This is a genomic window from Aeromonas sp. R6-2, from assembly GCF_040908155.1.
GTDB lineage: Bacteria > Pseudomonadota > Gammaproteobacteria > Enterobacterales > Aeromonadaceae > Aeromonas > Aeromonas schubertii.
The window spans coordinates 1-44,925 of the sequence record NZ_JBFODE010000058.1 but is presented as its reverse complement, the minus strand read 5'-3'; the positions used below and the strand labels follow the sequence as shown (position 1 = coordinate 44,925).

Sequence of the window (44,925 nt, the reverse complement as noted above, 5' to 3'; positions counted from 1 at the left end):
GACATCGCCTGCACAGCACTTTGGGTTACCAAACCCCAGAGGAGTTTGAGAAGGTAGCTGCTTAACCCGGTGTCCACGATTGCTGGGTCAGATCACTGTTCCGTGGCCTGCGGATCTCCCACATATCTTTGCGGTATTCAGTTACCAACCAACCTATCGTGAACAGCTCCCCCACAGCTCTACGAGCAATCTGCTGGCGCTTTCTCATCGCATCAGCAATCGCAGGATCCGGCCAGATGTAACTGCACAGAGTATCCAAGGACGCGCGCCCTGATTTACCAGGATCGATCCACCCGCATAGGCGTTGATGGATCAATCGAGCAGGATCGCTCTTGAGGCTACGCACTTCATTCATATCGATGCGAGCATGTGGCCGTCCACCGAGAACGGCTTCTGCAATCTGTGGGTTCAAACAGATGTATAGCGCGTTATCATGATCATCAAAGAGATGACTCATCAGGTGGAAGGATGCACAGCGAGAGTCACCTTGAATGACAACGGTGACATTCGACATCCTGATCAGGCTAGCCTTTAGGGTTTTAAGGTTTCTGCCGCTTTTGCATAGACCAATCTCTTCGAGTAGCTGAGTGATACGAGACTGCACCACCAAGCAACGGCAGTCCGCACTATCAAACTCCGATGCTAAGGCCAAACGAAGTCGCTTAGGAATAGCTGCTGATGGCGCAGAGGTCAGAATAACGCCCTTGGGACCAGATAGCGCAACCAGCCCTTGTAGCAGTCGCATATCATCAGCCCCTAATGGCTCAAAACCAATAAAACGAGCGCTTTGGTTCTGTCCATAGCTATACGTCACATCCAGCTTTAACTTCTTTCTCTCCCCTCGCTTTAAACTGCGGAATAGACCAGGAGCAAGGCAGTGCATCGGATCATGGCGCGCGTGGGTAAGTTCAATAGCCATGAGCAAACCTCCTTCGCTCTCGCGCCTGGGGAGGTTCCATGAGTTGTACCGGATGTAATACGCCCCCTTCTTGGCGTTCAAACCATTGATCTTTGATCGCAGTGCCATAGTTCTGCTTGGATACCCCAAAGCGCACAAACGCACTGCGTCGAGAGTTTCCGATGGGTGTACTACCACGTTGAATCTCGGTTAGCTGGTTTGCTTCTTCTTCCCCCATCCGCACGATGTAACCACACCATCGGATGTTATCAATCAACGCAGATGCGCCTCTGGCTGCCTGCTGCTGATCAAGACTGCCATCCCTCGCGCTCCCCTTGCTGGCGTGATGTAAATAGAGCACCGCAGCCCCCGTATTTGCGGCCAGCGACTCAAGTCGGGTAATCAGCTGGGACATGTCTCCGTTACTATTTTCGTCCATCTGATGCATACGGCTGAGGGTGTCGAGAACAACAAGGCGATATCCATCTACCTTCTGCACCAGAGCCTGAAAACAGTCCGGATTCATCAGATCTAAACTCACCCCCATCATCGGTTCCAATGCGAGGTTTGTGGCAATAGAGGCCCTCGCTTTGGGCGATAGATGTTTGCCAAGCGCATGGACGCGGTGACTAAGCACTGCAGCCGGATCTTCACCAGCCATATAGATCACTCGGCCTGAACGGGTCGGGCGTAGTTGCAACAGATCGCCATCAGACTCTTTGCAAGCCACGGCCATTGCGGCCTGCAATGCCCAAAAGCTTTTACCTGTTGCTCCTGGTGCGATCAGAGCTCCCACAGTACCGGCCAAAAATCCAGGCCATATGAAGTCAAGAGCAGGCGGCTCCTGTTCAAACGCAGCTAGTAGGTCAAGAGCCATGGCTTACCTCTTAGCGTTTGAATTCTGTGACTTTTGTCGTGCTAGCTGCTCGGCTTTGGTTGGCCGGCCACGCCGAGGCATATCTGCCGATTTAACCGCTCGATCATCCAAACCCTGGCTAATGACATGTTCAGCAAGCCAAAGCTCAACATCTTCAGCACGCCAGAGCAAACGCTTGGTTCCTGGTAAACGGCAGATAGGGGGAAGTGAACAAGGGTTGCGAGTCGCGTCACTACGGATGCTAGCAACGGATTTATGCAGACAGAGAGCCAATTGCTCAACAGTCAAAAGCACCACGCTGGAGGTGGTAATAGAGGTTTGTTTCATGGTCATAACCCATCAAGGCGGCAAGGGTCATCGAATAGCTGTGCCGGTTAGCTAATCGGTAATTGACCTGAGCGGCACCATGCCCGGCCTTGAGGGTATAAATAATTAGTGCCTGTCGTCCGATGTTACGTGACGAAATGAAGTCTACCAGCAGTGTTTTGCTATGTCATGCACTGGCAAGCATCATTCGCCGCTATCAGGCCAGTGTGGCATGCCACAATTTTGCCACACTGGATAAGCTAAATGCTGCATTCCAACGCTCAGTAACGCATCAAGCTGCAACACCCAAACTACTGTTTTGTTTGATAAAATTTGGTGCCGGTAACAGGAGTCGAACCTGCGACCTTCGCATTACGAATGCGCTGCTCTACCAACTGAGCTACACCGGCAATGTTGCTAGATGATAGGAAAAAGCCATTGTGAGTCAATGGGTTGTTTGAAAAAACTTTACACGACCAAGGCTTTGGTCGCGTTTTGTTCAGCCATATAGGGCGCGCAGTGTATCAAACTCGGTGATCCGCGGGTGGCCTCGTTGCTCCAGAAATCCAAGCAGTGTCTCTGGCGTGCGGGCGAGCAAGCGATCGCGCGGGAATCCCGCTTCTTCTACCAGTCGTCGGCAGTGGTCGAAGTCCCCCAGCGTAAAGGCGACATGAGAGTCTGAGCCGAAGGCGAGCCAGGCACCGTGATCCCGGGCTGCCTCGACGATGGCTCGGCAATTGGACTCGCTCCCCTTGCGGGAGTACTCGAAAGAGGAGTTGTTGACCTCAAGGGCTACCCGATGCTCGGCGGCGGCTCTGACCACGGCATCGATGTCGATGGGAAAAGCGGGATTGCCCGGATGGCTGATGATGTCGACCCTGCCGCTTCGTATCGCATTGATCATGGCGCGGGTGTGGCTGTCTTGGTCTCGGGGAGGGAAGACGGGCTCATGGAAGCCAGCCATAACCAGATCCAGCACCGGAAGGTAGTGGTCAGGGAAGTCGATATCCCCTGCCTCGTTTTTGATGTTGGCCTCGATCCCGCGCAGTATGCCCACGCCATCGATTACTCTTGGCAATACCCTCAGGTTAACGAAGTGCCAGTAGTGGGGGGCATCGGCCATCTCAGGACCGTGATCCGTAGTGGCAAACAGGGCGATCCCTTTGGCCTTGGCCACCGGCAGATAGTCATGGATGGTACTGTAGGCATGGGTGCTGGCGATAGTATGGGTATGGGTGTCAACCAGATACTTCATGGGGTTTCCTCCGCTGTGAAGGGCCAGCATAGCAAATGGCTTCTGGCTGAACCATTGCCACACCTTGTTACAAATATCACCAGGGCTGACACACTTGGCTGACGAGGAAAGGGGAGAATAGAAGCAGTTGAAGGGCTGCCTGAACCTCTTCAACTGAAGGTCAAGGGACAAGGCCTTCTCTTTCCCCACCGCCGTCACTACGGCGGTTTTTTTGCTTCAGTGGCATCAAGGCAAAAAAAAAGCCCAACTAACACAGGGAAGGTTGGGCAAAGACTAATGCTTAATTGCAGTGGCATAGATATAGACTGTGGCTGCGTCACAAAGTTCAAAAAAACATTTTGTTAATCGCATTAACACTCTCTTGACATGATTGGGCGTGAAACGTACTTTTTAAACATCTGTTTAAGAGGGCGTTTTTGTGAGTAAGACCGACACCAAACACCGAATTCTCGACGCGGCCGAGGTGCTCTTCGCCGAGCGCGGTTTCGCCGATACCTCTCTGCGCCTCATTACGGGGGAGGCTGATGTCAACCTGGCTTCGGTCAACTATCACTTCGGATCCAAGAAAGAGCTGATCCAGGCTGTGCTGGATCGCTATCTCAGCCTTTTTATGCCCCGTCTCGATGCGCAGCTTTCGCGTTTGCAGCAACGGGATGAGGTGACCCTGCTCGAGGTATTTGAGGCCTTCGTCGAGCCTCTGATGTCCCTGACCGAGGTGCGCGGCAACGGGCCAACGCTATTTATGCAATTGCTCGGTCGTGGCTATATCGACAGTCAGGGTCACCTGCGCCGTTTCATTACTACCCACTACGGGGAGGTGATGGGTCGCATCTCTGGCTCCATCTCCCGCGCCAATCCGGCGCTCTCGCCGGCGGATCTCTTCTGGCGTCTTCATTTTACCCTGGGCACCGTCGTCTTCACCATGGCCTCGGCCGATGCACTGCGTGACATCGCCCAGGCCGATTTTGGCCAGCAGCTCGATGTGGAAGGGCTGGTGCGTAACGTTATTCCTTACCTGGCGGCCGGGGTCGGTGCGCCAGTGGAATCGGCCAGGCTCTCCCTGGCCGGCTAACAACCACAACAATGTCAACGGAACTGTGAAATAGAAGGAATGGAAATCATGACCACATTGCTACTCCTGCTGGTCCTGGCGGTCGCCGTAGTGCTGGGCGTACCCTCACTGCGCAAGCAGTGGGTGACCCGCCCGGTATTTGGCATCTTCAAGAAGATACTGCCACCCCTGTCGGCGACCGAGCGCGAAGCCATGGAAGCGGGCTCGGTCTGGTGGGACGGGGAGCTGTTTCGCGGCAACCCGGACTGGAAAAAACTGCACGGTTACGGCAAGGCCGAGCTGAGCGCCGATGAGCAGGCGTTTATCGACAATCAGGTCGAGACGCTGCTCGCCATGATCGACGACTTCAAGATAGTCAACGAAACCAAGGAGCTGCCGGAGGAGGTGTGGGATTACCTCAAGAAAGAGGGGTTCTTCTCTTTGATTATCCCCAAGAGTTATGGTGGGCGTGAATTTTCGGCCATCGCCAACTCCACCATAGTCACCCGTATTGCCACCAAGAGCCTGAGCGTGGCGGTTACCGTGATGGTACCGAACTCTCTCGGCCCGGGTGAGCTCTTGATGCACTATGGCACCGAGGAGCAGAAGAACTTCTGGCTGCCGGGTCTGGCCAATGGCAAGGAGATCCCCTGCTTCGCCCTGACCGGTCCCGAGGCGGGCTCCGATGCCGGCTCTATTCCGGATAAAGGCATCGTCTGCAAGGGCGAATATCAGGGTAAAGAGGTGCTCGGGATTCGCCTCAACTGGAACAAGCGCTACATTACCCTGGCACCGCGTGCCACCGTGCTGGGCCTGGCCTTCAAGCTCTACGACCCGGATCACCTGATGGGGGATAAAGAGGAGCTCGGCATCACCTGCGCCCTGATCCCGACCAGTCACCCGGGTGTGCGTGTCGGTGATCGCCACTATCCCATGGGGCTGGCCTTCCTCAATGGCCCCACCTTCGGCAAGGATGTCTTCATCCCCCTCGACTGGATCATCGGTGGCCCTGACTTTGCCGGTCGTGGTTGGCGCATGCTGGTCGAGTGTCTCTCCGCCGGTCGTGGTATCTCGTTGCCGGCGCTCGGCACCGCCTGTGGCCACATGGCGAGCCGTACTACCAGTGCCTACGCCTATGTACGCAAGCAATTTGGTATGTCCATCGGCAAGTTCGAGGGGATCCAGGAAGCCCTGGCCCGCATCGGTGGTCTGACCTATCAACTGGAAGGGGCCCGTCGCATGACGGCCGGCTCCCTGGATCTCGGCCAGGCGCCGGCCATCGTCACCGCCATCTCCAAATACCACATGACCGAGATGGCCCGTCAGATCATCGACGACTCCATGGATATCCACGCCGGTCGTGCCATCCAGCTTGGTCCCAAGAACTATACCGGCTATGCCTATCTGGGGATCCCGGTGGCCATCACGGTGGAAGGGGCCAACATCCTGACCCGTAACCTGATGATCTTCGGCCAGGGCGCCACCCGTTGCCATCCCTATGTGTTTGGCGAGATGGAGGCGGCTGCCGATCCGGACTTCGAGCGTGGCCTCGAGAAGTTTGACGGTCTGCTGATGAAGCATATCGCCTTCGGTACCGGCAACTTCTTTGGCTCCCTGTTCCAGGGACTGACGTTGGGGCAACTCAACACGGCGCCAGTCGCCGGCGAGACCGCCCGTTACTACAAGCAGCTGACCCGTATGAGTAAGGGGCTGGCCCTGTGTGCCGACATCTCCATGCTGATGCTGGGGGGCGATCTCAAGCGCAAGGAGATGATCTCCGCGCGTCTGGGCGACGTATTGAGCCACCTCTATCTGGCCTCCGCCACCCTCAAGCACTATGAGGATCAGGGGCGTATGGTGGCCGATCTGCCGTTCGTTCAGTATGCGGTAGAGCGTAATCTCTATCTCATCGGCAAGGCGTTTGACGGCTTCTTCCAGAACTTCCCGAACAAGGTGGTCGGTATGGTGCTCAAGCGGGTGGTCTTCCCGTTTGGTATCGGTTACCGCATGCCGGGTGACGATCGCTGCCACGCCATCTGCGAGGCCATGATGAAGCCGGGTGATTTGCGCGACCGCCTCTCGGCCCTCTGCTATGTGGGCAAGGATGAGGCCGATCCCATCGGCTTGATGGAGCGTGCCTTCCTGGCCATGAGCGCCGTGCAGCCCTTCGAGAAGAAGTTGGCACAGGCCCAGAAAGAGGGGCGTCTGCCCCGCAAGCTCCCCTTCGCCGAGCTGCTGCTGGCTGCCGAGGAGAAGGGCGTGCTGAGTGCCGACGAGGTGGCCAGGCTGCGTGCCGCCGAGGCCCTGCGCTACGAGGCGATCCAGGTGGATCACTTCGAGCCGGGGGTGCTGGAGGGAACTCCCCTCGAGGGGACCAGTCTCAACGACGCGGCCTGAGCGGGCCGATGATAAAAAGGGCGCCATCGGCGCCCTTTGTCATTGCATCGCGAGGAGCATTACTCCACCACCATCACCTTGCAGGTATTGGTGCTGCCGACGGTCTCCATCTTGTCACCGTGGGTGAGCAGGACCATGTCGCCGCTTTGCAGCAGTCCCTTGGCCTTGAGCACGTCCAGTGCGTCGCGGCAGATCTCGTAGACCGGCTTGGTCTCATCCCCGTCAAACAACACCGGGGTTACACCGCGGTAGAGGTTGGTCCAGGCCAGGGTGCGGCCATGGGGGGAGAGGGCGAAGATGGGCAGGCCGGAGCTGATACGCGACATCAGCAGCGGGGTGGTGCCAGACTCGGTCAGTGCCACGATAGCCTTGACCCCTTGCAGGTGATTGGCGGCATACATGGTCGACATGGCGACCGTCTCCTCCACCGAGGTGAAGGTGTAGTTCATGCGGTGATTGGAGACGTTGAGGCTGGGATGTTTCTCTGCACCCACACAGACGCTGGCCATGGCATTGACGGTCTCGATGGGGAAGCTGCCTGCAGCCGTTTCGGCGGAGAGCATAACGGCATCGGTGCCGTCGAGCACGGCGTTGGCCACATCCATTACCTCGGCACGGGTCGGCAGCGGGGCATTGATCATGGACTCCATCATCTGGGTGGCGGTGATGACCACACGGTTGAGGCGACGGGAGAAGCGGATCAGCTTCTTCTGCACACCGACCAGTTCGGGATCGCCGATCTCGACACCCAGATCGCCACGGGCCACCATCACGGCATCGGCACCGAGGATGATATCTTCCATCGCCTCGTCGGTGGCGACGGTCTCGGCACGCTCGACCTTGGCCACTATCTTGGCGTCGCAACCGGCCTCGCGGGCCAGCTCGCGGGCATAACGCAGATCATCGCCGCTGCGCGGGAAGGAGACGGCCAGGTAGTCAACCCCCATGCGAGCGGCGGTCTTGATATCTTCCTTGTCTTTGGCGGTCAGGGCCGGAGCGGAGAGGCCACCCCCCTTCTTGTTGATCCCCTTGTTGTTGGAGAGGGGACCGGCGACGGTGACTGTGGTGTGAATGCGGGAGCCTTCGACGCGCTCGACCTTGAGTTGTACACGGCCGTCGTCGAGCAGCAGGATGTCGCCCGGCACCACGTCCTTGGGCAGCTCTTTATAGTCGATCCCGACCTGCTCCTGAGTGCCTTCTCCCTTGCCAAGGGTGCCGTCGAGTACAAACTGATCACCGATGGCCAGATAGATCTTGCCGTCCTTGAAGGTGGACACCCGGATCTTGGGGCCCTGCAGATCACCCAGAATGGCCACATGACGACCCAACGAGGCGGCGATCTCACGCACCCGATTGGCTCGCTCGATGTGATCTTCCGGGGTGCCGTGGGAGAAGTTCATCCGTACCATATCGGCACCGGCCTTGATGATGCCTTCGAGGATCCCCTCGCGGTCGGTGGCCGGACCCAGAGTGGTCACGATTTTAGTACGTCTAGCCATGAGAAAACTCCATTAGGATGAGAGAAAACGGACGGTGTGCACAGCGCGAGGCTGTCCTTACCATACACCAGGGTGGGGCAAAAAACGAAAACAGGGGCCTGGGCCCCTGTTCTCATCAGGATGAGCTGGAGTTGTCAAAGCGGGATTCACGTAACCCCTCTTTGACCTTTTTTAGATTTTCGCGAAACTTCATGCCCCGGCGCAGGGTGAAGCCGGTGGCCAGCACATCGATGAGGGCCAGCTGGGCGATGCGCGAAGCCATGGGCATATAGACATCGGTGTCTTCCGGCACGTCCATGGAGAGCACCAGGTTGCACTCCCGCGCCAGGGGGGAGTCCTTGGCGGTCATACCGATAACGGTGGCGTCGTTTTCCCGGGCCAGGGCGGCGATCTCGACCAGTGCCTTGGTGCGGCCGGTATGAGAGATAAGCACCACCACATCACCTTCCGAGCTGTTGATGCAGCTCATGCGCATCATGACGATGTCATCGAAGCAGACCACAGGAATATTGAAGCGGAAGAACTTGTTTTGGGCGTCACGGGCGACGGCGCTGGAGGCGCCGAGGCCGAAGAAGCTGATCTTCTTGGACTGGGTCAGGATGTCGACACAGCGATTGATGACGCCGGTATCCAGGCTGTTTTTGGCCGCATCGAGGCAGGCCATGGTGGACTCAAAAATCTTGGAGGTATAGGCATCCGGACCATCTTCGGCCTCTACGTGGCGATTCACATAGGGGGTACCGTTGGCGAGGCTCTGGGCCAGATGCAGCTTGAAGTCGGGGAATCCCTTGGTGTCCAGGCGGCGGCAGAAGCGGTTGACGGTCGGCTCGCTCACGTCGGCCATCTTGGCCAGGGCGGCAATGCTGGAGTGAATGGCCGTCTGGGGGGAGGCCAGAATCACCTCGGCAACCTTGCGCTCCGATTTACTGAAACTTTCCAAGTTTTTGGTAATTTTTTCGAGGGTATTCATCATCACCACCAGGTTTTTTGTAACTTAGCTTCAGTGTCTTTGCACTGATAGACAGCTCATGCACGGATTCCAATTGTGCAACGACTATACATGACAAGCAGTTATGCGCCCTAATTGCGGTCATGTAAAGTATGACCCATGTCTAATAATTTCTTTCAAGATCCCCTGAGTACCCATTGAAACCCTGAAAGCGGTTACAAATGTAGCAAACTAACCACATTGTGACCCAGTGCACGTTTGTGTCGAGCCAGATCCCGTAACTCCCTATCAGAGGGGTAGAATGACCCCATAACAAGAGAGGCGCGCCGGCGCCTTGCACCATCTGTAACGAAGGAGTTTTATCATGCAGCAGACCCATGCCCTGGTAGGCGATGTGGGGGGGACCAATGCCCGCCTGGCGTTATGTGAACTGGCCAGCGGTGCCATCAGCCACAGCCGAACCTTCTCCGGGGCCGATCATCCCAGCCTCGAGGCGGTGATTCGCCTCTATCTCGAAGAGACCGACCAGGCTGTCAGTCAGGCCTGTATCGCTATCGCCTGTCCTGTCCAGGGGGACTGGGTGGCCATGACCAACCACAGCTGGGAGTTCTCCATCGAGGAGATGCGCCACAATCTGGGGCTTGAGAAGCTATTTGTGATCAACGATTTCACTGCCGTCTCCATGGCGATTCCGGTACTGGCTGAGTCAGACCGCATCCAGATCGGTGGTGGCGAGCCCCAGGCCGGCAAACCTGTCGCCATCTATGGTGCCGGCACCGGTCTCGGTGTGGCTCACCTTATCCAGGCCAATGGTGAGTGGATTAGCCTGCCCGGCGAAGGGGGTCATGTGGATTTCTCTTCCAACTGTGAAGAGGAGGATGCAGTCCTTCAGGTCATGCGCGGTGAACTGGGCCATGTCTCGGCCGAGCGTTTCCTCTCGGGGCCTGGTCTGGTCAACCTCTATCGCGGCCTGGTCAAGTCTGATGGACGTGAGCCCGAGGCGTTGGAGCCCAAGGAGATCACAGAGCGGGCCCTGGCCGATAGTTGTCTCGATTGTCGTCGTACTCTGAGCCTATTCTGCGTTTTGATGGGCCGCTTTGGCGGCAATCTGGCCCTCAACATGGGTACCTTCGGCGGCGTCTATATCGCCGGTGGCATAGTGCCGCGTTTTCAGGAGTTTTTCCTGGGGTCTGGATTTCGGGTGGCCTTCGAGGACAAGGGGCGTTTCAAGTCCTACCTGCACCCCATTCCGGTGTTTCTCATTACTCATGAAGGGCCCGGTTTGCTGGGCGCGGGGGCCTATCTGCGCCAGTCGCTGGGGTATCGTCTCTGCTGATTCAGGCAAGGTTCAGTGTCGGTGATCTACTCTATTCCCCGCACCCAAGACAGGTCGAGTCCAAATGGAATTTGGTGACGCCTGTCATCCGCTGGGTTGCGTTGTCACCTGACAAGCCTGAACTGTTTCACCGGCCTTATTGGCCGGTTTTTTTTATGCTCGACGTTAGGCCATAAAAAAAGCCGACACTCAGTGTCGGCTTATTGTTTTTGGTGCGATCAGGCGATGACTGCGTCGGCCTCGGTTGTGGCCGCTTCCGGTGCCGGGTTGCGGATGAGGTAATCAAACGCCCCCAGCGCGGCGGTGGCGCCAGCCCCCATGGAGATGATGATCTGCTTGAACGGCACAGTAGTGGCATCCCCTGCGGCGTAGACGCCGGGCAGGGAGGTGGCGCCCTTGGTGTCGATCTCGATCTCGCCAAAGCGGGTCAGAGCCACCTCGCTCCCTTTGAGGAATTCGGTGTTCGGCACCAGACCGATCTGGACGAAGATACCGGCTACTGCCAGATGCTTGATCTCGCCGGTGGTGCGATCTTCGTAATCCATGCCCACCACCTTGCTGCCGTCACCGATCACCTCGGTGGTGCGGGCGCTCATGATGATGTCGATATTGCTCATGGAGCGGGCCTTCTTCTGCAATACTTCGTCGGCACGCAGGGTATCGGCGAACTCCACCACGGTGACATGCTCGACGATGCCGGCCAAGTCGATGGCTGCCTCGATGCCGGAGTTACCGCCACCGATCACCGCAACTCGCTTGCCCTTGAAGAAGGGGCCGTCACAGTGGGGGCAGTAAGCCACACCCTTGGTGCGGTACTCGAGTTCTCCCGGCACGTTCAGATCGCGCCAGCGGGCACCGGTCGCCAGGATCACGGCGCGGCTCTTCAAGGTGGCGCCAGAGGCGAGATCCACGTTGACATAGCCGTCACGGCTGATGGCGGCGGCGCGCTGCTCGGTGATCACTTCCACCCCGTACTGCTTGACGTGCTGCTCCAGGCTGGCGGCCAGCTTGGGGCCCTCGGTGTAGGGCACGGAGATGAAGTTCTCGATGCCGACGGTGTCCATCACCTGGCCACCGAAACGCTCGGCAACGATGGCGGTGCGAATGCCTTTGCGGGCGGCATAGATGGCGGCGGCAGCGCCAGCCGGGCCACCGCCCACCACCAGCACGTCGTAGGGATCTTTCTCATTCAGTTCGGCGGCCTTGCGCTCGGCGGCGCCGGTGTCGAGCTTGGCGACGATCTCTTCCAGTGAAATGCGGCCCTGGCTGAATGGCTGACCATTCAGATAGACGTTTGGTACCGCCATGATCTGGCGCTCGTTGACTTCTTCCTGAAACAGGGCGCCGTCGATCATGGTATGGGTGATGCCAGGGTTCAGGGTGGCCATCAGGTTGAGGGCCTGAACCACGTCCGGGCAGTTGTGGCAAGAGAGCGAAATATAGGTCTCGAAGTGGAACTCGCCCTTGAGACTCTTGATCTGCTCCTGCACGGCCGCATCGGCCTTGGAGGGGTGACCGCCGCTTTGCAGCAGGGCGAGCACCAGAGAAGTAAATTCATGACCCATGGGAATGCCGGCAAAGTGAATGCGCGGGGCTTGGCCCTGGGTGGCCACGCTCATGGAAGGCTTGCGGGCGGCAGTGCCAGAGGTCTGGGTAATCTTGGGCGACATCCCGCTTATCTCGCTGGCCAGTGCCAGCAGTTCGGCGGATTTGTCACTGTCGTTGCCGGACACGCTGATCTCGATGGGATGGACTATGTACTGCAGATAGGTGTTCAGCTGTTGTTTGAGGTTGGTATCCAGCATGGTCGAATTCCTTCTAGGGATGGCGGGTCGGCGGTATCTGTGGTCCGGAAAAGAGACCGGCCCTGAATCGGGCCGGTCTTTGGAGTGGGGAGGCTTAGATCTTGCCTACCAGATCCAGGGACGGGGCCAGAGTGGCTTCGCCTTCTTTCCATTTGGCCGGGCATACTTCACCCGGGTGAGCGGCAACGTACTGGGCAGCCTTGACTTTGCGCAGCAGCTCCAGGGCGTCACGGCCGATACCGCCGGCGTTGATCTCTACGATCTGGATGATGCCCTGCGGGTCGATGACGAAGGTGCCGCGGTCAGCCAGACCGGCTTCTTCGATCATCACGCCGAAGTTGCGGGTGATGGTGCCGGTGGGGTCGCCGATCATCGGGTACTGGATCTTCTGGATGGTGTCAGAAGTGTCGTGCCAGGCCTTGTGGGTGAAGTGGGTGTCGGTGGAGACGGAGTAGATCTCGACGCCCAGCTTCTGGAATTCGGCGTAGTTGTCAGCGAGGTCGCCCAGCTCGGTCGGGCAGACGAAGGTGAAATCAGCCGGGTAGAAGAAGACAACGGACCACTTGCCTTTCAGGTCGGCATCGGAGACCTGGATGAACTTGCCGTTGTGGTAGGCAGTGGCGTTGAACGGCTTGATTTCGGTGTTGATGTAGGTAGACATTCGTAAGCTCCTTGAGGCGTCTTTCGATTTAAGTTCTGCGTTACTGAGCATCGCTGCTCAACTGGTTGTCACTATAGGGGGCACAAACAATCGATTAAAGTGACAAAAACCTATCGCATAAATCATATTTTTAGATTAACCATCCTCTCTGTACCCCGGATGAACAGGGAACGCCTACCCGTCACTTTTATCAATAGATGCTCAACGCTATGAAATTCATCACATTTTATCGCACACGCTGCGTTCGAGGCGACGCAGGGTATCGACCCCTCCCAGAATGCGGGTCAGGGCGGTCAGCAGGCAGAGGGCACCAAAACCCCAGGCGAGAGGGGCGAATGCGTGGGGCCAGAGACAGAGAAGGATGAAAAAGAGCAGGGTCTCGCTGCCCTCCGTGATCCCCCCCATGTAGTAGAGCGACTTGTGGCGGTAGACAGGGCTTTCGATCCCCCGCTTGCCGGCCATCACGGCGAAGGCGAGAAAACTCGAGCCTGTGCCCATGAAACAGAAGAGCAGAAAGGCTGCCGGCAGGGCGTTGGCGTTGGGGTTTGCCAGGGCAAAGCCCAGTACCACGGCGGCGTAGAAGATGAAGTCGCAGGTGATGTCGAGAAAGCCGCCGCTGTCGGTGATCCCCTGATAACGTGCGAGGGCGCCATCGAGCCCGTCGCCCAACCGGTTGAGAAGAATGGCGGCCAGGGCCAGTGGATAGAGGTTCAAGGCCAGCAGGGGCACGGCCAGCAGGCCGATGGCAAAGGCGGTCAGGGTCACCGTATCGGCCCGGACGCCCCGTCGCGCCAGCGGTGAGGCGAGGGCCGCCAGCGGGCGCCGGGTGAGGGGGGCGAGGTAGCGATCAAGCATGGCTGTTCTCCGGGGCAAGGCGCAGGATCTCCCCCGGGGCGTCCTCGGGGTCGTGGGTCACCAACAGCACGGGGATAGCCGCGCAGCGGGCAAACACCCAGTGACGAAATGCCGCCCGCAGGGGCTGATCGAGGCGGGAGAAGGGCTCATCGAGCAGCAGGGCGCGCGGGCGGGCGAGCAGGGTGCGAAGCAGGCTCACCCGGGCACGCTCGCCACCGGAGAGCTGGTGGGGAAGGCGCTGGCCGAACGCCCCGAGCCCCGCATCGTCCAGGGCGCGGCCCACGGCACCGAGCCGCGCTTGTGGGTCCCCCGACGGCACGGCAAAGAGCAGGTTCTGCGCCACCGTCAGGTGAGCAAACAGCAGATCGTCCTGAAACAGGATGCCGATGCCGCGCCGCTCTATGGGTTGCTCACGAAGGCGCTCCCCGGCCAGGGTGAGACGCCCCTCCCAGCTTAAGGGGCTATGCCCCTCGAGGCGTGACGGGGCGGCGTTCTGACCCCGCTCGGGCAGGGCGCCCAGCAGGGCGGCGAGCAGGCTGCTCTTGCCGCAGCCACTGGGTCCCATCAGGGTCAGCGGGGCGCCGGGGGCGATGGAAAAGTCGGGCACCCTGAGCAGGGGGCGCTCCCCTTGATAGAGGGTAAAGGATTGCACGCTCAGCATGGGCGACGCTCCAGAGGGTTGATACGGCCCGGCAGCCAGAGGGCCAGCAGGAAGGCGGCCAGGGGAATAAGCAGTTGCAGCAGGGCATAGAGCCCGGCCAGCCGGCGGTTGAGGCCGCTGCCGATGGCCACCGCCTCCGTGGTCAGGGTCATCACCCGGCCGCCGCCGAGCAGCAGGGTCGGCAGGTATTGGGCCAGGCTGACCGCCACCCCGACCGCCAGGGCGGCCAGCAGGGGGCGGGCGAGCAGGGGCAGCTTGATGCGCCACCAGGCACGCCAGGGGGAGGCACCCAGGGCGCGGGCGCACAGGATCAACCGCTCATCGAAACTATGCCAGGGGCCACGCAGGCACAGATACACATAGGGGAAGACAAACAGCAGCTGGCCCCAGACCACCCAGCCGATCCCCGGGGTTGTGTCCAGATAGGCCAGGGCCTGATCCAAGCCGATCAGCAGGCTCGCCTGGGGCAGCAACAGGGGCAGGCAGAGCAGCCACAATGGCCAGGGGCGGCGCTCGCTCTCCAGCACCAGCAGGGCCCAGAGGGCGGCAAGCCATGTGGTTACCAGCGCCAGCGCCAGTGTGGTGCCGAGTAAAGGCAGCGCCGTCGGCAGCGCCTCCTGCCATCCCAGCGAGGAGAGATGGGTGGGAAAGAGATCGGGAAAACGCCAGCGGCGAGTCACCGACCAGAGCAAGAGGGCGAGCAGTATGGCGCCATTCACTGCGAGCAGCAGACCGGTGAGGGCTGCGGGCCAGCGGCGGGCCCGGGCCGGGCGGCGGTGGCCGTCAAGCTGGCGGTGCCTGAGCCCCTGGCAGGCGAGATACTCGAGCCATCGCAACAGGGCGAGCAGCAAGAGCGCCGCGCTGAGCAGCAGCAGGGCACCCTGATGGGCGAGCCGGTGCAAGGAGAGGTCAGCCTCCCGGCTCCAGAGCCAGAGACGCTGGGCCAGCACCGGTGGGGCGTCGGGGCCGAGTAGCAGGGGCAGGTCGACCACCCCGCAGCCATAGGCGGCGATGGCGGCCAGGGGCAGCCGGATCTTCGGCCAGAGGGCGGGCAGCAGCAGGCGCCACCACACTTGAGCCGGGGAAAAGCCCAGACTCTGGCCGAGATGAAGCTGGCGGGTCACCTCGTGGCGGCGCAGGGCTGCGAGGGCCATCAGCAGCAGAAAGGGGAGCTCCTTGAGGGTGAGTGCCAGTGTCAACCCCAGTCCGAGGGGGTCACGCAGGGTCTGCCAGTCTGGCGGAAAGCTCCATCCGAGCAGCTGGGCGGGCAGGCGCAGCAGCCAGCCCGAGGGGGCAACGAGAAAGGCGAGTCCCACCGCGAAGGCCACGTGGGGCAGGGCCAACAGGGGGGAGAGCCACCGCTCGAGGCGGCGCAAAGGGGGGCTCTCCCAGCCATGGGCCAGCAGGGCGAAGGTGAGCAGCAGGGTGAACAGGGTCGACCCCAGGGAGACCCCCAGGGTCAGTAGCAGCGAGGTGGCGAGCCCGGGGGCGGCCAGCAGGGCCGACCAGCCGGCCCCATCCCGCAGGGCCGGGAGCAGGGCCCCCAGACCTGCCAACAGGGGCAGGCCGAGCAGCAGCAGGGTGGTGATGAGGGCCAGGGGGCGCAGGCGCTCACTGGCCATAGCGACGGGCCCACTCCCGCTCGAGATAGAGCTGCCAGCTGGGGTGTGGCTCGGCCTGGGCGGCAAAGCGCAGGGCCGGTAGTGTGCCCTTGGGCAGCGCCTCGGGGCGCAGCACGCCGGGGTCACCCCAGATGGCGGGATCGGCCTTGCGGGCCTGAGCCTCCGGGCTGAGCAGGAAGTTGACCACCACCTTGGCCCCCGCGCGAGAGCGGGCGTTGAAGGGGATGGCGAGGAAGTGGGCGTTGGTGAGTGCCCCCTTTTGCATCACCACGGCTTCGACCCCCTCGGGCAGATTGCCGCTTAGCACGCCATAGGCGGCCTCTTGGGGGTTGAAGCTCAGGGCCATGTCCAGCTCGCCGTCATCGAGCAGCTGGCGACTCTCGGCGGCGCCGGTGGGAAAGAGCTTGCCGGCGCGCCAGAGGCTCGGGTGCAGGGCATCGAGGAAGGCCCACAGGGGGGCGGTCACCCGGGCCGCATCGCTCTGCCCGGTGGGACTGTAGAGGGGGGCCGGGTCGGGGATGAGATCCAGCAGCATCTGCTTTAAGAAGCTCGAGCCGTGAAACTGGGGCGGCTTGGGATAGGTGAAGCGCCCGGGATGGGTTTGGGCCCAGGCGAGCAGGGCCGCGGCATTGGTGGGGGGAGATGGAACGCGCTCTTTGTCGACCATCAGGTTGAGCTGCCCCATGCCCCAGGGGGCCTCCAGCCCCTCAACCGGTACGGTAAAGTCCCGTTCGACCGGCAGTCCCTCGTCGACCAGCGCCATGTTGGGCAGCTCGGCAGTGAAGGGGGCGCCGAGCAAGGCGTTATCTTTCATCGACTTGAAATTTTCCCCGTTGACCCAGAGCAGATCCATGGTGCCTTCGCGGGCCTTGCCCGCCCGCTTCTGGGCCAGCAGAGAGGCGACGCTCGGGGCTATGTCATCGACCTTGACCTGGATCAGGGTGATATCGAAGCGCTTCTTGATCTCGTCGGCGCTCCAGGCCAGGTAGCGATTGACCTCCGGGCTGCCACCCCAGGCGTGCAGATAGACCTGCTGGCCGCGAGCCTCCTGCAGGGTCTGTTGCCACTGACGCTGTGGATCGGCCCAACTGGGCAGGGTGATCAGGGCCAGCAACAGGGCGGCCATCTCTTTTCTCATCCTTAAGACTCCGAATGGGGGGGAAGGGGGCCGCGGCGCCAGGCGTGCCAGCGTCCGGCCAGGGCGAGCAGCCGTTGGGGTTTGCGAGCCTGTCGCCAGAGGCCGGCCACGTACTTGTTACCCTCGCTGCGGGTAGGGTAGGGGTGAACGGTCGCGAGGATCTTGCCAAGGCCGAGCCCGTGCTGCATCGCCAGGGTAAACTCGGCGATGCGCTCTCCCGCCTCGGGCCCTACCAGGGTAACCCCGAGCAGGCGATCGCTGCCCGGTGCGGTGAGTACCTCCACAAACCCCTCCCGCTCGGCGTCGCAGATGGCTCGGTCAAGCTCGGCCAGCTCGAAGCGGGTGCGCTCAAACCCGATGGCGCGCTCACGTGCTTCCGCTGCTGTGAGGCCGACCCGGGCCAGCTGGGGCTCGGTGTAGACCACCTGGGGAATGGCCCGGTAATCGACCCGAAAACGGCGCAGGGAGCCAAAGAGGGCGTTGATGGCGGCGTACCACCCCTGATGGGCGGCCACGTGGGTGAGCTGGTAAGGTCCTGCGACATCCCCCACCGCCAGGATGGAGGGGTGAGTGGTGGCGAGGGTGTCATCCACCCGAATGGTGCCCTGGGCGGTGAGCTCTACCCCCAACGCCTCGAGACCGAAACCGGTCACGTTGGCCTGGCGCCCCAGGGCCAGCAGCAGGGTATCACCGGTGATCCTGTGTTCATCCTGTTCCTTTAGAAGGTGCAGGGTAATCGCCTCTCCGTCTTGCGCCACGGCCAGTGCCTGGCAGGCCAGCTTTACATCGACACCACAGCTGCGCAGCGTCTTTTCGATCACCCTTGCCGCATCGGGCTCCTCCCGGGGCAGCAGGCGCTCGGCCTGCTCGATCAGGGTGACCGGAACGCCGAGCAGGGCGAAGGCCTGTGCCAGCTCGCAGCCGATGGGGCCGCCTCCCAGGATCATCAGATGGCGCGGCGGGCGGCGAAGATCCCACAGGGTGTCGGAGGTGAGGTAGTTTACCCCCTCAAGCCCGGGTATGGGGGGCACGCGCGGCCTTGCGCCGGTGGCGATCACCAGATGACGGGCGGTCAGCACGGCCCCGTTCACCTCGACCGACCAGGGCGAGCGCAGGTGTGCCCGCCCCTCGATGCACTCGACCCCCAGCCCCTGGTAGCGCTCGATGGAGTCGTGAGGAGCCACCTCTGTGATCACCCGGGCCACCCGCTCCATCACGGCAGCAAAGTCGGGCTGGCTCTGGCCAGGGCTGAAGCCAAGCTCGCCGGCGCGGTGCTGCTCGGCGGCGAAGCGGGCCGAGCGCAGCAGCGCCTTGGAGGGGACACAGCCGTGGTTGAGGCAATCCCCCCCCATGGCCCTGGCCTCGATAAGCCCGACCCGGGCCCCGGTCACGGCGGCGATGTAGCTGGTGACCAGCCCCCCGGCACCGGCGCCCACCACCAGCAGGTTGTAATCAAAGTGTTTGGGCTTGGGCCAGCGTTGCCGACGGCGTCGCTCGGCCAGCCGAGCGGCGATGAACTTGCCCAGCCAGGGCAGCAGCCCGAGCAGGCAGAGGGTAGCGATCAGGGCGGGCGACAGCACCTCCCCGGTACTGGCCAGGGTGGCGAGCTCGCTGCCCGCCAGCACATAGATGCAGGTCGCTGGCAGCATGCCGAGCTGGCTGACCCAGGCATAGGTGGTCAGGGGCATGCGGGTGAGCCCCATCAAGAGATTGACCATGAAGAAGGGGAAGAGGGGGACCAGGCGCAGGGTCATAAGGTAATAGATGCCATCTCGCTCCAGTCCGCCGTTGATGCGCTCGAGTTGTGGGCCGAAGCGACGGCTCACAGCGCCGCGCAGCAGATAGCGGGCCGAGAGAAAGGCCAGAGAGGCGCCGAGGGTACTGGCCAGAGAGACCAGCAGCAGCCCCCAGCCAATCCCGAGCAGGGCGCTGCCCCCCAGGGTGAGCAGGGTGGCCCCCGGCAGGGAGAGGCCGGTGCTCAGCACATAGAGAAAAAAGAAGCCGAGTACGGCCAGAAGGAAGTGCCCATCGACCCAGGCCTGCCACTGAGCCTGGTGGCGCTGCAGACTGGCGAGGTTGAGCCACTGCCCCAGATCGAGGGCGTAGTAACTGCCCACCAGGGCGAGCAGCAGGCAGAGCAGTACCCCGCGTCTCATCGTGGCGCCCCGGAGCCGGGCTGCACCGGCAGCTGGCAAAAGCCCTGGGTTGGCACGTCGAGGGCGGCGTTGAACTTGGCCGACATGTTCTGAAAGGCGATGAGGCCGGTGAGCTCGACCAGGGCGTCGTCGTCAAACCAGGGGCGCAGCCGCGCCACCTGATCGTCGTTGACACCATCGAGGCCGGTCATTGCCTCGGCGTAATCGAGCACGGCCTGCTCGCGTTCGTCAAACAGCGGCGAGTCGCGCCAGTTCGCCAGGGCCTCGACCTTGTCGCTCGAGCCGGCCCGCTCCACCAGGGTCATGGCGTTGATATCGACGCAGAAGCGGCACCAGTTGAGCTGGGAGACCCGTACCGTGACCAGGGAACGCAGCACGGGGTCAATGGGGGAGCGGCGGCGGTTGATCACCCCGTAGAGGGTCGCCACGGCGGCGAAGAGGCGAGGGGAGCGCCCCCAGCATTTGCCGGGGATCAACACCTGGCCATAGTTGCGTTTTTGCAGCCAGAAAAAGGGTTTGATAAACCAGGCATACTCCCGGTCCGGTTTCAGTTCGATGCGCATGAGACTCCCTTAACATCAATGGCGTGTGGTGGTGCCGCCAGGGGCATGGCGGGCGAGCTCCCGGTCGAGATCCTGCATAAAGGCGACGATGCGGGCCCGGTTCGCCCCGAGATCCGATTGCCCGACCCGGGAGGCCGAGCGCATGTCGACCCGGGTCTCCTGTCCCACCCGGATGCGCAGGGCGATGTCGTCCACAAAGCCAAACCAGGGGCTGGTGGCGACGGCCTGTAGCCCTTGTGGGGTGCGCAGGGTCTGCCAGCCGCGCGCCTGCATCAGGGTCTCGGCCACGGCGATAACCTGGCCGGGCAGGGCGGCGGTATAGAGAGGACCCGGATTGTCGGCAAAGGCTTTCAATATCCCCTGGTTGATCGGCAGATCGCCCTCACCGCGCAGCTGCTCGGCCCAGAGCAGGGGCGGAGGGGAATAGGGATCGGTGGCCACGTCGTTTTGCAGCGGGTGGCGCAGGGCCTGGACCATAAACCAGAGCAGGGGGAGCAGGGGAAGGGCGCCGAGCAGGGCGCTCACACGCTGGGGACGCCAGGGGAGTCGCAGCAGCAGAAAGAGGGCGATAAGGGCCGAGGCGCCGCAGCTGATAAACCCGCTCCACCAGGGCCAGAGGCCGAGTCGGGTCAGCAGGGGACCGGCCAACAGCAGGCTCCAGGCGAGCAGGGGCAGGATCAGATGTGATGGCATGATGGCGACCAGAATCGAGTGCAAGCCCTAAAGGATACCGCTAATCCTATGATCCCGTTAAGTTTCTTTATCCGTTTCCTGCTCCCATCTGGCGGCGAGGTGCACCAGATCGTCGACGATGCGATGACACTCGCGGCCACGCGGTGTGATGGAGTAGGTCACCTGGGGCGGTATGGTGGCGACCACCTCCCGCGCCAGCAAAGCGGTGGCCTCCAGCTCTCTCAGGCGTTCGGTCAATATCTTGGTGGAGATGGGGTCGAGGCGGCGCTTGAGCTCGCCAAAGCGCTGGGGCCCCTCTGCCCCCAGCACCCAGATGATGTGCGCCGACCACTTGGCAAAAAGGATCTGGAGCAGGCCGTCGACCGGACAGTGAGCTTGTTCGCTGCGTTCTCTCATTTGGTTACCAAAAGGAAGCTACTTTAAAAAAGAAAGTAACTCTGCCACTCTCGCTCCCGCAGGTCAATCCAAGCGGAGAACAGACGAATGAATGCTATCTATTTGCGAGCGTTTGGTGGTGTAGAGCAGCTGGTGGACGGGCTTCAGCCGCGGCCGGTTGCCGCGCCGGGTGAAGTGCTGGTCGAGGTGGAGGCCTCGGGGATCAACCTGGCCGACACCTATATTCGCCGGGGGGCCTTTCCCATTGAGGAGTCATTGCCCTTCATCCCTGGCATGGAGGGGGTGGGACGGATTCTGGCACTGGGTGAGGGGGTCGGCGGCTTAAGGGTGGGTGAGCGGGTTGTCTTTGCCGCGCCGGGCAGTTACGGCGCCTATGTGACCATCCCCCTGCAAGGGGCCGCACCCTGGATATCCCTGGCCCCGGCCCCCGAGGGGTTACCCCTGGCCGAGCTTGCGTCCCTTGGCATGGCGGGCCGCACGGCCTGGGGCTTGGTTAACCGGTTCGTGACCGGGGGAGGAAAAGCCCTGGTTTATGCCGGTGCCGGCGGGGTGGGGTCCATCCTCATTCAGCTTCTGCGTCGCCGCGGGATCGAGGTGGTGGCCATGGCGGGATCGCCGCACAAGGCGCAGGCGGTAAGAGCGCTCGGAGCCAGGGCGGTCGAGTATCGGCGTCAGCCGCTGGAGGAGGGGGGCTTTGACTATATCTTCAACGGCGTGGGTGGCGCGAGCCTGGCTCGGGATGTAGCACGCCTGGCGCCTCAGGGCCACCTCATCTGGTTCGGCTTTGCCGAGGAGGCCGGGGCGCCGGGTCTGCCAGAGGCGCTGCAGGCCCACTTTATGGCCGCCCCCTCCCTGCACCTCTTTAACGGTGGCCTGATGAGCACAGCGCAAAATCGCGCCGCCTATGAGGAACTGATCGGCGGGCTCGAGGAGGGGTGGTTAAGGATTCAGATCGGCGCTCTTTACGGCCCGGAGCAGATTGGTGAGGCGCACCGCCATCTGGAGAGCGGCCAGTCACAGGGCAAGTTGGTGCTGATGCGCTCCCGGACGTGATCGGCGCGGGGCCGGGTTAGCGACGGTAGAGGACCTTGATCAGGTGAAAGCCGAACTTGGTGCGCACCGGCCCCAATACCTTGAGCAGCTCTCCTTTGAAGACGGCGTCATCGAAGGCCTTGACCATGTCGCCTTTGGAAAATTCCCCCAGATCGCCGCCCCGCTTGCCCGAGGGGCAGGTGGAGTGGCGTTTGGCCAGCTGGCCGAAGTCGGCGCCCTTGTCGAGCTTCTCCTTGAGTGCCAGGCATTCACGCTCGGTTTTGACCAGGATGTGCAGGGCGCAGGCGGTTTTCATAACGACTCCTTGGGATGGTGGGGCCGCAAGGTTACCGGAAAACCCGTGCCACGTCAGCCTGTCGCTCGGCGCGGGCGCGCGCTTGCCAGATAAGCTCGAGGCCGAGGGCGCCATAAAGGAGCCAGACGGCGAGCGGATCGACCCAGCTCTCCCCCAGCGTCAGCACAACAGAGGCTGCGGCCAGTAACCACAGGGGAGTGATGCCCAGGCGCACCGGAGCCGGCAAGCCGGAGGTCAGGGCCAGTCCCAGCAGCAGGGCGAGCCCTACCGGAAGGTTCAGCGCCACAAAGGAGAGGGCCTGCTCCCCCTGCATGCCGCACAGCAGCGCCAGCAAGGCGCTCATGCTGGCCAAAAAGGTCATGAATTCGAGACGATCACCCAGATAGTCGGCCACTTTTTCGCTCATTTCGCTGCTCCCCCTGTTGTGGATGTGATGAGTCTGGCGGGTTTGGCGGCCCCTTGGCAGCGCAATGAATCGATTGGGGCAAACGAGTGAAACGAAGGTGTGAGTTGGGCAGATCCTCGACAAGTGGCGACAAAGATGGTCTCGATGGCCGCAACATGTTAAAAAATCAGGCAAAAGAGAGGGGAGGACGAGATTCTTGCCGCGCCGGGTGTGCTAGGATACTGGCGCTCAAAAGGGTCTCTAAACAATCGAAACGGTGAGGAGTGGCAGTGGTGCAGCATGACTGGAACCAGGGATGGCGGGGCCAAGGGGCCCTGCTACGAATTATCTGCGCCCTGGCGATGCTCCTGTTGGCCCCGACACTGGCGGCGGCTCAACTTACTTACCGCGTTGAGGGGCTCAAGGGAGAGGCCAAGGATAACGTCGAAGCCTACCTCAATGGCTTGCCCACCTATCAGGAGCGCCAGTACCGCGCCGCCCGGGAGAAGATCCGCGAGGTGACACGCCAGGGGTTGCAGGCGGTGGGCTACTACTCCCCCAAGATCCAGCTCTCTCTGGACAAGGAGCGTGCCGGACGGGTGCGCATCGCAGTCAAGCCCGGTGAACCGGTTCTGGTTCGCCATCTGGATATTTTGTTGCGTGGGGCTGCCGCCCACGATGAGGCCTACAGTCGCCTGCTCGACAGCCTGCCCCTCAAGGAGGGGGAGGCCTTTCATCACGGCAAGTACGAGAGCATCAAGGGGAGCCTGGGCAATCTGGGGCTCTCGCGGGGCTATTTCGATGCCCGCATCACCAAGAGCGAGGTGAAGGTGATGCCGGAGCAAAAGGCGGCCGACATCCTCATCGTCTATGACTCCGGCGTTCGCTACCACTATGGCGCCATCTCTTACGAGGCGACCCCGGAGGCGGTCAAGCTGATCCACCCCCTGATCCGTATCAAGACGGGTGAGCCCTATCTGGCCATCACGTTGGCCGAGATGTCTCAGGATATCTCCTCGACCGGCCTGTTTCGCGAGACCGATATCCGCCCCCGCCTGGCCGATGCCAGCAACGGGGTCGTGCCCATGCAGGTAACCCTCTCCCCCCGTGAGAAGCATGAGGTGGAGTTGGGTCTTGGCTATTCCACCGACGAGGGGCCGCGCATGTCGGCCAGCTGGGAGAAGCCCTGGATCAACCGTCATGGCCACAAGCTCAAGAGTGACATCAAGATCTCCCAGCCCAAGGCCGAAGTGAGTCTCGACTATCAGATCCCGGTGGGGAATCCCCTGCAGGACTACTACTCGGTGCTGGGAGGCTTCAAGCACGAGCAGATGAACGATACCCGCTCCGATCTCACCACGGTGGGGGTGCATCGCTGGAAGAAGCGCCCCGATGGGTGGGACCGGGATGTCTATTTGCGCCTGCTCTATGAAGATTACGAGCAGGGTGAGGATATGGGTAACAGCCTCTTGCTGCTGCCCGGGGTCTCCTGGTCCCGCCTTCGCCTGCGGGGGGGGATCCTGCCCGATTGGGGGGATCGGCAACAGCTGCTGGTGGAGGCATCCGCCACCGAGTGGGGCTCTGATACCAGCTTCCTGCGGGTGTGGGGGCGCTCCAAGTGGTTGCGTACCCTGGGGGATGATCACCGCTTCCTGTTTCGTGCCGAGCAGGGGGCCATCATTGGCGACAGCTTCACCGAGGTGCCCTCATCCCTGCGCTTCTTCACCGGCGGCGATCAGACGGTGCGCGGCTACGGCTATGAAACCATCTCTCCCAAAGACAGCCAGGGCCGTCTGCTGGGGGCCCGTTATGTCTCGGCGGGCAGCATCGAATATAACTACCGCGTGAACGAAAGCTGGCTGGGGGCCCTCTTCGTCGACGCAGGGACGGCCACCAACGACTACTCCGAACCCTGGAAGATTGGCACGGGCGTCGGTGTTCGCTGGGTGACACCTATCGGCATGGTGCGGGTCGATGTGGCGGTCGGTATCTCTGAAGAAGACAAGCCGTGGCGAATCCATTTTGCCCTGGGGCCTGAACTATGAACTGGATAAAACAGGGGCTGCTCTGGCTGCTGGCCCTGCTCTTTTTGCTGCTGGTCGCCGTCTCGCTGCTCGGCTTTACCCATGCGGGTAACCTCTGGTTGTGGCAGCAGGCCAGGGCTCAGTTGCCCCAGCTCAAGGGAGAGCTGGTCGCCGGCCAGCTTGGCTATGGCTGGACCCTGGAAGGGGTGGGCTGGCAGGATGAGCTGGTGGATGTCGCTATCGGACGGGTCCAGCTGGAGTGGGATCTGGGCCAGTTGCTCAAGGGGCGACTCTGGGTCAAGCGCCTCGAGGTGGACTCCCCCGTGGTGCGGGTGGCCCAGAGTCAGACTGCACCGGAGCCACAAAACGATGAGCCCTTCATCTGGCATCCACTGCCCCTTCGCGTCGAGGTCGACACCTTGCGGATCAAGGGCCTGGATCTCGCCCTTCCCGGCCTGACCCTGGCCCTCAAGGAGGGCGAGATCGGCGCCCGTCTCACCCGCCATGGGCTCACCGTTCAGGGGCCCAGGGTGGATGGACTCACCGTCGCCCTTTCTCCCACTGCATCGGCCCCTGAGGCGGCGCCGGCAGGAGGGACGTCCTCTAGCGGTGGTGCCGAGGCGCTGACCCTGCCCGCTGTGCATCTCCCGTTTCCCCTGCTGATCGACAATCTGGCGCTGACTCACTTCATCTATCGGGATGGTGAGCGGGAGGAGCGAGTCGGGCGTGCCACCCTCAAGGTGAGTGCCGTCGATGATCTGGTTCAGATAGAGCGGCTTACCCTGGAGCACGACATGGCCAGCCTCTCTGTGGCGGGCAAGGTCACTCTCAGTGACGACTATCCCCTCAGCCTGACTCTCGACGGCACCCTGGGCAAGGGGCTACTCGAGGAGCTGGCCGGTGAGAAGCTGCGTCTGGTCGCCAGCGGCTCTGTGGCCACACTGGCCCTCTCCCTGGAAGCCAAGGGCAAGATCAACGCCAATTTTAAGGGTAACCTCTCCCCTCTGGATCCCAGGCTTCCCTTTGATGCCAGGCTCAACTGGTCTCCCCTGCGCTGGCCGCTCAACAAGCCGGCCGAGGGGGAGGCGGTCTATCGCCTCAAGCAGGGGTCGCTCACGGCCAAGGGAAATCTGGAGGGTTATCGTTTTGCCCTCGACACGGCTGGTGACGGGAGCGATCTGCCCCCCTTCACCCTCAAGCTGGCAGGAGAGGGTGATCTCAACCGCCTCAAGCAGTTGGCGCTGGATCTGGCCGCCTTGAACGGCACTCTCAAGGTGGATGGCCAGCTTGCCTGGGACAAGGGGCTTGAGTGGCAGGGCAAGGCGCACTTCAATGGCCTCGATCCCCATGCCCTGGTTCCCGAGATCAAGGGGGAGCTGACGGGGGCGATCGAGAGCCGTTTCCGGCTCGATGACAAGGGGTGGCGGCTTGCGCTGCCCTCTCTCGCGGTGCGGGGACGCCTCAATCAATATCCTCTCTCCCTGGAGGGAAGGCTCGAAGGCAATGACAGACTGGAGTGGCAGATCCCCGCCCTGCAACTGACCACGGGGCCCAACACGCTCAAGGTCTCCGGTGCCTTGACGCCGGGCCGCTGGGCCCTCGATACCACGATTGCCGCCCCCGAGTTGGCAGGCCTCTATCCCGGTCTCAAGGGCAATCTCACCGGCAGTGTCCGGGTCGCAGGCGATCAGGCCAGACCCGTGCTCGCCATCGCGCTCGGCAGTGATCGCCTCTACTACGCCGGGCTCGACATGCGCTCCTTAAGCCTGGGGGGAGACCTGACTCTGGGTTCGGCACCCGCCGGCAAGTTGTCCGCAGCCATCGCCAGTGTCAGGCAAGAGGGGCTTAGGCTTCGCAAGGTCACGGCCGAGCTGGAAGGGGACTTGAACCGCCACTCCCTGACCCTGGCCATGGCTGGCAAGCCGCTCTCGACCCGACTCGCCCTCTCCGGCTCACTGCAGCAGTCGCTCTGGCGCGGGCGTCTGGACAAGTGGGAGCTCGATACCCCCCTCGACGGGTGGCAGTTACGTCATCCCTGGAGCCTGTCCCTGGACACCCGCCAGATGCGTGCCGAGACGGATGAGCTCTGCCTCGATTCGGGCAAGGCCTCTGTCTGTCTGGATAAGGGACGCTTCTCGGCCCCGGAGGGGAGTCTGGACTTTGCCTTAAGTGATTTTGATCTCACCCGGCTTCGTCCCTGGTTGCCCGATAACTTCCAGTGGCAGGCGCTCCTCTCGGCCGAGGGGCGCGCCGGGTGGAAGGGGAGTCGTCCCGAGGTGCGCGCCACGGTACGCACCACCCCGGGGACCCTGGTGAGCGATCGACTCAAGACCCCCTATCAGAGTCTGGTGCTGGGAGTCGAGATGGATGCCCGCCAGGCCAGCCTGGCCTTTAACTTTGCCTCCCGTCAGCTCGGCTCGCTGGAGAGCCGGCTAAGGGTCGATGAGCCCATGGGGCGGGGCCTGCTCTCGGGGAGTGTGACCCTGGGGGAGCTCCATCCCGATGCCTTTGCCCCGCTGCTGCCCGAGGTCCGTGAGCTCAAGGGCGCGCTGGCAGGCCAGGTACGCCTGGAGGGAACGCTGGCCAGGCCACTCCTTTACGGGGAGTTACGCCTGCGTGACGGTGAGGTGCAAACCCACGCCGACATGGTGACCCTCAGCGGCCTGGACACCCGCCTGCGAGTCAACGGGGAGCGGGCCGAGATCGATGGCAAGGTGTTGGTGGGTAAGGGCCCCCTGACCCTGGGCGGCTTTGTGGAGTGGGCCCAACCGCCGCTGCGTGGCTCCCTCACCATCAAGGGAGAGGGGCTGGAGGCGCAATACCCGGGCATGGGCAAGGTCAGGGTCACGCCGGATCTGGCGATCTCGTTGGGTGAGAAGACGGAGATCACCGGCTCTGTGGCGATCCCCTGGGCCCGCATCCTGGTCAAGAGTCTGCCCGAGAGCGCTGTGGGGCTCTCCTCGGATGTGCAGGTGGTGATGGATGACAGGGCACCTTTGCCGCCACCTGCTCCATTGCCGCTCCAGATGCGGGTTCAGGTCGGCATTGGTCCCGATGTCAGGCTCGATGCCATGGGGCTGCGAACCCAGCTGGCGGGACACTTGCGTCTGAATCAGGATGAGGGCAAGCCTCTCTCGGCACGGGGTGAGATCCAGCTCAATGACGGGCGCTTCAAGGCATATGGGCAGAACCTGCTCATTCAGGAGGGGAAGATCCGCTTCTCCGGTCCGCTGGACCAGCCCTATCTCAATATCAATGCCATCCGCAATCCCGAGACGGTGGAGGACAATGTCACGGTCGGGGTCAAGGTGACGGGGCCGGCGACCAAGCCCAAGATCAGCGTCTACTCGGATCCTGCCATGTCGGAGTCCGAGCGTCTCTCCTACCTGCTGCGCGGCAAGGGGTTGCAGACCGGGGGCCAGGATGGGGGCTTCAATGGCCTGTTGGTGGCCGGTGCCGTGAGTCAGGCGGGTGGCGTGGTCTCCGACATCGGGGAGACGCTGGGGCTCAGCGATGTGAGCCTGGACACGGCGGGCAGTGGCGACGAGACCCAGGTGACGCTTTCCGCCTATCTGCTGCCGGGCCTGCAACTGCAGTATGGGGTGGGGGTGTTTAGCCCCATCGCCGAGTTCAAGCTCCGCTACGAGTTGATGCCGCGCCTCTACCTGCAGGCCTTGACCGGCATTGCCCAGGCGGTGGATATCTTCTATCGCTTCGAGTTCTGACGGGAAGGGGAGCTCAGGCTCCCCTCTCTGTGGGCGGCAGCGAACACCGGATAGCAAAAAGCCCGACACGAGGTCGGGCTTTTCTGAAGATGGTGGAGGGAGAAGGATTCGAACCTTCGAAGGCAGAGCCGTCAGATTTACAGTCTGATCCCTTTGGCCGCTCGGGAACCCCTCCAAAACGAGGCGCATAGTAGCCACTTCTCTTGGGCTTGTGAAGTCTTTTTTGAAAAAAGCTCTTAAATTCATCCAGATGGTGCCGATAGCAGGAGAGGTTATCCGTCTGGAGTTCCCATGTCCCCCTCCGTACATCCCCTGATCGATGAGCGCCTGCTGGGCTCTCGGCTTAATGTGGATCTCCAGCATGGAGACAGGGCCGACTTTCGTCTCTGGCTCTCCTTGCTCGACGAGCGGGTGGATGAGCTTCCCTGGTTGCAGCGCCCCGTGGCAGCGCAGGGGGAGGCGCGTGCACTGCGGGAGCAGTTTGCACTGCCGCCCGAGCACCCCCTGGTGACAGAGGGGGGGGGCGATCTCAGCGCATGGGGGGCGGCTTTGCAGCAGGGGGGAACCATGAGTGATATTCGCCTGGCGCTGGCACTACACCCCCAACCACTGCAGCTGCAACGCCATCCGATTGAGCCCGAGGTGTATCAGAACCTCTCCCCCCGGGCGCGCCGGGCGGTGGACCATGAGAGCAGTGAGCTGGCTCCGCTGCAGGCCAAACCGCCGCTGATACTCTCCATCCTGGATACCCTGCATGGGGGTGAGGTGGCGCTCTTTCCAGCGGCGGCTTGAAAAACAAAGAGGCGGGTTTCCCCGCCTCGTCTCTGATGAGGTTGAATCATGCATCGACAACGTCGGTGCGGCACTGCTCCTTGCCGGAGCGTGCGCCACGATGGGCATGGGGTTTTTCGGTGTGGCGATTGATTTGACGCTCCAGTTTCTGGCCCAGATCGGTGATGGCGGCATAGAGATCCAGATGCTCTGCCTGAGCAAACAGGGTGCCGCTGGGAATGCTGGCCGTGGCTTCGATGACAAAGGTTTGACCCTCCTTGCCCACTACCACATGTGGCTTGATCAGAGGCACTTGCAGACGCTCGAGCTTGTCGAAGCGAGATTCGATACGCTCGCGGATTGCCGGGGTGATATCCATGACTTTGCTGATGATTTCTACTTTCATATAACCCCCCTTCGGGTCGTCTTGCTTGTCTCTTCACCTTCAGAGTACCCAATGAGATCTATAAAAATGTGACCTGAATCACATAGTTTCCGCTTGCTGCCCCGTGCTGCCAACAAATGTGATCGTCCTTGATTCTCTTGGAAAAAGGGCTTGAGCTTGCCGGATCGTGCAGGCACTATGTCGATTATCGAGTCGTATCTGTCCCTTCCTTGGCAGCACCTGTTTTCGGCCCCGTTTCGGGCCATCTCCTACCGGTCTAGCTTTTGTCTCCTCCTGAGGCATTCAGGGACAGATACCCTGTTTCGCGATGGGATGTGCCCATGCGCAGTCGATTTGTTTCGGGGTTTTCGATGAGTGCGCAGAGTGCACAACTAATGTGGTTTTTTGATGGCCGCGAGGAGGAGGGGGTCTGGTCACCACGCCGTGTGGCGGAGCGATTGGCTCACCGTGGCTGCTTGCCTGAGCCGGCCCTGCTCGCCCGTCTGGGGCATGAGGTCTGTCGTCACGGGGCCTCTGAACAGTGGCGAGGGAACCTGGGTGACGGCGTCAGCGCCTCCTTAAACCTCTCGCCGGTTTCCCATGGGGCTGGATGCGTCGGGTTGCTGACCCTGGATGGTCTGGCCGCAGAGCATCTCTTTGCCTCGCCGTTTCAGGCGCTGGTCGAACTGGCCTGCGATCTGACCGCACGGCCCGAGGCCCTCTCCTCTTTCTATCACCACTTCACTCTCTGGTTGCAGGCCTCCCTCGGAGTGGTGTGCTGCTCGGTCTGGATGGGGGAGGAGCAGGATCACTCTCTTGGGTGTCACTATGACAGCCGGGGCCTTCTGGCGGGGCAACGGCTCTCCAGTCATACCTTGGAGGCGCTGTTTTCGGTGACTCGGCTGACCGGTCCCCTGGTGCTGGAGCAGGCGAACCGGCATCCATTGGCCCAGCCTCTGGCCCCGTTATTGACCGGGGAGAGCCTGCTGGTCATTCCCATCTGGCTCGATGGCGAGCCACAGGGAATGGTGTTGTGTCAGTGGTCATCGCCCGACTCGCCGCTCGTTCTGGAGCAGCTGGCTCTGCTGCGTGGGGCCATGTTGTTGATGAGCCGGGCCGTCGAGCAGATGCGCATCTCCCGCCAGGCCGAGGAGTGGCGGCGCCGCAGCGATCTGCTGGAGCGTTTCTCATTGGCGCTCTCGGCCAAGACCGGAATGGCCTTTATCGACACCCTGGTGGAGCGCCTGTTCGAGGTCAAGGGGGTTGAAGGGGCCTGGCTTGCCGAGCGTCATGGTCATGAGCAGTTGCGCATCCTCTCGGCCGTGGGAGAACACCCCGGGCCCGAATACCCGCTGATGGGCAGCCTCTGTGAGGGGGTCTATGGGGGCCTCTCCCTCCATCAGCGCATGCCCGGCGATGCGGAACGTTATTACTACGGGATGCCGCTGCAGGATGGTCATGGAGTGGTGGTCGGTCACCTGGCCCTCACTTGCCTCCATGCGGAGTTGGTGGCCGATCTGGACTCCCTGCTCAAGATCCTCTCCAGCCGTATTGGCGCCGAGATGGAACGTCTGCAGGTCGAGGCGCAGCTTCGCCTCTCTGCCGTTGCGTTTGAGACCCATGAGGGGATCGTCATCACGGATCCTGACTTTACCATCTTGCGGGTCAACAAGGCCTTCAGCCAGCTCACCGGTTACGAGAGTGATGAGGTGCTGGGGTTGACCCTGGGAGAGGGGATCTGGTGTGGCGGTCTCGGGTATGAGCTGGACCATCTGGACCGTTGGCAGGGAGAGATCCAGCGCCAGCGACGTGATGGCAGCGTCACTCATCACTGGGAAATCGTCACCCCGGTTAAAGATGAGCGGGATCACCTCACTCACTTCGTGATCTGCTTCGAAGATATCTCTGATCGCAAGGCTGCCCAGCGGCAGATCCAGGATCTCGCCTATTACGATGAACTCACCGGATTACCCAACCGGCGGCAGCTGCAGGAGACCTTGACCAGTGCCTTTGCCGAGGCGCAGCGCAGCGACATCATCGGAGCCTTGCTCTTTATCGACCTCGATCACTTCAAGACCATCAATGACTCCCTGGGGCATGCCACCGGTGACTGGTTGCTGCGCGAAGTCGCTGAGCGGCTCAAGCGGTTGACCCGCCAGGGTGATTTTCTCGCCCGTTTGGGAGGGGACGAGTTTGTGTTGCTCTTGCCCCGCCTCTCGGCCAGTCCTCCCCAGGCCGAGATGCAGGCCGATCTGGTGGGCGAGCGACTGATTGCCGAGCTCTCGGCGCCCTATCCATTCGCCGGACAATCCCTGCATATCGGTGCGAGCGTCGGGGTGACCCTCTTCCCGGGCCGGGATCAGGGGGTGGAGGATCTGCTCAAGCAGGCCGACACCGCCATGTATCAGGCCAAATCTGCCGGGCGACGGACCCTGCGTTTCTTCGATGCCTCCATGCAGTGGCAGGCCGACCGCCGTTTGCTGATCAACAACGAGCTGCGCAGTGCCCTCGAGAACAACGAGTTGCTGCTTCACTATCAGCCCCAGCACATGGTGCAAGGAGGCGAGATCATCGGCGTCGAGGCGCTGCTGCGCTGGCATCCCCCGGGGCGCAACATGATCTCCCCGGCGGAGTTTGTTCCCATCGCCGAGGAGACGGATCTCATCGTCGACATAGGTAACTGGGTGCTGCTCGAGGCATGCCACCAATTTGTGGCCTGGGAGGAGGCGGGAATCCATCTACCCCAGGTCTCGGTGAACGTCAGTGCCAAGCAGTTTCATGCCCCCGACTTCGTCGATCGGGTACACGAGGTACTCGCCATGACCGGCATGGATCCGGCGCGCCTCAACCTGGAGATCACCGAGTCGGTGGTGCTGGGACATGCGGAAGATACCATCAACAAGATGGGCGAGCTCAAAGGGCTCGGGATCAGCTTTGCCATCGATGACTTCGGGGCGGGTTACTCCTCCCTGAGCTATCTCAAGCGACTGCCTGCGGACGAGCTCAAGATCGATCGCAGCTTCATTCAGGACATTCCCCGTGATGCCGACAACATGGCCATCGTCGAGGCGGTGCTCGCCATGGCCAAGCACATGGGGTTCAACGTCACGGCAGAAGGCGTGGAGTCTCGCCAGCAGCTGGAGTTTTTGCAGGCCCAGGGATGCTGTTTCTATCAGGGCTATCTCGCCTCCAAACCCTTGCCGGCCGAGAACCTGGCGCGTTACGTACAGCGCCAGCGACGCAATCCCGCCATGGAGTATCAGGTGTCAGGCTGACACGTAAAATTGTTCATTATCCATTAGGGTCTTGGGTAAAATAATCCCAAGACCCTTTTTCATGGTGGCGGCGGGATGCCGTACCATATGGAGCAGATACCGTTGAGAGCCGTTATCGGTGTTGTCCTGTGTGCCCTGAGTGTGCCCCTGCTGGCACAAACCACGGAGCAAACCCTCTATCGCCAGGCCCATGAGGCCGTGCGAGCCAACGACATGGGGCGCTTTTACCAGATCAGAGCCCGCCTGAGTCACTACCCCCTGTTGCCTTATCTCGATTACTACCGGCTCGCCTTTCGTCCCGGTCAGGCCGACTATGCCGAGGTGACCCGTTTTATCCGCCAGCACGCCGACACTCCCCAGTCGAACCGTCTGGAGCGCAGCTATCTGCAATATCTGGCGCAAAGCCAGCAGTGGTCCCGTTTCCTGACCTTCTATCCCGAGCTGCCGGAGTCCACCGGGCTGCGTTGTCTCCATTACGAGGCCAGATACCAGACCGGCCATCGGGATGAGGCCCTCAAGGCGGCAGAATCGCTCTGGATGAGTGGTGAGTCACGTCCGGATGCCTGCGACGGCCTCTTTGCCCTCTGGCAGGGGCGTGGGTTGCGCACCCAGGCCAAGGTCTGGAAACGGATGACGCTGGCATTCGAGGCCGGAAATCCCGCCCTTATTCGCCATCTGTCGGTCGCCCTTGGCAGCGAACAACCCTATGGCAAGCTGATGCAGGAGACCCTGGATCGTCCTTCCCGGGTGACGCAGGGGGCAAACTACCCGAACACGGCCAAGGGTCGTGAGGTACTGTTGTTGGGATTGGCCCGTTATGCCAATGAGGCGCCGACCCGGGCACTGGATCTGCTGGCTGTCTATCAGGGGCGTTATCGGTTTTCCAATGGGGCCATGCAGCCGGTAGAGCGGGCCGCCGCTCGCCGACTGCTGCTGGATCGCTCCACGGAGCGTCGCTCATGGCTCGATGGCTGGATGCGCTCCTCCAGTGATGAGGAGCTGCTGGAGCTGCGGGCCCGTCTCGCCGTCTGGGAGCAAGATTGGCAGCGTCTGGCTGGCTGGATCAAGGGGATGCCGCCTGCCCTGCAGCAGAGCGAGCGCTGGCGCTACTGGCTGGCCCGATCCATGGAGAAACGCGGAGAGGCGGGGCAGGCCAGGACGCTCTACCGCGAGGTGGCTGCCATGCGAGGTTACTACGGTTTCCTCGCGGCGCAGCGCGCCGGTGCCCCCTATCGCCTGAAAAATGAGTACCCGGCCAAGGTGCCCACCTGGAGTCAGGCCGTGCGTCACTGGCCTTTCCTGGCCAGGGTCCGTGAGCTTAAGGCGATGAATGAGCTGACGGCTGCCCGCTCCGAGTGGGTGCACAATGTGGATCGCAGCGAGCGCGAGCAGAAGCTGGTGCTCTCCGCCCTGGCCGAGGGACAGGGGTGGCACGATCTGGCCATCCTGGGCACCATTCGCGCCGAGGCCTGGGATGCCCTCGATCTGCGTTTCCCCATGCCGCTGCGGCAGACCTATGACAGGGTGGCTCGTGAGCATGGCATGCCAAGCTCCCTGCTCTATGCCATCTCCCGGCAAGAGAGTGCCATGTACCCGTTGGCGCAATCTCCGGTGGGGGCTCGCGGCCTGATGCAGCTGATGCCGGCTACGGCCAGGCACACGGCAGGCAAGATTGGCTTTCCCTACCGCAGTGAACAGCAGCTCTTCAATCCGGATGTGAACGTGCGCCTGGGCAGTGCCTATCTCAAGGGGCTGCTCGATAACTATGACGGTAACCGCATCTTTGCAGCGGCGGCGTACAATGCGGGGCCGGGACGGGTAGCTCGCTGGCGGGCCCAGAGTGATGGCAAGCCGGTGGACGTGTGGGTTGAGGGGATCCCCTTCAAGGAGACTCGCAACTATGTGCAGAATATCCTCTCATTTAACCTCATCTATGAGCACAAGCGCCGTCAGCCACTGAAGCTGCTCAGCGATGCGGAGCTGCACGGCCGCTATTGACCCCCTTTTTCCCGGCCAGAAGGGAGAGATAGGAAGGGGCGGGCAAAGGGGTTAATATCCAAGGCTACGCAAGAGTTTATTACGATAAGTAACCTTGGTGCTGATCAGCACCAAGGTTTACCGCAACCGGCGCGGGTATAATGCCGGAAACAGTGACAGATCCCCCAACAAAGGATGTGCGAGTGGCAACGATCAAAGACGTTTCCCGATTGGCCAATGTGTCTATTTCCACGGTCTCCCGTGTGATTAACAATACGGCCCAGGTTGCGCCCGAAAAACGTGAAGCCGTCATGGCTGCCATGAAGGAGCTCAATTTCCGTCCCAACAGCTTTGCCCAGGCGCTGGTGAGCAAGCGTTCAAACTGTATTGGCCTGCTGGTGGGTGACCTCTGCGGTGGTCCCTTCTTCGCACAGATGATGCGCGGGGTAGAGCGTATCGTCGACGAGGCCAACAAGTTCACCATCGTCATGTCAGGCAACCATGAGGAGCTGCGTGAGCGCCATGCCATCCAGGCCCTGCTGCAGCGCCAGTGTGACGCCTTGATCCTGCACAGCAAGGCATTGCCGGACGAGGAGCTGGCCGAGCTGGCGCAAGGGGACACCCCGGTTATCTTTATCAATCGCCTCATACCGGGGGCCGAGGATCGCTGTGTCTGGTTCGATAACCAGGCGGGGATCGAGACGGCATGTCAGTTGCTCATCGACAGGGGGCATAGCCGTATCGCCTTCGTCACCTCTGATGATGACACCTTCGTGGATGGGCGTCAGCGGATGGAGGGGTATCGCGTGACCCTGGCCAAGGCCGGGATTGCAGTGGATGAGTCGCTCATCGGCAAGGCCTTCGCCGATGAGCAGGGTGGCTATGTGGCCATGGCTGAGCTGCTGGAGCGTGGAGTGGACTTTACGGCCGTACTCGGATTCAACGATGGCATGGTGGCCGGGGCTATCTCCTGCCTGCTGGAGCGGGGATTCAGGATCCCGGAACAGGTCTCGGTCGTTGGTTTCGACGACATCCCCTATGCCCGCTACACCTACCCCAAGCTGACGACGGTCAAATATCCCATCGAGGCCATGGGAGAGCGAGCCGCCGAGCTGGCGTTGGCACTGCTCGAAGGCGACCCCATGCCCGCGTTACCACGCAAGTTTGAGCCCGAGCTCATCGTGCGCGAGTCGGTCGCGTGATGGGAGAAGGGGCCTGACAGGGCCCCTTCTTTTTTACTTTTTTGAAATCGCTTTCAGAAATCCTTTTCAAACGTGATCGGCTTCAAAGCTTTTTGAGCCGCTAACCTCTAGCATAGGCCTCACGAATTAGGAGCCTGGCTCCCGATTTTCCCGCTGTGGGAAGTATCTGGACAATCCAGCTATTTCCTTCGTTACTTTCGACGGTCATCATGGATGGCCGTTTTTTTTTGTCCGGAGGTACGATGAGGTATGCGGTGATTGGTGCCGGCTGGCTGGGGCTTCCCCTCGCCAGGGCGTTGCGGTCGCGGGGGGAGGCTGTCGCGGTCACCTGTACTTCCCAAGAGAAGGCGATAGAGCTTGGCAAGGCCGGCTTGCAAGCCTATCCCTTTGTGGTCGGTGATGAGTGGCCACTGCCCGAGTGCGAGAAGGTGGTGGTGGCGATCCCCCCCGGCAAGGTGGCCGATTACCCTGCGGCGATCGCCGACATCGCCTCGCGCGCGCGCGCATCGGGCTGCCATCATCTGCTCTTGGTCAGTGCCACCTCTGTCTATGCCGAGGGGCAGCAAGAGGGGGAGACTCCGGCCGGGCAGGGGGAGCGTGCCCGGCGCCTGCTGCTGGCCGAGCAGGCGGCCCGCCAGTGTGGCATTGATTCGGTCACCGTGCTGCGTCCATCCGGTCTCTATGGTCCCGGGCGTCATCCTGGCCGTTTCCTGGCAGGGCGAGCGTCGAGTGGGGGTGGGCGAGCCGTCAACCTGGTCCACCAGGAAGATGTGGTCAACGCCATCTTGCTGCTGCTCGAGTTGTCGAGCGGGATAGAAGAGTATGTCGTGAGCGCCCCCGGACACCCCACCCGCGAGGTATTTTACGGGCAGGCCGCACGGGCGCTTGCTTTGGCACCACCCCGCTTCGAGCCACCGGAGGGGGAGTATCTGCCACTGAGTGGTGTGCGCCTGTGTCAGGAGCTGGGGTTCGAGTATCGTTGGCCAGACCCCATGATCTGGCTCAAGCAGGGGTAGATTGCGGTTTGCCAAGGGCGGGGGGGATCACTATCATGCCCCCCATCCATTCTATGAGAGCAGTAAGCATGGTCGATACAGTACGTCAGCCCGACGGAGAACTCCTACTCAGAACCCTGGCCATGCCGGCCGATACCAACCCCAACGGCGATATCTTCGGCGGCTGGATCATGTCCCAGATGGACATAGGCGGCGGCATTCTGGCCAAGGAGTTGGCGAAAGGACGGATCTGTACCGTTTCGGTGGAGGGGATGACCTTTCACAATCCCATCAAGGTGGGGGATGTGGTCTGCTGTTATGGTCGCTGTGAGCGGATCGGCCGCAGCTCGATGCGCATCAAGCTAGAGGTGTGGGTCAAACCCGTGCTGCGGGAGAATGAAGCGCAGCGTTACTGCGTGACCGAGGGGATCTTCAACTATGTGGCCATCGACGATCAGGGTCGGCCGCGCCCGGTACCGCGTCACGACTAGAGAGGGCTGGCGCTGATGATGGAGATATCCTCATCAACCCCGGTCTTTTGCCGTATCATGTGCTCGATCGTCTCCTCCGATCCGATACAGTGATCGAGATCGAACAGACAGAGATCGCACTGGGAGTCCCGCATGATGAGATAAGGGGTGCTCAGCTCGATCTGATTGCTCATCCCATGGCGGTCAAAGAAGGTGATCCGATACTGGTTATGTCGAGTCATGGGCGCTCTCCGGCAAGGTGGATCTGCGTTGCATCAGACGAAGTATGAGCCTAGCTGTTTTTCCTTTCAGTTGGGTTAAGGGGTAGCATTGCTGACACAGGTGGTTGTTCTTCAATGAAAAAAAGTTATCGCATTCTGGGCTCCTCCCTGTTGGCTATCGGCCTGGTCGGTTGCTTTGAGGTACCGCAGCAGGGCTATTTTGTGACGGCCGAAGGGGTCGTCCCCGGCACTGGCTGTGATGCTCCGCCACTGGTAGCCCTGGCCAATCGCCCGCTTCCCCGTGAATTCGGGGTGACGGTCTGGAATCTTTACAAGAGCCAGCGCAAGGAGTGGCTCGCCGGCATGGATCGTTTCGCCCTGGAGCAGGATCTGGTGCTGCTTCAGGAGAGCAAGACGACACCCGAGTTGCTCGGCTGGCTACGAGACGGTGGTTTCGAGTGGCAGCAGGTGCAGGCCTTCACCCAGGGACAGAGCTCTCTGGGGGTGATGACGGCGGCCAAAACCCCCCAGGCTTTCGTCTGTGGCGTTCGTTCTCCCGAGCCCTTTTTCAGGATCCCCAAGTCCGGACTGGTTAGCCTCTATCCTCTGGATGGTGATCCGGACGGGGTGCTGGTGGTTAACCTCCATGCGGTCAACTTCGAGCTGGGGATGGCCGGTTACCGGGAGCAGCTCAACGAGCTGACGGCATTGATCCGACGTCATCAGGGGCCCGTCATTCTGGCGGGGGACTTCAATACCTGGAGCGACAAGCGTCAGCGTTGGCTCGATGGCTTGGCCGGGGAGCTCAGCCTGAAAGAGGCCAGACCGGTTCCCGACACCCGTAGCACCGCCTTTGGTCGCCCGCTCGATCACCTCTACTATCGTGATCTCGATCTGGTGGAGGTGAGCGCCCCCGGCACAGAGGCGTCGGATCACAATCCCATCGTGGCGCGATTTAAGGCCCAGAGCCTGACTCCGCAGGAATAAAAAAAGAGACCCGCCAACTGGCGGGTCTCTTTTCAGTATTGATTGCCTTAACCGTTATCACCGACAAACAGGGTCAGTGTCTGGCCGGGTTGCAGGTAGCTGCGCTTGTTGAGTTGGTTCCAGCGCATCACATCCACCACGGCAACCTGAAACTTGGCAGCAATGGAGGAGAGGGAGTCCCCACGGCGAACCTGATAGCTCACCGAGCCGTTGCCGGATTTTCCCTTGATGACAAGCTTGGCTCCCGGTTTGAGGGTGGAGCGGGCCGACAGACCATTCCACTGCATCAGCGACTTCTGGGGAACGCCATGCTTGCGGCTGATCTCCCACAGGGTATCTCCGGCCTTGACCGTGTATCGGGTCACCGCCGAAGCGCGCTTGCTGACGGGCTCACGACTGGCCAGGGTTCGACCACTATCGACGGCCCCAGCCGGCAAGTGCAGGGTCTGGCCGGCACGCAGGCTGTTACCGCGCAAATTGTTGGTCATCTTCAACTCACTGACGCTGACCCCATGGCGACTGGCGATGAGGGAGAGGGTATCTCCCCGCTCAACCTGATAGCTGCGACCTTTGACACGCTCGTTTCGGGGCAGGTCCGCCAGGGCCAGCTCGAGGGAATCGGCGTATTCAACCGGTACCATGATCCTATGGGGACCTCGGGGCGAGGTGACGCCACGTACCAGTGCAGGATTGAGCTCCTTGAGCTGGCTCTGGCGCATGCCCACCAGATTGGCGGCGGTGGCGATATCGATTTGCCCGCCCACATCGATGGCTCGCAGTTTTGGCTCGTTGGCCAGATTGGGCAGGGAGAGACCGTAGCGCTCCGAGTTACTGATGACATCAGCCATGGCCAGGATCTTGGGCACGTACTGCTCGGTCTCCCGGGGCAGATCCAGAGACCAGTAATCGGTTGACTGCCCACGCTTCTGGTTACGCACGATGGCGTTACGTACCCGTCCTTCCCCGGCGTTGTAGGCGGCCATGGTGTTGAGCCAGTCCCCGTCGAAGAAGCGGTTGAGGTACTCCAGATAGTCGAGGGCGGCACGGGTCGAGGCGACCACGTCTTTGCGCCCGTCATACCAGCGATCGTGAGCCAGACCGAAGTTACGGCCGGTCTGGGGGACAAATTGCCACAGCCCCACCGCATTACTGCGGGAGCGTGCTGTCGGATCAAAGGTGCTCTCGATCATGGGTATCACGACCAGCTCCATTGGCAGCCCGCGCCGTTCGATCTCCTCCACCATCAGGTAGAGGTAGGGTTCAGCACGACTGGCAATGGTCGCCATGTGACGTTCATTGCGCAGAATGGAGGTCCGTTGTCGTCGGACCCGGTCGTTATCCGGTACCTCCAGCTGCATATCTTCGCTGATACGAACCCACAGATCGTCACTGCCTGCGACAGACTCGAGCTGATCGTCGTTGAGCCACACACCGGAGGCATAGCGTTTGTGGGTCTTCTTGCTGACTTGGGGGGACTTGATCGGCTCGATAGCCGTTAGCGCCCGGTCATCCTGATTACTCAGGTTTTGGCAGCCACTTAGAAACAAGGCTGCCAACAAGGCCGTTCGAACCTTCATCACTCTCAGGTCATCCAATCGGTAAAACAGCCGACATACTAAGCGGCTATCCCCCCCGGATCAAGGTTTGCTCAAAAAACATCCTTCCATTGTCGCAGGGTTTTGAAGACAAGTTGTGGTGTATCCAACGGTGAATAAACGTGTTTTTCCGCAGAAAATTTTACACTGTCGTGTTCGCATCGCAGAAACACGTTGATCTCCTTCTCCCGTTGCAGGGTCGTCGGCAGGGAGGGTACCCCCTGCTGGCGCAGCTTGCTGACTTCCCGCAGGGCGGCGGCGATCGCCGGATTATCGGGCTCAACCGTGATGGCAAATCTCAGGTTGGACAGGGTGTACTCATGGGCTGGATAGAGCCGAGTCTGCCCGGGCAGCTCACCGATACGTTGCAGTGAGTGATGGAGCTGTTCTGGGCTCCCCTCAAACAGGCGACCACATCCGGCGCTAAAGAGGGTGTCACCGCAAAACAGCATGCCACCGCCGTAGTAGGCCACATGGCCATGGGTATGTCCCGGCAGATGCATCACCTGCAGCGTCAAACCGTGCCAGTGGATCTCATCCCCTTCGTCTACCCGTATGCCGTCGAGCCCCGGGGTCGTCTCATGGCGAGGTAGATAGAGTCTGGCGTTGGGGGCCTGCTCAAGCAATTCGGTGACGCCACCGCAGTGATCCTGATGATGATGGGTGATGAGGATGGCATCCAGGGTCAGTCCCAGCACGGCGATCCGCTCGAGCACGGGACCGGCGCAGCCAGGATCGACAACAAGACAATGATTATCTTTGCAAATCAACCAGATATAGTTATCTGAAAAGGCCGGAACCGTGATGACTTGATACATGCAATGGCTTCTCTTTGGTCTGGCTATCTTATATAAAGGGAGTGTCTCCCCTACCCGGAACGAGCCCTATTATGCAGGTGGCCCGTAGCGAACGACAAATCGTGAGTCCATCCAGCTGGTGTGAATTGCCGCTGGGGGACTGGATTGCCAGCGAGGTGCAGTCTCGTCTCGATCTCTGGTGTCCCCATCTGTTTGGTTACCACCTTCTCAAGATTGGTGCGCTCAGTGCTGAGCTCTCCTGTCGCTGCTCCACGATTCGCCATCAGGCCGCAGTCGCTCCGCTGGGGCGGGATCTCGCCATGCAGGGAGAGCCGACGCAACTGCCGGTGCGCTGTGGCAGCGTCGATGTCTGCCTGCTCGCACATACCCTCGACTTTAGCCAGGACCCCCATGAGGTGCTGCGGGAGGTTGAACGGGTGTTAACACCGGATGGCTGGATCATCCTCAGCGGCTACAACCCGATGAGCCTGTTGGGGGTGGGGAAGATGCTCCCCTGGTTTCGCCGTCAGCTTCCCTGGTCGGCGCGTATGTTTACACCGGGACGGGTGACCGACTGGCTGCAACTGCTGGGGTTCGAGGTGATGTTCGAGGAGCGTTTCGGTTACTCCTGGATGGGGCGAAAGAGCTCGGTCGGCTGGTGGCGGGAGAGCCTGGGGCATGACTATTGCCGCGCCTTCTCCTCCGTCTATGTCATCGCCGCCCGCAAGCGGCGCATTCCCCTCCAGCCGGTGCAAAAACGCTGGAATTTGCCCCGAACCCTGACCACCCCGGGGATGGCCAGGGTTGCAGAAGGTCAGGGGCGGTAGCCGGTATCATCGGCCAGTGAGGGGCCCGAGGCGGCCTCTCTGGCCAGCTCGTCGCAACGTTCGTTTTCCGGGTGTCCCGAGTGCCCCTTAACCCAGAGCCACTCCACCTGATGGCGAGCCACCTCGGCATCCAGCTGCTGCCACAGATCGACATTCTTGACCGGTTCCCGGTTGGCGGTGAGCCATCCCTTGCGTTTCCAGCCGGTGATCCACTGGGTGATCCCCTGCTTCACGTATTGGCTGTCGGTGGTCAGGCGAACCTGACAGGATTCACTCAGGGTGCGCAGCCCAGCGATGGCTGCCATCAGCTCCATGCGGTTATTGGTAGTGAGGCGATAACCGGCCGACAGCTCCTTGCGATGTTTGCCATAGATGAGGACGGCGCCGTACCCACCCGGTCCCGGATTGCCGAGGCAGGAACCATCCGTATATAAATCAATCTGTTTTAGCATGCGCGTTGGGGTAAACTTGGAGAAAACCCGAGTTTGACACAGATCCCATGATGAACATACCCCAGGCCCAGCGCCAGATAATCCTCGATACCGAAACCACCGGTATGAACATGGGGGGCGGCCCCCACTACCTTGGACACCGTATCATCGAGATCGGCTGCGTCGAGGTGATCAACCGCAAGCTCACCGGTAATCACTTCCACGTCTATATCAAGCCCGATCGCCTGGTCGATCCCGAAGCGATCCAGGTGCACGGGATCACCGATGACTTCCTGCGCGACAAGCCTCGCTTCGATCAGATTGCTGACGATTTTATCGAGTATATCCGCGGCGCCGAACTCATCGCCCACAATGCCCCCTTCGACGTGGGCTTCATGGATTACGAGTTCGATAAGTTGGGGTTGGGTCTCAAGACCACGGATATCTGCACCGTCACCGATACCCTGGTGATGGCGCGGGAGCTCTTCCCCGGCAAGCGTAACAACCTGGATGTGTTGTGCGATCGTTACGGCATCGACAACTCCCACCGTACTCTGCACGGGGCCTTGCTCGATGCGGAGATCCTCGCCGACGTCTATCTGATGATGACCGGCGGCCAGACCAAGCTCAATCTGGCCACCGAGTCGGCCGAGAGTGACAGCGCGGCTCAGGACACCGGGATCCGCCGACTCGCCGCAGACCGGGCCCCTCTGCGGGTGATCCGCGCCGAAGGAGACGTTCTGGCGACCCATGAGGCGAGGCTGGATCTGGTGCAAAAGAAGGGGGGGAGCTGTCAGTGGCGGCAGTGAGAGGCTGGAGCGCTGCGCTGCTGCTCCTGTGTGGTCAGCTCAGTGCGGCAACCGTATATGGTGCGAGCGATGTGCCGCTCCTTGAGAACCGCTTTCGTATCGACCACGGGGTACGCGAGGTGACCTTTATCCTGAAAAAGCGGGAGGGGTCGGCTCCGGTGGTGCTGGTACAACCCGATGGCAGCAAGCTCTACAGCAACCGTCATCCCAAGGAACAGATCGGCTGGCTGGTCACCCCCGAGGCCGATCTCATCACGGTACGCGATCCGATGCCGGGCCCCTGGCAGGCCATTGCCGAACTCGATCCTGAAAACCGGATCCGCCTGCTGACCAACATCCAGCTGCAGACCGAGCCCTTGCCCCTTCGCCTCTATCAGGGGGAGAGCGTCAAGGTGACCGGGCGACTGCTTATCGATGGAGCGCAGACCCGTGACAAGGACTACCTCTCCTCCCTCGGCATGACGGTACGGCTGCAGAGCTTCCAGACCGCCGAGATGAAGGGGGAGCCGGTACAGGATCTGGTCATAGGTAGCTACCTGGACGATGGCAAGGGGCTCGATGAGCGTCCCCATGATGGGGTGATGACGGCCGAGGTGCTGTTCGATGCTCCGGCGGGCAAGTATCGTACCGTGATCAGCACGGGCAACGAGGTGTTTGCCCGGGCTCGCCATCAGGAGATCCTCATCTATCCCATGCCGTTTCGTTATGAGATGCAACTGCCGAGCGAAACCAAGGGGCCCAGGTTGACCTTCCTCATCGACAAGGATGAAGTGGAGCCGACCAGCATTGCCGTTGCCGGACGAGTGATTGACCCGGCCGGCCACCCTCTGCCCTTCAACGGTACGGCCAGCAGCCAGAATTTGGAGGTTATGCTCCCGAAACCGGCCGCTCCCGGGCTCTATCATATCGAGGGGAGCCTGTTTGGTACTACCCTGTCCGGGCGTGAGTTCCGACTGACCCTGCCAACCAAGAGTTTCAACATCTATCCACCGCCGCCCCCTCCCGAGTCGGTCATCAGCGCGGCGGTCAAGCCCAAGGCGCCTCCGGTCGAGGAGAGCAGCGGTTGGCTGATCTGGCTGCTGGGCGGTCTGGCCGTCTTGATGGGGCTCGGGGGCGGGATCGGTTTTATCCTGTTGCAAAAGCGCAAAGCCCTCAAGCGTGCCCTTGCGGCCCAGCAGGCGGCGCAGGAGGCCCAAAACAAGGCGCCTGCCTCCGAGCTCGATCTCAACCAGCCCGAGCAGTGAAAAAGAGGGAAGCATTGGCTTCCCTCTTTGCGTCTGTTTCTCATATGAGCCGATAAAAAAACACCCTGCCAGGCTAATGCCAGTCAGTTAAGACTGACTGGCATTGTTTTTATTGGATTTTTTTACGCTGTACTTCTGCGGTCTTGGCTTCACGCAGCGGGGGTAACTTCGCTCCATCCTATCGGGTAACACAAACTGCCCCGCTTGTTTCTCCAACTCCGCCACCCGCTTAGGGATATTCCCCGGTGACATGAACGGCATACAGCTCAACTCATGGACGAGATAGACCGATGCCATGTGAAAACTGAGCTGACTCGCCGTGTACCCTTTCAGGCTTGC

38 protein-coding genes, 2 tRNA genes and 1 pseudogene are annotated in these 44,925 nt (G+C 61.3%); 16 read left to right on the top strand and 25 right to left on the bottom strand.

Annotation, left to right across the window (positions count from 1 at the left end; translation table 11 throughout):
* Window positions 1-61 precede the first annotated feature (61 nt).
* The 4 genes from repC to AB5Y48_RS15585 all read right to left on the bottom strand — a co-directional run bounded on the left by repC (window position 62) and on the right by AB5Y48_RS15585 (window position 3,336).
* Window positions 62-919, bottom strand: a complete 858-nt coding sequence (repC, locus tag AB5Y48_RS15600; RefSeq protein WP_368165042.1) for a replication protein C, IncQ-type — start codon at window positions 917-919, stop codon at window positions 62-64.
* Complete coding sequence (locus tag AB5Y48_RS15595) at window positions 909-1,775, bottom strand: helicase RepA family protein (RefSeq protein WP_368165041.1); 867 nt, start codon at window positions 1,773-1,775, stop codon at window positions 909-911. Before AB5Y48_RS15595 ends, repC begins: the two co-directional genes overlap by 11 nt.
* Window positions 1,776-2,415: 640 nt before the next feature.
* A tRNA-Thr gene (locus AB5Y48_RS15590) sits at window positions 2,416-2,491 on the bottom strand.
* 89 nt (window positions 2,492-2,580) lie between these two features.
* Window positions 2,581-3,336 (bottom strand): phosphatase, encoded by a 756-nt coding sequence (locus AB5Y48_RS15585; protein WP_368165039.1) that lies wholly within the window; start codon window positions 3,334-3,336, stop codon window positions 2,581-2,583.
* A 418-nt stretch (window positions 3,337-3,754) separates the two neighbouring features.
* On the opposite strand from AB5Y48_RS15585, the gene AB5Y48_RS15580 reads away from it, so the two are divergent.
* Window positions 3,755-4,408 (top strand): TetR/AcrR family transcriptional regulator, encoded by a 654-nt coding sequence (locus tag AB5Y48_RS15580; RefSeq protein ID WP_224160654.1) that lies wholly within the window; start codon window positions 3,755-3,757, stop codon window positions 4,406-4,408.
* Between the two features lie 48 nt (window positions 4,409-4,456).
* Window positions 4,457-6,784, top strand: a complete 2,328-nt coding sequence (locus AB5Y48_RS15575) for an acyl-CoA dehydrogenase (RefSeq protein ID WP_136613305.1) — start codon at window positions 4,457-4,459, stop codon at window positions 6,782-6,784.
* A 59-nt stretch (window positions 6,785-6,843) separates the two neighbouring features.
* Here AB5Y48_RS15575 and pyk read toward each other — a convergent pair whose 3' ends face one another.
* Entirely contained in the window at window positions 6,844-8,283 is a 1,440-nt protein-coding gene (gene pyk, locus AB5Y48_RS15570; RefSeq protein ID WP_050666111.1) for a pyruvate kinase, read from the bottom strand.
* A gap of 115 nt (window positions 8,284-8,398) precedes the next feature.
* On the bottom strand, window positions 8,399-9,253 hold the full coding sequence (locus AB5Y48_RS15565) for a MurR/RpiR family transcriptional regulator (RefSeq protein WP_168929875.1): 855 nt from the start codon (window positions 9,251-9,253) through the stop codon (window positions 8,399-8,401).
* Between the two features lie 343 nt (window positions 9,254-9,596).
* On the opposite strand from AB5Y48_RS15565, the gene glk reads away from it, so the two are divergent.
* A complete protein-coding gene (glk, locus tag AB5Y48_RS15560; protein ID WP_050666113.1) occupies window positions 9,597-10,568 on the top strand; it encodes a glucokinase in 972 nt (323 codons plus the stop codon).
* Between the two features lie 218 nt (window positions 10,569-10,786).
* Here glk and ahpF read toward each other — a convergent pair whose 3' ends face one another.
* From ahpF to AB5Y48_RS15510, 10 genes are all read right to left on the bottom strand, one after another.
* Window positions 10,787-12,373, bottom strand: coding sequence for an alkyl hydroperoxide reductase subunit F (gene ahpF, locus AB5Y48_RS15555; RefSeq protein WP_368165036.1), 1,587 nt, complete (start codon window positions 12,371-12,373; stop codon window positions 10,787-10,789).
* A 94-nt stretch (window positions 12,374-12,467) separates the two neighbouring features.
* The gene (gene ahpC / locus AB5Y48_RS15550; RefSeq protein ID WP_050666115.1) at window positions 12,468-13,034 is read right to left on the bottom strand and encodes an alkyl hydroperoxide reductase subunit C; all 567 of its coding nucleotides are present in this window, start codon (window positions 13,032-13,034) and stop codon (window positions 12,468-12,470) included.
* A gap of 219 nt (window positions 13,035-13,253) precedes the next feature.
* Window positions 13,254-13,889 (bottom strand): CDP-alcohol phosphatidyltransferase family protein, encoded by a 636-nt coding sequence (locus AB5Y48_RS15545; RefSeq protein WP_050666116.1) that lies wholly within the window; start codon window positions 13,887-13,889, stop codon window positions 13,254-13,256.
* Entirely contained in the window at window positions 13,882-14,550 is a 669-nt protein-coding gene (locus tag AB5Y48_RS15540) for an ATP-binding cassette domain-containing protein (protein ID WP_368165034.1), read from the bottom strand. Before AB5Y48_RS15540 ends, AB5Y48_RS15545 begins: the two co-directional genes overlap by 8 nt.
* On the bottom strand, window positions 14,544-16,172 hold the full coding sequence (locus tag AB5Y48_RS15535; RefSeq protein WP_368165032.1) for an ABC transporter permease: 1,629 nt from the start codon (window positions 16,170-16,172) through the stop codon (window positions 14,544-14,546). The genes AB5Y48_RS15540 and AB5Y48_RS15535 overlap by 7 nt, the downstream gene beginning before the upstream one ends.
* Entirely contained in the window at window positions 16,162-17,298 is a 1,137-nt protein-coding gene (locus AB5Y48_RS15530; RefSeq protein WP_368165046.1) for an ABC transporter substrate-binding protein, read from the bottom strand. Before AB5Y48_RS15530 ends, AB5Y48_RS15535 begins: the two co-directional genes overlap by 11 nt.
* Window positions 17,299-17,312: 14 nt before the next feature.
* Window positions 17,313-19,466, bottom strand: coding sequence for an FAD-dependent oxidoreductase (locus AB5Y48_RS15525; RefSeq protein WP_368165031.1), 2,154 nt, complete (start codon window positions 19,464-19,466; stop codon window positions 17,313-17,315).
* On the bottom strand, window positions 19,463-20,029 hold the full coding sequence (locus AB5Y48_RS15520) for a carboxymuconolactone decarboxylase family protein (RefSeq protein WP_136613312.1): 567 nt from the start codon (window positions 20,027-20,029) through the stop codon (window positions 19,463-19,465). The genes AB5Y48_RS15525 and AB5Y48_RS15520 overlap by 4 nt, the downstream gene beginning before the upstream one ends.
* A 15-nt stretch (window positions 20,030-20,044) precedes the next feature.
* Entirely contained in the window at window positions 20,045-20,722 is a 678-nt protein-coding gene (locus AB5Y48_RS15515; protein ID WP_224163484.1) for a DUF1499 domain-containing protein, read from the bottom strand.
* Window positions 20,723-20,779: 57 nt separating this feature from the next.
* Window positions 20,780-21,118 (bottom strand): winged helix-turn-helix transcriptional regulator, encoded by a 339-nt coding sequence (locus AB5Y48_RS15510; protein WP_368165029.1) that lies wholly within the window; start codon window positions 21,116-21,118, stop codon window positions 20,780-20,782.
* A gap of 87 nt (window positions 21,119-21,205) precedes the next feature.
* Here AB5Y48_RS15510 and AB5Y48_RS15505 point away from each other — a divergent pair, with 87 nt between their 5' ends.
* Window positions 21,206-22,171: a zinc-binding dehydrogenase gene (locus AB5Y48_RS15505; RefSeq protein WP_224163485.1), complete on the top strand. Its 966-nt coding sequence runs from the start codon at window positions 21,206-21,208 to the stop codon at window positions 22,169-22,171.
* Window positions 22,172-22,187: 16 nt separating this feature from the next.
* On the opposite strand, the gene ppiC is transcribed toward AB5Y48_RS15505, so the two are convergent.
* Together ppiC and AB5Y48_RS15495 are read right to left on the bottom strand one after the other, a co-directional pair.
* Window positions 22,188-22,466: a peptidylprolyl isomerase PpiC gene (gene ppiC, locus AB5Y48_RS15500; protein WP_060586821.1), complete on the bottom strand. Its 279-nt coding sequence runs from the start codon at window positions 22,464-22,466 to the stop codon at window positions 22,188-22,190.
* Between the two features lie 31 nt (window positions 22,467-22,497).
* Complete coding sequence (locus AB5Y48_RS15495; protein WP_050666125.1) at window positions 22,498-22,872, bottom strand: hypothetical protein; 375 nt, start codon at window positions 22,870-22,872, stop codon at window positions 22,498-22,500.
* Window positions 22,873-23,144: 272 nt separating this feature from the next.
* Between AB5Y48_RS15495 and AB5Y48_RS15490 the strand changes: the two genes are divergently transcribed.
* Entirely contained in the window at window positions 23,145-24,896 is a 1,752-nt protein-coding gene (locus tag AB5Y48_RS15490) for an autotransporter assembly complex family protein (protein ID WP_368165027.1), read from the top strand.
* Window positions 24,893-28,600 carry a translocation/assembly module TamB domain-containing protein gene (locus tag AB5Y48_RS15485; protein WP_368165026.1) on the top strand — a complete coding sequence of 1,236 codons (3,708 nt, stop codon included), beginning with the start codon at window positions 24,893-24,895 and terminating at the stop codon, window positions 28,598-28,600. The genes AB5Y48_RS15490 and AB5Y48_RS15485 overlap by 4 nt, the downstream gene beginning before the upstream one ends.
* Before the next feature lie 90 nt (window positions 28,601-28,690).
* Here AB5Y48_RS15485 and AB5Y48_RS15480 read toward each other — a convergent pair.
* Window positions 28,691-28,775 (bottom strand) — tRNA-Tyr (locus AB5Y48_RS15480).
* Window positions 28,776-28,891: 116 nt separating this feature from the next.
* Between AB5Y48_RS15480 and AB5Y48_RS15475 the strand changes: the two genes are divergently transcribed.
* On the top strand, window positions 28,892-29,392 hold the full coding sequence (locus AB5Y48_RS15475) for a VC2046/SO_2500 family protein (RefSeq protein ID WP_368165024.1): 501 nt from the start codon (window positions 28,892-28,894) through the stop codon (window positions 29,390-29,392).
* Window positions 29,393-29,438: 46 nt separating this feature from the next.
* Here AB5Y48_RS15475 and raiA read toward each other — a convergent pair whose 3' ends face one another.
* On the bottom strand, window positions 29,439-29,777 hold the full coding sequence (raiA, locus tag AB5Y48_RS15470) for a ribosome-associated translation inhibitor RaiA (RefSeq protein ID WP_060586818.1): 339 nt from the start codon (window positions 29,775-29,777) through the stop codon (window positions 29,439-29,441).
* Between the two features lie 374 nt (window positions 29,778-30,151).
* On the opposite strand from raiA, the gene AB5Y48_RS15465 reads away from it, so the two are divergent.
* The 5 genes from AB5Y48_RS15465 to yciA all read left to right on the top strand — a co-directional run bounded on the left by AB5Y48_RS15465 (window position 30,152) and on the right by yciA (window position 37,696).
* Window positions 30,152-33,031, top strand: coding sequence for a putative bifunctional diguanylate cyclase/phosphodiesterase (locus tag AB5Y48_RS15465; protein WP_368165022.1), 2,880 nt, complete (start codon window positions 30,152-30,154; stop codon window positions 33,029-33,031).
* Between the two features lie 102 nt (window positions 33,032-33,133).
* Window positions 33,134-35,029: a transglycosylase SLT domain-containing protein gene (locus AB5Y48_RS15460; RefSeq protein ID WP_368165044.1), complete on the top strand. Its 1,896-nt coding sequence runs from the start codon at window positions 33,134-33,136 to the stop codon at window positions 35,027-35,029.
* Between the two features lie 182 nt (window positions 35,030-35,211).
* Window positions 35,212-36,210: a LacI family DNA-binding transcriptional regulator gene (locus AB5Y48_RS15455; protein ID WP_050666130.1), complete on the top strand. Its 999-nt coding sequence runs from the start codon at window positions 35,212-35,214 to the stop codon at window positions 36,208-36,210.
* 242 nt (window positions 36,211-36,452) lie between these two features.
* On the top strand, window positions 36,453-37,226 hold the full coding sequence (locus AB5Y48_RS15450) for an SDR family NAD(P)-dependent oxidoreductase (RefSeq protein WP_224163490.1): 774 nt from the start codon (window positions 36,453-36,455) through the stop codon (window positions 37,224-37,226).
* A 68-nt stretch (window positions 37,227-37,294) separates the two neighbouring features.
* The gene (yciA, locus tag AB5Y48_RS15445) at window positions 37,295-37,696 is read left to right on the top strand and encodes an acyl-CoA thioester hydrolase YciA (protein WP_193556660.1); all 402 of its coding nucleotides are present in this window, start codon (window positions 37,295-37,297) and stop codon (window positions 37,694-37,696) included.
* Here the strand turns inward: yciA and AB5Y48_RS15440 are convergent.
* Complete coding sequence (locus AB5Y48_RS15440; RefSeq protein WP_368165019.1) at window positions 37,693-37,917, bottom strand: hypothetical protein; 225 nt, start codon at window positions 37,915-37,917, stop codon at window positions 37,693-37,695. The genes yciA and AB5Y48_RS15440 overlap by 4 nt on opposite strands.
* Window positions 37,918-38,031: 114 nt before the next feature.
* On the opposite strand from AB5Y48_RS15440, the gene AB5Y48_RS15435 reads away from it, so the two are divergent.
* Window positions 38,032-38,883: an endonuclease/exonuclease/phosphatase family protein gene (locus tag AB5Y48_RS15435; protein ID WP_060586814.1), complete on the top strand. Its 852-nt coding sequence runs from the start codon at window positions 38,032-38,034 to the stop codon at window positions 38,881-38,883.
* 47 nt (window positions 38,884-38,930) lie between these two features.
* On the opposite strand, the gene AB5Y48_RS15430 is transcribed toward AB5Y48_RS15435, so the two are convergent.
* Complete coding sequence (locus AB5Y48_RS15430) at window positions 38,931-40,460, bottom strand: LysM peptidoglycan-binding domain-containing protein (RefSeq protein WP_368165017.1); 1,530 nt, start codon at window positions 40,458-40,460, stop codon at window positions 38,931-38,933.
* A 71-nt stretch (window positions 40,461-40,531) separates the two neighbouring features.
* Entirely contained in the window at window positions 40,532-41,296 is a 765-nt protein-coding gene (gene gloB / locus AB5Y48_RS15425) for a hydroxyacylglutathione hydrolase (RefSeq protein ID WP_050666135.1), read from the bottom strand.
* A gap of 71 nt (window positions 41,297-41,367) precedes the next feature.
* Here gloB and AB5Y48_RS15420 point away from each other — a divergent pair, with 71 nt between their 5' ends.
* Window positions 41,368-42,102, top strand: coding sequence for a class I SAM-dependent methyltransferase (locus tag AB5Y48_RS15420; RefSeq protein WP_368165015.1), 735 nt, complete (start codon window positions 41,368-41,370; stop codon window positions 42,100-42,102).
* On the opposite strand, the gene rnhA is transcribed toward AB5Y48_RS15420, so the two are convergent.
* Window positions 42,090-42,554, bottom strand: coding sequence for a ribonuclease HI (gene rnhA, locus AB5Y48_RS15415; protein ID WP_050666137.1), 465 nt, complete (start codon window positions 42,552-42,554; stop codon window positions 42,090-42,092). The two genes, AB5Y48_RS15420 and rnhA, sit on opposite strands and share 13 nt — an antisense overlap.
* Window positions 42,555-42,604: 50 nt before the next feature.
* On the opposite strand from rnhA, the gene dnaQ reads away from it, so the two are divergent.
* Both dnaQ and AB5Y48_RS15405 read left to right on the top strand, forming a co-directional pair.
* Window positions 42,605-43,342, top strand: a complete 738-nt coding sequence (dnaQ, locus tag AB5Y48_RS15410; protein WP_368165013.1) for a DNA polymerase III subunit epsilon — start codon at window positions 42,605-42,607, stop codon at window positions 43,340-43,342.
* The gene (locus AB5Y48_RS15405; protein ID WP_368165043.1) at window positions 43,339-44,586 is read left to right on the top strand and encodes a TIGR03503 family protein; all 1,248 of its coding nucleotides are present in this window, start codon (window positions 43,339-43,341) and stop codon (window positions 44,584-44,586) included. Before dnaQ ends, AB5Y48_RS15405 begins: the two co-directional genes overlap by 4 nt.
* A gap of 87 nt (window positions 44,587-44,673) precedes the next feature.
* On the opposite strand, the pseudogene AB5Y48_RS15400 reads toward AB5Y48_RS15405, so the two are convergent.
* A pseudogene (locus AB5Y48_RS15400) lies at window positions 44,674-44,925 on the bottom strand (IS4 family transposase); the annotation flags it as partial.

Bases quoted from the DNA above. Each gene is read 5' to 3' on its own strand.
- repC (WP_368165042.1), bottom strand. From the start codon at position 919: ATGGCTATTGAACTTACCCACGCGCGCCATGATCCGATGCACTGCCTT.
- AB5Y48_RS15595 (WP_368165041.1), bottom strand. From the start codon at position 1,775: ATGGCTCTTGACCTACTAGCTGCGTTTGAACAGGAGCCGCCTGCTCTT.
- AB5Y48_RS15585 (WP_368165039.1), bottom strand. From the start codon at position 3,336: ATGAAGTATCTGGTTGACACCCATACCCATACTATCGCCAGCACCCAT.
- AB5Y48_RS15575 (WP_136613305.1), top strand. From the start codon at position 4,457: ATGACCACATTGCTACTCCTGCTGGTCCTGGCGGTCGCCGTAGTGCTG.
- pyk (WP_050666111.1), bottom strand. From the start codon at position 8,283: ATGGCTAGACGTACTAAAATCGTGACCACTCTGGGTCCGGCCACCGAC.
- AB5Y48_RS15565 (WP_168929875.1), bottom strand. From the start codon at position 9,253: ATGAATACCCTCGAAAAAATTACCAAAAACTTGGAAAGTTTCAGTAAA.
- glk (WP_050666113.1), top strand. From the start codon at position 9,597: ATGCAGCAGACCCATGCCCTGGTAGGCGATGTGGGGGGGACCAATGCC.
- ahpF (WP_368165036.1), bottom strand. From the start codon at position 12,373: ATGCTGGATACCAACCTCAAACAACAGCTGAACACCTATCTGCAGTAC.
- ahpC (WP_050666115.1), bottom strand. From the start codon at position 13,034: ATGTCTACCTACATCAACACCGAAATCAAGCCGTTCAACGCCACTGCC.
- AB5Y48_RS15545 (WP_050666116.1), bottom strand. From the start codon at position 13,889: ATGCTTGATCGCTACCTCGCCCCCCTCACCCGGCGCCCGCTGGCGGCC.
- AB5Y48_RS15540 (WP_368165034.1), bottom strand. From the start codon at position 14,550: ATGCTGAGCGTGCAATCCTTTACCCTCTATCAAGGGGAGCGCCCCCTG.
- AB5Y48_RS15535 (WP_368165032.1), bottom strand. From the start codon at position 16,172: ATGGCCAGTGAGCGCCTGCGCCCCCTGGCCCTCATCACCACCCTGCTG.
- AB5Y48_RS15530 (WP_368165046.1), bottom strand. From the start codon at position 17,298: ATGGCCGCCCTGTTGCTGGCCCTGATCACCCTGCCCAGTTGGGCCGAT.
- AB5Y48_RS15525 (WP_368165031.1), bottom strand. From the start codon at position 19,466: ATGAGACGCGGGGTACTGCTCTGCCTGCTGCTCGCCCTGGTGGGCAGT.
- AB5Y48_RS15520 (WP_136613312.1), bottom strand. From the start codon at position 20,029: ATGCGCATCGAACTGAAACCGGACCGGGAGTATGCCTGGTTTATCAAA.
- AB5Y48_RS15515 (WP_224163484.1), bottom strand. From the start codon at position 20,722: ATGCCATCACATCTGATCCTGCCCCTGCTCGCCTGGAGCCTGCTGTTG.
- AB5Y48_RS15510 (WP_368165029.1), bottom strand. From the start codon at position 21,118: ATGAGAGAACGCAGCGAACAAGCTCACTGTCCGGTCGACGGCCTGCTC.
- AB5Y48_RS15505 (WP_224163485.1), top strand. From the start codon at position 21,206: ATGAATGCTATCTATTTGCGAGCGTTTGGTGGTGTAGAGCAGCTGGTG.
- ppiC (WP_060586821.1), bottom strand. From the start codon at position 22,466: ATGAAAACCGCCTGCGCCCTGCACATCCTGGTCAAAACCGAGCGTGAA.
- AB5Y48_RS15495 (WP_050666125.1), bottom strand. From the start codon at position 22,872: ATGAGCGAAAAAGTGGCCGACTATCTGGGTGATCGTCTCGAATTCATG.
- AB5Y48_RS15485 (WP_368165026.1), top strand. From the start codon at position 24,893: ATGAACTGGATAAAACAGGGGCTGCTCTGGCTGCTGGCCCTGCTCTTT.
- AB5Y48_RS15475 (WP_368165024.1), top strand. From the start codon at position 28,892: ATGTCCCCCTCCGTACATCCCCTGATCGATGAGCGCCTGCTGGGCTCT.
- raiA (WP_060586818.1), bottom strand. From the start codon at position 29,777: ATGAAAGTAGAAATCATCAGCAAAGTCATGGATATCACCCCGGCAATC.
- AB5Y48_RS15465 (WP_368165022.1), top strand. From the start codon at position 30,152: ATGTGGTTTTTTGATGGCCGCGAGGAGGAGGGGGTCTGGTCACCACGC.
- AB5Y48_RS15450 (WP_224163490.1), top strand. From the start codon at position 36,453: ATGAGGTATGCGGTGATTGGTGCCGGCTGGCTGGGGCTTCCCCTCGCC.
- yciA (WP_193556660.1), top strand. From the start codon at position 37,295: ATGGTCGATACAGTACGTCAGCCCGACGGAGAACTCCTACTCAGAACC.
- AB5Y48_RS15440 (WP_368165019.1), bottom strand. From the start codon at position 37,917: ATGACTCGACATAACCAGTATCGGATCACCTTCTTTGACCGCCATGGG.
- AB5Y48_RS15435 (WP_060586814.1), top strand. From the start codon at position 38,032: ATGAAAAAAAGTTATCGCATTCTGGGCTCCTCCCTGTTGGCTATCGGC.
- AB5Y48_RS15430 (WP_368165017.1), bottom strand. From the start codon at position 40,460: ATGAAGGTTCGAACGGCCTTGTTGGCAGCCTTGTTTCTAAGTGGCTGC.
- gloB (WP_050666135.1), bottom strand. From the start codon at position 41,296: ATGTATCAAGTCATCACGGTTCCGGCCTTTTCAGATAACTATATCTGG.
- AB5Y48_RS15420 (WP_368165015.1), top strand. From the start codon at position 41,368: ATGCAGGTGGCCCGTAGCGAACGACAAATCGTGAGTCCATCCAGCTGG.
- rnhA (WP_050666137.1), bottom strand. From the start codon at position 42,554: ATGCTAAAACAGATTGATTTATATACGGATGGTTCCTGCCTCGGCAAT.
- dnaQ (WP_368165013.1), top strand. From the start codon at position 42,605: ATGAACATACCCCAGGCCCAGCGCCAGATAATCCTCGATACCGAAACC.